At 64.2% G+C, this 57,182-nt stretch carries 44 protein-coding genes, 16 pseudogenes and 1 other annotated feature (2 of these 61 cut by a window edge); of the genes and pseudogenes, 36 read left to right on the top strand and 24 right to left on the bottom strand.

The window, feature by feature from the left end; translation table 11 throughout:
* The 4 genes and pseudogenes from AC3IYI_RS40240 to AC3IYI_RS40225 all read right to left on the bottom strand — a co-directional run.
* Nucleotides 1-251, bottom strand: partial view of an ATP-binding protein gene (locus AC3IYI_RS40240; RefSeq protein ID WP_489412031.1) — the 5' portion only. Its footprint begins 175 nt before the window's first position; 251 of the gene's 426 nt are visible here — the first part of the coding sequence; the start codon lies at nt 249-251; its stop codon lies beyond the left edge, outside the window.
* Nucleotides 252-648: 397 nt separating this feature from the next.
* Nucleotides 649-1,440, bottom strand: coding sequence for an IS21-like element helper ATPase IstB (gene istB / locus AC3IYI_RS40235; protein ID WP_489412030.1), 792 nt, complete (start codon nt 1,438-1,440; stop codon nt 649-651).
* Nucleotides 1,440-2,977: pseudogene (gene istA, locus AC3IYI_RS40230) on the bottom strand (IS21 family transposase). The gene istB and the pseudogene istA overlap by 1 nt, the downstream one beginning before the upstream one ends.
* 269 nt (nt 2,978-3,246) lie before the next feature.
* Nucleotides 3,247-3,996, bottom strand: coding sequence for a transposase (locus tag AC3IYI_RS40225; protein WP_489412029.1), 750 nt, complete (start codon nt 3,994-3,996; stop codon nt 3,247-3,249).
* A 115-nt stretch (nt 3,997-4,111) separates the two neighbouring features.
* Here AC3IYI_RS40225 and AC3IYI_RS40220 point away from each other — a divergent pair.
* The 5 genes and pseudogenes from AC3IYI_RS40220 to AC3IYI_RS40200 form a co-directional block, all read left to right on the top strand.
* A pseudogene (locus tag AC3IYI_RS40220) lies at nt 4,112-4,636 on the top strand (transposase); the annotation flags it as partial.
* Nucleotides 4,549-5,744: pseudogene (locus tag AC3IYI_RS40215) on the top strand (IS30 family transposase); the annotation flags it as partial. The pseudogenes AC3IYI_RS40220 and AC3IYI_RS40215, both read left to right, overlap by 88 nt.
* Nucleotides 5,745-5,997: 253 nt before the next feature.
* A pseudogene (locus tag AC3IYI_RS40210) lies at nt 5,998-7,165 on the top strand (IS110 family RNA-guided transposase).
* A 6-nt stretch (nt 7,166-7,171) separates the two neighbouring features.
* A pseudogene (locus AC3IYI_RS40205) lies at nt 7,172-7,345 on the top strand (IS30 family transposase); the annotation flags it as partial.
* The gene (locus AC3IYI_RS40200) at nt 7,329-7,658 is read left to right on the top strand and encodes an integrase core domain-containing protein (protein WP_489412028.1); all 330 of its coding nucleotides are present in this window, start codon (nt 7,329-7,331) and stop codon (nt 7,656-7,658) included. The pseudogene AC3IYI_RS40205 and the gene AC3IYI_RS40200, both read left to right, overlap by 17 nt.
* Nucleotides 7,659-7,888: 230 nt before the next feature.
* On the opposite strand, the gene AC3IYI_RS40195 is transcribed toward AC3IYI_RS40200, so the two are convergent.
* The 3 genes and pseudogenes from AC3IYI_RS40195 to AC3IYI_RS40185 form a co-directional block, all read right to left on the bottom strand.
* Nucleotides 7,889-8,575, bottom strand: coding sequence for an alpha/beta fold hydrolase (locus AC3IYI_RS40195; RefSeq protein ID WP_489412027.1), 687 nt, complete (start codon nt 8,573-8,575; stop codon nt 7,889-7,891).
* Between the two features lie 269 nt (nt 8,576-8,844).
* Nucleotides 8,845-9,882, bottom strand: a complete 1,038-nt coding sequence (locus AC3IYI_RS40190) for a zinc-binding alcohol dehydrogenase family protein (RefSeq protein WP_489412026.1) — start codon at nt 9,880-9,882, stop codon at nt 8,845-8,847.
* A gap of 85 nt (nt 9,883-9,967) precedes the next feature.
* Nucleotides 9,968-10,531, bottom strand: a pseudogene (locus AC3IYI_RS40185) (transposase); the annotation flags it as partial.
* 340 nt (nt 10,532-10,871) lie between these two features.
* On the opposite strand from AC3IYI_RS40185, the gene AC3IYI_RS40180 reads away from it, so the two are divergent.
* A complete protein-coding gene (locus AC3IYI_RS40180) occupies nt 10,872-11,087 on the top strand; it encodes a hypothetical protein (RefSeq protein WP_489412025.1) in 216 nt (71 codons plus the stop codon).
* Here AC3IYI_RS40180 and AC3IYI_RS40175 read toward each other — a convergent pair.
* Entirely contained in the window at nt 11,059-11,538 is a 480-nt protein-coding gene (locus AC3IYI_RS40175; RefSeq protein ID WP_489412024.1) for a VOC family protein, read from the bottom strand. The two genes, AC3IYI_RS40180 and AC3IYI_RS40175, sit on opposite strands and share 29 nt — an antisense overlap.
* A 76-nt stretch (nt 11,539-11,614) precedes the next feature.
* Entirely contained in the window at nt 11,615-12,415 is an 801-nt protein-coding gene (locus AC3IYI_RS40170) for a glycine betaine ABC transporter substrate-binding protein (RefSeq protein WP_489412023.1), read from the bottom strand.
* A gap of 154 nt (nt 12,416-12,569) precedes the next feature.
* Here AC3IYI_RS40170 and AC3IYI_RS40165 point away from each other — a divergent pair.
* Nucleotides 12,570-12,839: pseudogene (locus AC3IYI_RS40165) on the top strand (LysR family transcriptional regulator); the annotation flags it as partial.
* 234 nt (nt 12,840-13,073) lie between these two features.
* Here the strand turns inward: AC3IYI_RS40165 and AC3IYI_RS40160 are convergent.
* Nucleotides 13,074-13,322 (bottom strand): annotated as a pseudogene (locus AC3IYI_RS40160) (IS701 family transposase); the annotation flags it as partial.
* 76 nt (nt 13,323-13,398) lie between these two features.
* Between AC3IYI_RS40160 and AC3IYI_RS40155 the strand changes: the two are divergent.
* From AC3IYI_RS40155 to AC3IYI_RS40125, 7 genes and pseudogenes are all read left to right on the top strand, one after another.
* Nucleotides 13,399-13,698: a transposase gene (locus AC3IYI_RS40155; RefSeq protein ID WP_489412022.1), complete on the top strand. Its 300-nt coding sequence runs from the start codon at nt 13,399-13,401 to the stop codon at nt 13,696-13,698.
* Nucleotides 13,695-14,567, top strand: a complete 873-nt coding sequence (locus AC3IYI_RS40150) for an IS3 family transposase (RefSeq protein WP_489412021.1) — start codon at nt 13,695-13,697, stop codon at nt 14,565-14,567. The genes AC3IYI_RS40155 and AC3IYI_RS40150 overlap by 4 nt, the downstream gene beginning before the upstream one ends.
* 192 nt (nt 14,568-14,759) lie before the next feature.
* Nucleotides 14,760-16,137 (top strand): annotated as a pseudogene (locus AC3IYI_RS40145) (IS1380 family transposase).
* Nucleotides 16,138-16,403: 266 nt separating this feature from the next.
* On the top strand, nt 16,404-17,225 hold the full coding sequence (locus AC3IYI_RS40140) for an IS630 family transposase (RefSeq protein ID WP_489412020.1): 822 nt from the start codon (nt 16,404-16,406) through the stop codon (nt 17,223-17,225).
* Between the two features lie 197 nt (nt 17,226-17,422).
* Nucleotides 17,423-18,499, top strand: a complete 1,077-nt coding sequence (locus AC3IYI_RS40135; RefSeq protein ID WP_489412257.1) for an IS110 family RNA-guided transposase — start codon at nt 17,423-17,425, stop codon at nt 18,497-18,499.
* A complete protein-coding gene (locus AC3IYI_RS40130; RefSeq protein WP_489412019.1) occupies nt 18,496-18,819 on the top strand; it encodes a transposase in 324 nt (107 codons plus the stop codon). The genes AC3IYI_RS40135 and AC3IYI_RS40130 overlap by 4 nt, the downstream gene beginning before the upstream one ends.
* Before the next feature lie 54 nt (nt 18,820-18,873).
* On the top strand, nt 18,874-19,443 hold the full coding sequence (locus tag AC3IYI_RS40125; protein WP_489406380.1) for a histidine phosphatase family protein: 570 nt from the start codon (nt 18,874-18,876) through the stop codon (nt 19,441-19,443).
* A gap of 54 nt (nt 19,444-19,497) precedes the next feature.
* Here AC3IYI_RS40125 and AC3IYI_RS40120 read toward each other — a convergent pair.
* Nucleotides 19,498-20,628 (bottom strand): annotated as a pseudogene (locus AC3IYI_RS40120) (IS630 family transposase); the annotation flags it as partial.
* A gap of 269 nt (nt 20,629-20,897) precedes the next feature.
* Here AC3IYI_RS40120 and AC3IYI_RS40115 point away from each other — a divergent pair.
* The 3 genes from AC3IYI_RS40115 to AC3IYI_RS40105 all read left to right on the top strand — a co-directional run bounded on the left by AC3IYI_RS40115 (nt 20,898) and on the right by AC3IYI_RS40105 (nt 24,118).
* Nucleotides 20,898-22,652, top strand: coding sequence for a PucR family transcriptional regulator (locus tag AC3IYI_RS40115; RefSeq protein ID WP_489412018.1), 1,755 nt, complete (start codon nt 20,898-20,900; stop codon nt 22,650-22,652).
* Between the two features lie 16 nt (nt 22,653-22,668).
* Nucleotides 22,669-23,502 carry an IclR family transcriptional regulator gene (locus AC3IYI_RS40110; protein WP_489412017.1) on the top strand — a complete coding sequence of 278 codons (834 nt, stop codon included), beginning with the start codon at nt 22,669-22,671 and terminating at the stop codon, nt 23,500-23,502.
* A 139-nt stretch (nt 23,503-23,641) separates the two neighbouring features.
* Nucleotides 23,642-24,118: a hypothetical protein gene (locus tag AC3IYI_RS40105; protein ID WP_489412256.1), complete on the top strand. Its 477-nt coding sequence runs from the start codon at nt 23,642-23,644 to the stop codon at nt 24,116-24,118.
* Here AC3IYI_RS40105 and AC3IYI_RS40100 read toward each other — a convergent pair.
* Nucleotides 24,093-24,905, bottom strand: coding sequence for an IS5 family transposase (locus tag AC3IYI_RS40100; protein WP_489411986.1), 813 nt, complete (start codon nt 24,903-24,905; stop codon nt 24,093-24,095). The genes AC3IYI_RS40105 and AC3IYI_RS40100 overlap by 26 nt on opposite strands.
* Nucleotides 24,906-25,272: 367 nt before the next feature.
* On the opposite strand from AC3IYI_RS40100, the gene AC3IYI_RS40095 reads away from it, so the two are divergent.
* From AC3IYI_RS40095 to AC3IYI_RS40085, 3 genes are read left to right on the top strand one after another with little or no spacing between them, the layout of a single operon-like run.
* Nucleotides 25,273-25,500, top strand: a complete 228-nt coding sequence (locus AC3IYI_RS40095) for a helix-turn-helix domain-containing protein (RefSeq protein ID WP_489412016.1) — start codon at nt 25,273-25,275, stop codon at nt 25,498-25,500.
* Nucleotides 25,404-25,763, top strand: coding sequence for a hypothetical protein (locus AC3IYI_RS40090; protein WP_489412280.1), 360 nt, complete (start codon nt 25,404-25,406; stop codon nt 25,761-25,763). Before AC3IYI_RS40095 ends, AC3IYI_RS40090 begins: the two co-directional genes overlap by 97 nt.
* Nucleotides 25,760-26,209: a transposase gene (locus AC3IYI_RS40085; RefSeq protein ID WP_489412015.1), complete on the top strand. Its 450-nt coding sequence runs from the start codon at nt 25,760-25,762 to the stop codon at nt 26,207-26,209. Before AC3IYI_RS40090 ends, AC3IYI_RS40085 begins: the two co-directional genes overlap by 4 nt.
* On the opposite strand, the gene AC3IYI_RS40080 is transcribed toward AC3IYI_RS40085, so the two are convergent.
* Nucleotides 26,173-27,344, bottom strand: a protein-coding gene (locus AC3IYI_RS40080; RefSeq protein WP_489408176.1) for an IS3 family transposase whose coding sequence is annotated in 2 segments (ribosomal slippage) — nt 26,173-27,092 and nt 27,092-27,344 — 1,173 coding nt in all. Because the reading frame shifts where the segments join, the coding sequence is not laid out codon by codon here. The two genes, AC3IYI_RS40085 and AC3IYI_RS40080, sit on opposite strands and share 37 nt — an antisense overlap.
* Here AC3IYI_RS40080 and AC3IYI_RS40075 point away from each other — a divergent pair.
* The 7 genes and pseudogenes from AC3IYI_RS40075 (at nt 27,235) to AC3IYI_RS40045 (ending at nt 36,619) form a co-directional block, all read left to right on the top strand.
* On the top strand, nt 27,235-28,512 hold the full coding sequence (locus tag AC3IYI_RS40075; protein WP_489412014.1) for an IS4 family transposase: 1,278 nt from the start codon (nt 27,235-27,237) through the stop codon (nt 28,510-28,512). The two genes, AC3IYI_RS40080 and AC3IYI_RS40075, sit on opposite strands and share 110 nt — an antisense overlap.
* 48 nt (nt 28,513-28,560) lie before the next feature.
* Nucleotides 28,561-29,778 (top strand): annotated as a pseudogene (locus AC3IYI_RS40070) (IS3 family transposase).
* Nucleotides 28,838-28,952: a sequence feature (AL1L pseudoknot), on the top strand. It overlaps the preceding pseudogene by 115 nt.
* A 104-nt stretch (nt 29,779-29,882) precedes the next feature.
* Nucleotides 29,883-30,155 (top strand): hypothetical protein, encoded by a 273-nt coding sequence (locus AC3IYI_RS40065; RefSeq protein ID WP_489412013.1) that lies wholly within the window; start codon nt 29,883-29,885, stop codon nt 30,153-30,155.
* 1,417 nt (nt 30,156-31,572) lie between these two features.
* Nucleotides 31,573-33,174 carry a hypothetical protein gene (locus AC3IYI_RS40060; protein ID WP_489412012.1) on the top strand — a complete coding sequence of 534 codons (1,602 nt, stop codon included), beginning with the start codon at nt 31,573-31,575 and terminating at the stop codon, nt 33,172-33,174.
* Nucleotides 33,175-34,698: 1,524 nt separating this feature from the next.
* Entirely contained in the window at nt 34,699-36,255 is a 1,557-nt protein-coding gene (locus AC3IYI_RS40055; protein ID WP_489412011.1) for a Vps62-related protein, read from the top strand.
* 31 nt (nt 36,256-36,286) lie between these two features.
* Nucleotides 36,287-36,427, top strand: coding sequence for a hypothetical protein (locus AC3IYI_RS40050; protein WP_489412010.1), 141 nt, complete (start codon nt 36,287-36,289; stop codon nt 36,425-36,427).
* Between the two features lie 42 nt (nt 36,428-36,469).
* Nucleotides 36,470-36,619, top strand: coding sequence for a hypothetical protein (locus tag AC3IYI_RS40045; protein ID WP_489412009.1), 150 nt, complete (start codon nt 36,470-36,472; stop codon nt 36,617-36,619).
* Nucleotides 36,620-36,695: 76 nt separating this feature from the next.
* On the opposite strand, the gene AC3IYI_RS40040 is transcribed toward AC3IYI_RS40045, so the two are convergent.
* Together AC3IYI_RS40040 and AC3IYI_RS40035 are read right to left on the bottom strand one after the other, a co-directional pair.
* Nucleotides 36,696-37,967 carry an IS256 family transposase gene (locus AC3IYI_RS40040; RefSeq protein ID WP_489411967.1) on the bottom strand — a complete coding sequence of 424 codons (1,272 nt, stop codon included), beginning with the start codon at nt 37,965-37,967 and terminating at the stop codon, nt 36,696-36,698.
* A gap of 88 nt (nt 37,968-38,055) precedes the next feature.
* Nucleotides 38,056-38,907 carry an IS5 family transposase gene (locus AC3IYI_RS40035; RefSeq protein WP_489411278.1) on the bottom strand — a complete coding sequence of 284 codons (852 nt, stop codon included), beginning with the start codon at nt 38,905-38,907 and terminating at the stop codon, nt 38,056-38,058.
* 305 nt (nt 38,908-39,212) lie between these two features.
* Between AC3IYI_RS40035 and AC3IYI_RS40030 the strand changes: the two genes are divergently transcribed.
* Together AC3IYI_RS40030 and AC3IYI_RS40025 are read left to right on the top strand one after the other, a co-directional pair.
* Nucleotides 39,213-39,518 carry a putative quinol monooxygenase gene (locus AC3IYI_RS40030; RefSeq protein WP_489412008.1) on the top strand — a complete coding sequence of 102 codons (306 nt, stop codon included), beginning with the start codon at nt 39,213-39,215 and terminating at the stop codon, nt 39,516-39,518.
* A gap of 98 nt (nt 39,519-39,616) precedes the next feature.
* A pseudogene (locus AC3IYI_RS40025) lies at nt 39,617-39,808 on the top strand (glycine betaine ABC transporter substrate-binding protein); the annotation flags it as partial.
* A gap of 265 nt (nt 39,809-40,073) precedes the next feature.
* On the opposite strand, the pseudogene AC3IYI_RS40020 reads toward AC3IYI_RS40025, so the two are convergent.
* A pseudogene (locus tag AC3IYI_RS40020) lies at nt 40,074-40,457 on the bottom strand (IS5/IS1182 family transposase); the annotation flags it as partial.
* A 47-nt stretch (nt 40,458-40,504) separates the two neighbouring features.
* Nucleotides 40,505-41,056 (bottom strand): annotated as a pseudogene (locus AC3IYI_RS40015) (transposase); the annotation flags it as partial.
* A gap of 337 nt (nt 41,057-41,393) precedes the next feature.
* Between AC3IYI_RS40015 and AC3IYI_RS40010 the strand changes: the two are divergent.
* Nucleotides 41,394-41,660 carry a hypothetical protein gene (locus AC3IYI_RS40010; RefSeq protein WP_489412007.1) on the top strand — a complete coding sequence of 89 codons (267 nt, stop codon included), beginning with the start codon at nt 41,394-41,396 and terminating at the stop codon, nt 41,658-41,660.
* Between the two features lie 318 nt (nt 41,661-41,978).
* Here the strand turns inward: AC3IYI_RS40010 and AC3IYI_RS40005 are convergent, their stop codons facing one another.
* Nucleotides 41,979-43,100 (bottom strand): sensor histidine kinase, encoded by a 1,122-nt coding sequence (locus tag AC3IYI_RS40005; protein ID WP_489412006.1) that lies wholly within the window; start codon nt 43,098-43,100, stop codon nt 41,979-41,981.
* 376 nt (nt 43,101-43,476) lie between these two features.
* Here AC3IYI_RS40005 and AC3IYI_RS40000 point away from each other — a divergent pair.
* A pseudogene (locus AC3IYI_RS40000) lies at nt 43,477-44,866 on the top strand (IS701 family transposase).
* A 60-nt stretch (nt 44,867-44,926) separates the two neighbouring features.
* Here the strand turns inward: AC3IYI_RS40000 and AC3IYI_RS39995 are convergent.
* The 3 genes from AC3IYI_RS39995 to AC3IYI_RS39985 form a co-directional block, all read right to left on the bottom strand.
* A complete protein-coding gene (locus AC3IYI_RS39995; RefSeq protein ID WP_489412255.1) occupies nt 44,927-45,508 on the bottom strand; it encodes an IS1096 element passenger TnpR family protein in 582 nt (193 codons plus the stop codon).
* A 1,783-nt stretch (nt 45,509-47,291) separates the two neighbouring features.
* Nucleotides 47,292-47,459, bottom strand: coding sequence for a hypothetical protein (locus tag AC3IYI_RS39990; protein ID WP_489412005.1), 168 nt, complete (start codon nt 47,457-47,459; stop codon nt 47,292-47,294).
* A protein-coding gene (locus AC3IYI_RS39985; protein WP_489412004.1) for an IS3 family transposase occupies nt 47,456-48,666 on the bottom strand; the annotation gives its coding sequence in 2 pieces (ribosomal slippage) (nt 47,456-48,420 and nt 48,420-48,666; 1,212 coding nt in all). Before AC3IYI_RS39985 ends, AC3IYI_RS39990 begins: the two co-directional genes overlap by 4 nt.
* On the opposite strand from AC3IYI_RS39985, the pseudogene AC3IYI_RS39980 reads away from it, so the two are divergent.
* Nucleotides 48,637-49,282: pseudogene (locus AC3IYI_RS39980) on the top strand (transposase); the annotation flags it as partial. The gene AC3IYI_RS39985 and the pseudogene AC3IYI_RS39980 overlap by 30 nt on opposite strands.
* 446 nt (nt 49,283-49,728) lie before the next feature.
* On the opposite strand, the gene AC3IYI_RS39975 reads toward AC3IYI_RS39980, so the two are convergent.
* Complete coding sequence (locus AC3IYI_RS39975; RefSeq protein ID WP_489412003.1) at nt 49,729-50,172, bottom strand: hypothetical protein; 444 nt, start codon at nt 50,170-50,172, stop codon at nt 49,729-49,731.
* 163 nt (nt 50,173-50,335) lie between these two features.
* Between AC3IYI_RS39975 and AC3IYI_RS39970 the strand changes: the two genes are divergently transcribed.
* The 4 genes from AC3IYI_RS39970 (at nt 50,336) to AC3IYI_RS39955 (ending at nt 54,218) form a co-directional block, all read left to right on the top strand.
* Nucleotides 50,336-50,974 carry a DUF6431 domain-containing protein gene (locus AC3IYI_RS39970; RefSeq protein ID WP_489412002.1) on the top strand — a complete coding sequence of 213 codons (639 nt, stop codon included), beginning with the start codon at nt 50,336-50,338 and terminating at the stop codon, nt 50,972-50,974.
* Between the two features lie 103 nt (nt 50,975-51,077).
* Nucleotides 51,078-52,433 (top strand): transposase, encoded by a 1,356-nt coding sequence (locus AC3IYI_RS39965; protein ID WP_489411931.1) that lies wholly within the window; start codon nt 51,078-51,080, stop codon nt 52,431-52,433.
* Nucleotides 52,430-53,245 (top strand): ExeA family protein, encoded by an 816-nt coding sequence (locus AC3IYI_RS39960; protein ID WP_326790575.1) that lies wholly within the window; start codon nt 52,430-52,432, stop codon nt 53,243-53,245. Before AC3IYI_RS39965 ends, AC3IYI_RS39960 begins: the two co-directional genes overlap by 4 nt.
* Nucleotides 53,246-53,409: 164 nt before the next feature.
* A protein-coding gene (locus AC3IYI_RS39955) for an IS5 family transposase (protein ID WP_489412001.1) occupies nt 53,410-54,218 on the top strand; the annotation gives its coding sequence in 2 pieces (ribosomal slippage) (nt 53,410-53,727 and nt 53,730-54,218; 807 coding nt in all).
* A 162-nt stretch (nt 54,219-54,380) separates the two neighbouring features.
* Here AC3IYI_RS39955 and AC3IYI_RS39950 read toward each other — a convergent pair.
* The gene (locus AC3IYI_RS39950; RefSeq protein WP_489412000.1) at nt 54,381-56,744 is read right to left on the bottom strand and encodes a glycosyl hydrolase family 95 catalytic domain-containing protein; all 2,364 of its coding nucleotides are present in this window, start codon (nt 56,742-56,744) and stop codon (nt 54,381-54,383) included.
* A 230-nt stretch (nt 56,745-56,974) separates the two neighbouring features.
* Nucleotides 56,975-57,182: the end of a hypothetical protein gene (locus tag AC3IYI_RS39945; RefSeq protein ID WP_489411999.1), read on the bottom strand. Its footprint extends 494 nt past the window's final position; only the last 208 of its 702 coding nucleotides appear in the window; its start codon lies off the right edge, out of view; the stop codon is at nt 56,975-56,977.

Genomic DNA, 57,182 nt, shown 5'->3' with positions numbered 1-57,182 from the left:
TCGATCCGGAACTCGTCGCGTTGCCAGCCGACCCGTACCTCGAGCGCACCCCCGCCGTGCAGGTAGGCATTCGTCACGATCTCGGACACGACGACCATGACTTCGTGGGCACGCTCCTCCCCTATGGCACGCTGCCCACTGCGGCGGCTGGTTTCCAGCATTCCCCTGACCAGGTTGCGCGAATGCCGGATCGCGCCTTGTGGGTGTCCGTCCGGCAGCCGATGGCTTTCGACTTTATATGAGATGTCCATGAGCCGTTCCCCTGCTCGTCTTGCACTGATGCCTCCATCTCACCGCGCACGACCGGGGTACGGATCAGACAGCCCGCCCGTGAAGTAGGGGAACCACCGCCCCCCAATCGGGCCAGATCCAACCGGTCGGGTCTGGTGCACGATCGGGTGACATCTGATCTGGCTTGCCCTGTGGGGTGGGTGGGAAGGATGTCGCTGTGCCCAAGCCTTATCCGGAAGAGTTCCGTCAGGATGTCGTGCGGGTCGCGAGGAACCGGGGTCCGGGCGTGACGGTCGAGCAGGTGTGCCAATGGCCTCTCGATCGTCCCCGCTGGCGGCCTCGAGACATCCCCGCTGGTGGCAGGCATGATCGCCCCACTCGCGGCCAGATATTCTCCCCACCTTGGGTCGGTGTGGATCAGCTGAAGGGCTTCACTCCCTTTCCGGTGGTGGCCTCGGTGAACCTGAACGAGTCACCCTGAGTGACGGTGACGTGGGCATGGTGGAGTAGGCGGTCGACGGTCGCGGTGGCCAGGGTCTTGGGCATGATCTCGTCGAATCCGGACGGGTGGAGGTTGCTGGAGACGGCGATCGAGCGCCGCTCATAGGCGGCGTCGACCAGGCGGTAGAAACCTTCGGCGGTGTCCTCGGAGACGGGCAGGAGTCCGATGTCGTCGACGATGATCAGGTCCGAGCGGACGATCTTCGCGAGGGCTCGGGCGATCGAGTCGTCCGCGCGGTGGCGGCGGACCAGGGCTCCAAGGTCCTCGATGGTGAGCCAGGCGACGGTCAGGCCGGCCTCGACCGCGTTCTGCCCGAGGGCCTCGGTGAAGTGCGACTTTCCCGTGCCCGAGGGTCCACAAATGCAAAAATTCTCCCGGCGACCGACCCATTCCAGGCTCTTGAGGGCGTCCTGGGTGGCTCTGGGTATGGAGGGCTTGAACTCGTGCCAGTCGCCGAAGGTCTTCCCGGTGGGGAAGCCGGCCCGCTTGCGGCGGGTGTGGAGGTTGGCGCGGTCGCGTCCGGCGGCTTCCTCGGCCAGCAAGACGCGGACGACCTCGGCGGGGTCCCAGCGTTGGGCCTTCGCGGTGGGGATAATGTCGGTCAGCGACCTGCGGATGTGCGGGAGTTTGAGGCGTTTGGTGAGCTTGATGGCCTCGGCGAGCGGGTCGCCGTTCGTGCCGGGAACGGTGCGGAGAGGTGTGGCCATCAGAGGTGGTCGCTTTCGTCGTACTCGGAGAGATCAGGAGCTTGCGGGGCAGGGCCGCCGAGGGCGGACCAGGCGGAGGTGCCGGGCTGCAGGGAGTGGGCCTCGCTGCGGCGGACGGGCTCGGCCAGGCCGTGGGCGGCCTGGTAGTCGAGGATCGACATGAGGTCCTTGTCCGCGAAGCGGGCGGTGACTGCGGCGGTGCCGAGCGCGCGGTCAACTTCCGCTATCGAGTAGAGCTTTGAGAGGGCGACGGCTTCGGCCATCTTCGCCTTGATGCGGTGGACCCCGGCCGCGCCGGCCTCAATGAGCCAGCTGGCAGCACCCGGTCCGAGCTGGAGGAACGGGGCCTCCTCTGCGGAGGTGGCCCGCGGGGTGCGATCGGCTTCTTTGTCCTCGCGTGGCGGGTAGTGCGCGTCGTCCAGGACCGGCGAGCCGGGCTCGCCGCGGTGGTGGCGGGCGACCTCGTGGGCCGAGCCGTGCTCGTCGACGGCGGTGACGATCAGCTCGTCGCCGTGGAATCGGGCCCGGACGCGGGTGTCGATCAGCTCGTGCGGGACCGAGTAGCGGACCGCGTCGACGGAGATCGTCGATTCCCAGGTGACCCGGCGGGTGGTGCCGAACGAGGCGGTGAAGGGCCGCCTCGGCAGCGGGTGCAGCCGTTGCTGTTCCTCCGCGAGTCGTTCGGCGGGCCTGCGTCGAGTTGCCTTGTGAGTAGGGGAGTTGACCTCCTCGCAGAAGCTGCGGCAGGCGGCTTCGAGCTCGCCGAACGTCTTGTATTGTTCGCGCAGGTTCACGTCCCTGGGCACCAGGTCGGCCTTCGCGATCTTCACCGTGGACTCGCTGCCACCCTTGGTTTCCGGATCGGCCGGCAAGCACGTGCGTATGGTCGTGCCGTAGTGCCGGGCGACCTCGACGATCTCCGGGTTGCGGACCGCGATCCCGGCAACGTGGTCGGTGGTGACCGTCTTTTCGTTGTCCGTGAGCACGTAGGCCGGGATGCCGCCGATCCGGCGGAACGTGGCGTCCAGACAGGCGGTGACCGTTGGCAGCGTCTTGTCCCAGATCGGGATGACGACGCGGAAACGCGACCAGGCCAGCCATGCGCAGAACAGCCTGGTCTTGCGGCCCTTGATCACCGGACCGTCGCCGAAATCGTACTGAAGCCAGAGCCCCGGCTCAGTCACCCACGGCCGATAGACCCGGCGCCGACCGGCCCTGAACTGGGCTTTTGCCTCGGCGACCGTGCGGCGGGTGGTGCGTTCCCCGCCAGTGAAGCCCATCGCGGCGATCCGCTTGTGGACCACGTCCGCCCGGATCTTGCCCTGCGAGCGGACCACCAGCTCTTCGATCTTCGGCAGATAGTCGTCGATCGCAGGGCCCGGTGACGGCGCTGGTCTGGATGCTGGCCGGCGGCCCGCATCTTCACATAACGGGCCACCGTGTGGTGGTCGCACCCGGCCAGCTCGGCCGCGGCACGGTAACTGCCTGTGAGATCGTATGCCTCAAGGATCTCCATGATCTCCCTGCTGTTCTTCACCCGCTCCAGCTTCGCCGAGCGGGACTACTCGGGGCGAGCGGGGAGAAAACTGGCCGTACCCGGGGAAACCCGTGGCCATGAATTGCGCCGTATATGGCCGCCACCGGGGAGCTTACGGAGGCCGCCGTCACTCGCGCGAACGCGTTGTTCGACGCCCACCGTGAGGACCCGGAGTTCGGCTACCGCTTCCTGGCTGACGAGGCCCGCAGCGCGGGATCCGGCATGGCCGAGCGGACCGCGTGGCGGATCTGCCGGGACAATGAACCTTTTCAGCGGTGCCCCTCCAGGGTGAGGATGGCTTTGGTGATTGACGTGAGTTTGTTCGGGCTGGTTCGGGTTTTGCGGAGGATGCGCCAGGTCTTGATCCGGGCGATGGCTCTCTCGACGGGCCACCGGAGTCGGGAGTGTGCCCGGTTGACGGACTTCTGTTTGACGGTGAGGTCTTTGCCGGGTCGCCGGCGGTGTGGGACGGCGACGATGTCGCCGGCTCCCTGGTAGGCCTTGTCCGCCAGGACGGGGATGCCGAGGCGGATGCATGTGGCGATGATCCGGTGCCGACGGGCCGCGGTGAGATCGTGGATCCGGCCCGCGAGAGCGGGTGAGATCCAGACCAGGGCTCCGTCCGGCGCGGTGATGACCTGCATGTTTACCCCGTGGCGGCGGTGTTTGCCCGAGTAGTCGGCGCGGCCGTCACCAACCCGGTCGCACTCGGCGAGGGTCCCGTCCAGCAGGACATACCGGGCGTCCGCCGTTCTCAAAGCCGCGGTCAGGCCCGGCGCCCGGCCTGCCAGGAGCGCCACAACGCCGTGAACGTAGGCGTGGGTGGTACCCACGCTGATCCCGAAACCCGCCGCGATCTGAGTCAGGGTGTCGTTCTTCTTCAGGTACACCAGTGCGGCCAGGGCCCGCTCGGAGGGCGGCAGCTTGCACCGGCGGTCACCCTCCCGGGTGACGATCAGCATCGTCACCCACTCCACGAGGGCATGCGCAACATCGAGTACGGCACGATAGGGAACCAACAGAGCCCCCAGGCTGAAGAGTTGAGCATCGATACCTTGCTCAACAGCCCGGGGGCTCTGCCCGTTTCACCACCACCTCGTCACCCGATCAGTGGCCAAGTTGAAAATGCTCAATGGCTGGTGGAGCGTGTTCGGCAAGAAGCGTGGCCGGAACAAGAAGGCCGGCCCACCGGTGCACGACGATCTCGTCCGCCGCGACTTCACCGCGACCGGCCCGAACCGGCTGTGGCTCACCGACATCACCGAACACACCACCGGCGAGGGGAAGCTGTATCTCTGCGCGGTCAAGGACGTCTTCAGCAAGCGGATCGTGGGCTACTCCATCGACACGCGCATGAAGTCCCGCCTGGCCGTCACCGCCCTGGACAACGCCGTGGCCCGGCGCGAGCACGTCGCCGGATGCATTCTGCACAACGATGCCGGTTCGCAGGGCGGATTCAATCGGTCGTCGCAACACCTTGATCATGGAGGTGCGCGATGGGATGAGACGAGAAGCAGAAGGTGCCGGAGGTGCCGGCGGGAGTGCGACGGCAGTGGGCGGCGGATCGGGCGATGCGACCGCCGATGCGTTCACCGGGCCGGCCGGAGCCCTCTCGTGCGGTGCAGCGCCACTTCTGGCGGCGGATCGCGTCGGGAGTGACGTCGCCAGGGGCCGCGCTGGCCGTGGGTGTTTCATGTCCGGTCGGAACACGGTGGTTCCGTCACGCTGGCGGTATGCCACCGATAAGCCTGGACGAGCCCACCGGCCGCTACCTGTCGTTCGCTGAGCGTGAGGAGATCGCGCTGCTGCGCGCCCAGGGGATCGGCGTGCGCGAGATCGCCCACAGGATCGGACGCGACCCGGGCACAGTCTCACGCGAGCTGCGCCGCAACGCCGCGACCCGGAGTGGCAAGCCGGTCTACCGAGCCCTGGTGGCGCAGTGGAAGGCGCAGCAGGCCACGAAGCGCCCGAAGACCGCGAAGCTCGCAGCCGGCGACAGGTTGCGTGAATACGTGCAGGAACGGCTCGCCGGCAGCGTCCGCCGCCGCGACGGTAGACCGTCACCGGACCCAGGACGCCCGCGTGGAAAGGGCTGAACAAGCCGCATCGGCAGGACAGGCGGTGGGGGACGGCCTGGAGCCCGGAGCAGATCTCGCACCGGCTCCGTGCCGGCTTCCCCGATGATGAGTCCATGCGCATCAGCCACAAAGCGATCTACCAGGCGCTGTTCATCGAAGGCCGTGGCGCCCTCAAGCGCGAACTGGTCACGTGTCTGCGCACTCGCCGGGCGCTGCGGACTCCGCGTGCACGGTCGCAGAACAAGCCGCAGGGGCATGTCACCGCGGACGTCGTCCTCAGCGAACGCCCCGCCGAGGCCGCGGACCACGCGGTCCCCGGACACTGGGAAGGCGATTTGATCATCGGGACGGGCCGCTCCGCGATCGGCACGCTTGTCGAGCGCAGCAGCCGCTCCACGCTCCTGGTGCACCTGCCCCGGATCGAGGGCTGGGGCGAGAGTCCGCTCGTGAAGAACGGCCCCTCGCTCAGGGGCTACGGCGCGATCGCGATGAACACAGCGCTCACCACGTCGATGACCCAGCTGCCCGAACAGCTACGCAAGACCCTCACCTGGGACCGCGGGAAGGAACTCTCCGGCCACGCCCAGTTCGCCCTCGATACCGGGACGATTGTGTTCTTCGCCGACCCGCACTCGCCCTGGCAGCGACCGACAAACGAGAACACGAACGGGCAGCTGCGTCAGTACTTCCGACTTGTATTGGGGATAGCGGTGTCGTGATCGGGTTGGCCGCCCGTAGCGTGCCGTAGGACGCCGGGCAGGCTGACTCGAGTACTTCCTGCCGCCCGCAGGGGCTGGCTCTTCTTTGGGTGTGTCGACCTGTCCGGTGTCCGTTCGCGGCTTGACTCAACAGAGGCATGAGCATCGGCCACCCCACGTTTCTCGAAGTCGGGATGTCAGCTGCGGATTCCACTGGCCCGACGTCCGAGAAAGGGGACCGCCGATGATGCTGATCGGCATCGATCCGCACAAGTCGACCCACACCGCCACGGCTGTCGATCCCGAAGGCAACCGTGATCACGCGTCGATCCGCATCGACGTGACGCTTCAGGAATACCAACGCATGCTCGACTGGGCCCGCCAGTGGCCGCAGCGGCGATGGGCCGTCGAGAACGCCAGGGGCCTGGGACGCCACCTGACTTCATGGCTGATCGTGCGGGGAGAAGAGGTCGTTGACGTCGCGCCCAGCGCGACCGCGCGGGTTCGCCAGCTCTCACGCGGCGGAGGCCGGAAGAACGACCGCATCGACGCCGCGGCAGCGGCATGCGTCGCTGCCCTGCAAGGCGACGCAAGGCCGGTGCAGCCCGAGAACTCGACGGATGCCCTGGGGCTGCTTGACGAACGACGCAGCAACCTCGCTCAGGCCAGGGTCCGCGCGGTGAACCAGCTTCACGCGCTGCTGCGGGCGCTCCTGCCCGGAGGGGGCACCGCGTGATCTGTCTGCAGCCAAAGCCGAGCTGCTGCTGGAGTCGGTCGTTCCCTGCGGCCCGGCCGAACTCACCCGACACGACCTCGCCGCTGACCTGATCGCCGAGATCCGGACTTGGGACGTGAAGCTGAAGGACAACGCCAAAGCCATGGCTGCGCTGGTCGCCGAGTCCGAAAGCCGGCTCACTGACACTCCAGGCATCGGGGCCGTGACCGCCGCCCGCCTCCTCGGCCGCACCGGAAACCCCACCCGCTTCCCGACCGCCAGCGCCTTCGCGCAGTACGCCGGCACCGCCCCCATCGAGATCGCCAGCGCGGACCGCGCACGCCATCGTCTGTCCCGGGGCGGTGACCGCTAGCTCAACGCGGCGCTGCACACCGTGGCGATCACGCAGATCCGCATGCCCGGCACGCGGGGCCATACCTACTACCAGGCCAAGCTCGCCAAAGGAAAGACGTCTCGAGAAGCACAACGCTGCCTCAAACGCCGTCTGGCCGATCATGTCTGGCGCACCATGATCGCTGACGAGCGCCGGCGCACCCGAACGACAGGCCCGGGAGGACAGCAGGGGGCGGCTACAAAATCCAGCGCGGCTGACTCAACCCCGACGGCCAGCTCTTCGGACAAGTCACTTCCCCGACCCGCCAAAACCGAGCCTACGCCCCCAGCCCGACTGGCTTGACAAACACAGAGGCACCCGAAGGGCACCGATCTCTCCCGGTGGTCGTCCACGGACCTGGAAGCCGTAGCCCTGGCGATCAACAACCGGCCCCGCAAGATCCTCGGCTGGCGGACACCCGCCGAGGTCTTCGAGGAACAGCTACGCTCGCTGCAACAGCCTGGTGTTGCAACGGCCAATTGAACTCGCCCAGTACACGAGTTTCCGCCTGGCCGCCCATCTGGCCCGGGAGGAGATCGTGGCGAGCATCGGCTCGGCCGGCGACGCCCTGGACAACGCCCTGATGGAATCGATCATCGGCCTGTACAAGACCGAGGTCATCAAGCGACTCGGCCCCTGGAAGACCCCTACCGACGTCGAGATCGCCACCGCCGAGTGGGTCGACTGGTTCAACAACCGCCGGCTTTTCAGTGAGCTCGGCCACATCCCGCCAGCCGAGTACGAGGCCAACCACTACAGGAAACAACCAAACCAGCAGATCACAGCCACAAGCTGAACTCTCTACCAAACCCGGAGCGGTTGAGTCACGGCCTCCCGGCCAACCAGCAGGGGCACGGTCTGGCAGCAGAGCTCCAACGGCTCCGGCGACGGCAGTGCTCACCTGCTGGCGGCTGCAACACCAAGTCTCCTACGACCTGATAAGTCCCATTACTGTAGGCGAACGACAAACCCCACCAAGACATGATCTTGGTGGGGTTTAAAGCCAAGCTTAGCGTAACCGTTGGGCTAAGAAATATCGCGAACTGCGTCGAGAATCTGATTAGCGACAATAAGGGGGTGGGAGATCATTGGAACGTGACTCGCGTCGACCTCAATTGTCGTGGCCCCGATGCGCGTAGCCATGAAGTGCTGGGCCTGCGGATTGAGAGTCATATCCTCAGTTGACAATATGTAGCGTGCAGGAAGAACATGCCAGGCGGGGGTGTCCTGAACAGTGGCACCAAAGAGTGCACCGTTGGCCGGCTTTTGGGCAGAGGCCATGATACCGACGCGCTTGGCGTCGACATCGGCAGCGAAGACAGGGGCAAAACGGTCTACATCGAGCAGAATGTAGCCGCTCTCATCGGGACGCATTGTGTCAGCAAGGCCCAAATCGGGGAACTGCTGAAGTACAGTCCCCACCTCCTCGCCATACTCTGGGGCCAGCGCAGCAACATAGACCAGCGCCTTTACCTTTGAAGACCGGCTGCCCGCCCCGCTGATTACCGCACCGCCGTACGAATGACCCACCAGGACAGTCGGGCCGTCCTGCGCCTGAACGACACGAGTCGTGTATGCAATGTCCTCCTCGAAGGAAGAGAGCTGAAGCTGCACCGCGGTCACGCGATGCCCAGCATCTTGGAGAATCGGGATCACCCGGTCCCAGCTGGAACCGTCAGCCCACAGTCCATGCACGAGAATAATGCTAGCCATTTTTTCTCCTCAAAAGTTCGATCGGATAAGAATCGCCAAATTTGGCAGGCCGGAACAATTAATCTGAGCCGACGGCTTCAAGAGAACGTAAATCCGAGCAGGTCGTAACTGATCGTGTCGGAATGAAGTTCGGGTCATCGCTGTCTCCTCTGGGCGTCAGTGCAGTGTGGGGGTGGGAAGTCGTGCGCCGGATGATGCCCGACTCCGCAGTGCAGAGGACTGCATCGACGGCAGTACGCAGCATGTTCGTGCACGGGACCATGGTGACCTCAGCTGCGGAAACCGGTGAGGGTGGTTTTGCCGATGGAATTGCCGGATTCCTGGACGCGGTGGGCTTCGCGGAGGTTAGCGGCGTTGATGGGCCCAAGGTCGCGGGTGGCGGTCGTGGTCAGGATGCCCCGGTCGGCCAAGCGAGCGGCCTGGGTGAGGATGTGGTGCTGGACGGCCTGGTCGGTGGTGCGGAACATCGAGCGAGTGAACATGAATTCCCAGTGAAAAGAGATGCTCTTCGCTTTGAGGGCGCCGAGAGAGAGGGAGTCGAAATCGTCGATGGCGACGATGTGACCGAAGGGGTTGAGCATTTCGGCGTAGGAGGCCAGGTTGCGCTCGGTGCCAGCAGTGGAGAAGACGTAGTCCAGCCCTCCCGGCGCGATCTTGACAAGCTGCGGTGCCAACGGCTTCCGGTGGTCGATCACGTGCGTGACGCCCATCTTGCGGGCGAACTCGGCAGTTTCAGGGCGGGAGGCAGTGCCGACTACGGTGAGGCCGGTCAGGGCGCGCGCGAGCTGTGCGGTGATGGATCCGACGCCGCCGGCGGCAGCGGTGACCAGCAGGTTGCCGGTCTGCTCCAGGGCGCCGACGCGCAGGCCAAGGCGCTCGAAGAGGCCCTCCCAGGCGGTGAGCACGGTCAGTGGCAGCGCGGCGGCCTCGGTGAAAGAGAGGCTGGTGGGCTTGCGCCCCACCAGCCTCTCGTCCACCGTGTGGTAGCGGGAATTGGCGCCTGGCCGGTCGAGCGCTCCGGCGTAGTAGACGTCGTCGCCGATGGAGAACAGCTCGACCTCGCTGCCGACGGCGACAACAGTTCCGGCCGCGTCCCAGCCAAGTACCTTCGCCTGCCCAGCGGGGTCGACGTTCTGGCGGATCTTGTAGTCGACCGGGTTGAGGGCGATGGCCTCGATACGCACCAGCAGGTCGTGGGGGCCTGGCTGGGGAACTGGGAGTTCAACGTCGATCAAGCTGTCGGGACTCTCGACTGGCAGGCTCTTGCGGTAGGCGACAGCGCGCATCACCGTGGGGATCTTGGTCATGAGGGCTCCTTGGCCGGTGGTGTGTGTGGGTGCCTCTATCGTCTTTCGTCAAGGACCTGGTGCCGGGTATGAGGCTGTTCGGTGGTCATGCGGCGAGGGTGACGGTGGAGGTTCTGGACTCGTAGAAGGTGCCGTCGCGGAGCATGGCAAACAGGACGCTGATGCGTTGGCGGGCGAGTCGCAGGAGTGCCTGGGCGTGGGTCTTGCCGCGGGCGCGTTGGCGGTCGTAGTAGGTGCGTGAAGCCGGGTCGGTGTTCATGCAGGCGGAGAGGAACATGGCCCGTTTGAGCTGCCGGTTTCCGCCTCGGGGTGCGTGTTCGCCGTGGATCGAGGTGCCCGACGACTTGGTGGTGGGGGCGAGGCCGGCGTAGGAGGCGAGATGGGCAGCGCTGGGAAAGCCGGTGCCGTCGCCGACGGTGACCAGCAGGACGGCGGCGGTCCTGACTCCGACTCCCGGCATCGGGGTCAGGACTGGGTGAAGAGGGTGGGCCTCCAGCAGGGTGCTGATCTGGGATTCCAGTGCCCGGCGCTGGTCATGGACCGCGGCGAGCGAGGCGGCCAGGGACGGGATCACGATGTCGAGGGTGCCCGTGCCAGGAACGATGACGGTCTGCTCGTCGAGAGCGTCGAAGACCTCACTTGTACGCCGACAATACCCAGGAAGACGCCCACATCGCCGGTGTCTAACATCGCACCCCTCCCGGGTGGTTGACCGTGCCGGCCTCGGCGGTGGCACCGTGCTCGCGCATCCACGTTATGCAGACCTGCCGCCCGCGAACTGCCCGGCATTGCGCCAGGCCAGGCGGTGGCCGGACCTCTCATTAGCGTCTCCGACGGCACCCCTCGGGCCCGGCGACACCACCCCCCAGGTCATGCCTTCGACAGAGGGGACACAGTCATACCGGGCCCGGAGGCCAGCGGCCCCATTGCAGGACCGCGAAAAAGATAACGGGGGGGAAAACTGATGCGGCAGCAGGCAGCACCGGACGATGATGACCGCGGTACTGGACGCCGTCCGCCTGGGCCCGGCCGACGACGCCACCGCGGTGACCGCCGCCCAGCTCCAGTTCGATTCCCCAGGTCACCTCGTTGCCCAGGGCCAGGACGTCGATGAGGAGTTAGAGGAGTTCGGGTTCGTCGTTGGCGACGCGTCGGAGCCGCTGTCGGCTTCGGGGGTCAGGCGCGGCGCAGGTTCGGCCGCTTGATGAACTCGATGACCTCGCCGCTCGGGCCGTATACGAAGCCGACCTGAAGGGTCATGGGGATGTCCCCTGTGGTCTCGATCTGTGCTGGGGCCATCAGAGGCCGGGCGCCGGCGTCGACGGCTCGCTGAAAGAGTGCTGCAGGGTCTTCGGTGCGGATGGCGAAGTGCACGAGAGTGGCAGCCTGGGCGCGCTCCTCGTCGCTCGGACGGTGCTGCGCGTCGATTGCCTGGGTCGAACCGCCGGGCGGGGTGGAGCTGGCGTCGAAGAGCTCGATCACCCTGTCGTCGCCGGCGTCGAGGAAGATGCAGCGCTTCACGCCTGCCTCGGGCGCGCTCCACTCGTGGAGGAACTGGAAGCCCAGGGCTTCGGTGTAGAACCGGGCGGTGGCGTCGATGTCGTAGGTGCGCAGGGCGATGTGGTCGAGGCCCAGGTTGAGAGCGGTGGCGGTCATTGCTGTCTCCTTGATGGGTGGTGTGCCGCTCGCCTAGGGGAGCGGCGGGCGGTTGGTGTGCGGATTGTGGTCCCGGTCAGGGGGTGGCGGCCGTGGTCCGGCGCAGATGCCGGTCGGCGGCGGCCAGCGGGGTCAGTCCGTCGACGTTGATGAGCTTGTCGATGGCTTCCACTCCCTCGTTTCCGAGGTGGAGGCTCTGCAGACGCTCCAGTGCCTCCGGGGCGGTGATGCCCATCGCCCGGTCGGTAATGATCGGGCTGGCCGCATCCACACCTCCGAGCAGCCGCTTGGGTTCGGCAATGGGGCGCAGACCGTGCAGCAGGTTGAGGTACTGAGGCCGCCAGATCGGAATCACAAACCATTCACGTTCGGCTATTCCGCGTTCCACCCGGTTGACGAAGGAGTGCTCGGTTCCCGGTTGGAATGTATATCCGTGCCGGTTGAGTCCGTACTCCTTGACCATTGCGGCAGAGAACCGGCTGATACCGGCCCCCGGGTTGATGCCATCGATGGCTCCGGTCATGCGGGTGACCACATCGGGCCGTGCCAGATCGGCGACCTCGCTCACCGCGTCGGCCGGAACGTAGGGCGGCACCGCCCATATGCAGTAGGGCTCGTAGTGGGGGCCGAGCACGTGCACGTCGTCACGGTAAGCGGCTAGGTACTCCCCGTGGCTGGAGGGTAGCCAGGCCGAGACAAGGACGTCGATCTTTCCGGAGGCCTGGAGCGCGAAGAGCTGCTGGTGCGGCGCTTCAATGGTGCGCACCTCGTGTCCGGCGTCCTCAAGGATGCGGCGGGTGACCGCGGCCGCCGCCCGGTGGAACGACAGCGAGATATTTCCCACCGTGAGTGCCGGTCGGCGAATGCGCGTGGCCATGTGAATTCCCTGTCCGTCCGAGTGGTTTGAATGGACCGCTGTGGACCGGCCTCCAGGTGGCGAACCGGTTCTTCGTGCGGTGTGAGTTCAGTCTGCACAGGCGCAGAGCCATAATTCCAAGGACAGAATCTTCTTGATCTCATAACCTGACCACATGGCTACTTTGCGTCAACTAGAGTACTTCGTGGCGATCGTCGACGAGGGCTCCTTCACCAGTGCCGCCGCCGCTCTGAACGTCACCCAGCCTGGACTGTCCCACCAGTTCCAGGCGCTGGAGAAGGAGGTGGGAGGCCGCCTGCTGGATCGCCTGCCCCGCGGCAACCGGCTGACTGCCGCAGGCCGCGCCATGCTGCCCTCCGCGCGGGCGACCCTGGCCGACACGAGACGCGCCGTCACCGCCGCCAGGCGCGCCACCGGCGTCGCCTAGAACCGCCATCGTTACGCGTGACTGAGAAGAGCGAGCATATTAAACCTCACGAAGTATTGGTTCGGCGGATCACCGAAATTCTAGGAGATATCGCGGTATGCCGGAATTCCCGTGATCGTAATTATTTGACCCAATAATTGACAGCTCGGGATGAAGGAGCCGTAGATGGGTCCTGACACGAAAATGACCCCCGTGGTTGGGTGGATCAGGCACGGCAGCTGTAGTTCGTGATCATGGCTGGTCGTGACGGTGGTGTCGTTGCTGGTGGCAGGCGGTTGCGACGGCCTGGTGATGGCGTCTGAAAGCGATCCAGTGCAGGACGTGGTCACGGTCGCGGGCTGGCGGGGGTAGCACGAGGGCCCGCAGGAGACGGATGAGCTCGGGACAGGTCAGCGGGACAAGTCCAGGCTGCGGCTCGGAGTCTTCATGGACGGCTGCGGCCGTGAGGGCGAGGACGGCGGCGGCGATCAGGGAGAACAGTGGGCTTGATCCGCTTTGACGGACATCTGAGATCAGGGGCTTGGGCCCCGGAAGGATGATGTTCATCATGGAGAGCATGGGGAAGAGGAAGCCGCGCCCTCGCCGCTCGTTCACGCCGGAGTTCAAGGCGGAGATCGTCGAGCTGTGCCGGCGGGGCGCGCGCTCGGTTGGTCAGGTCGCCAGGGATTTCGAGCTGACCGAGACCGCGGTGCGGAGCTGGGTGAGGCAGGCGGAGGTCGACGCCGGCGAACGGGACGGCCTGACCAGCGGCGAACGTGAGGAACTGGCCGCGCTGCGGCGGGAGAACCGCCGGCTGCGCGAGGACGTCGACATCCTCAAGCGTGCGACGGCTTTCTTCGCGACGGAGACCCGGTGAACGTGCACCCGTTCATCGAGGCGGAGAAAACCGCAGGTCACAACGTCAAAAGGACGTGTGAACTCCTCAAGGTCTCCCGGACCGCCTATTACGCCCGACGCATTGCCTCCCGTGGCCCGCGTGCGGTGCGGGACGCCGAGCTGACCGAACAGATCACCGCTGTTCACCAGCGTTCCCGCGGCACCTACGGGGCCCCGCGCGTTCACGCCGTCCTGAAGCGTGAAGGCGCCGGCTGCGGGCGCCGCCGGGTGGCCCGCCTGATGCGACAGGCCGGTCTGACCGGCAGGCACCGACGACGCCGGCACCGCACCACCATTCCCGACCCACACGCGTCCACCCGGCCTGACCTGGTACTTCGTGACTTCCAGCCCGATTTGTCGGCCCTCGACACCCGCTGGTGCGGGGACATCACCTATATCGCCACGAGCGAGGGCTGGCTCTATCTGGCCACCGTGATCGACATCGCCTCACGCCGCGTCGTCGGCTGGGCGACAGCCGACCATCTGCGAACCGAGCTCGTCGCCGACGCGCTGCGGACCGCCTGCCGAACTCGCCGTCCATCCGGTCCGGTGATCTTCCACTCCGACCGAGGCTGTCAATACACCAGCCGTGAACTCGCCGTCCTGGCAGATGAGTTCGGCATCCGCCTGTCGGTCGGACGGACTGGGCAATGCTGGGACAACGCGCTCGCGGAATCGTTCTTCTCGACCCTGAAGAACGAGCTGGGCGACACCGACCCCTGGCCGAGCCGGGCTGCTGCCCGCACGGCGATATTCGAGTGGATCGAGAGCTGGTACAACTTGCACCGGCTTCACAGCAGCCTCGGCTACCGCAGTCCCGCTGAATACGAGACCGCTCTCGCGGCCTGACCACCACACCAAAGGTGTCCGTCAAAGCGGAACAAGCGTAACCACCAGGATTTCTGGCGCATCACACTAGCCTCGCGCTTTCATGAAGCGGGCTGTCCGGCGGGTGGTCAGGTAAGCGAAAAGTGCCTCTGACCAGCAAGAATGAGGATTGTCGAGGTCCTTGTTCCTGCCGCCGTCGGAGGCACTTCCCAGGTGAAGAAGCGTATCGGGTCCTATCCACGCGTCCGCATCGAGGGCGGTGGCCACGGGGTGGTGTCCCAGGCTGGGGCGGTGCTGCTGGTCGAGACCGTCCGGAAGGCCGGGCTGGACCAGTCGGTATCGACGGCGCTTGCGCCGTGGCGACGTCTGCGGGCGGTGCACGATCCGGGCAAGATCCTGCTGGACGTGGCTCTCGCGGTCGCGCTGGGCGGGGACTGCCTCGCGGATGTCGGGATGCTGCGGGCCGAGCCCGGCGTGTTCGGGCCGGTGGCCTCCGACCCGACGGTCTCCCGCCTCATCAACACCCCCGCCACGGCTGGGCCGAAGGCCCTTCACGCGATACGGGCCGCGCGGGCCGAAGCGCGCGAACGCGTCTGGAACGTGGCCAAGAACGCGGCCCCGGATGCCTCAGGGCAGGTGATCGTGGACCTGGACGGGGTGCTCGTGCTGGCGCACTCCGAGAAGCAGGACGCCACCGCGACCTGGAAGAAGACCTTCGGACACCATCCTCTGATGGCCTTCGTCGATCACGGAAGCGGTGGGAGCGGGGAGCCGGTGGCCGGCCTGCTCAGGCCGGGCAACGCGGGCAGCAACACCGCTGCCGACCACATCACCACGACCCAACTCGCCCTGGCCCAGCTGCCGAAGAAGTACCGGCGTGGACGCCAGACGCTGATTCGTACCGACTCCGCAGGCGGAACGCATGAGTTCACAGCCTGGCTCGCGAAGCGGGGAAGGTGGCTGTCGTACTCGGTCGGCAGGACCATCACCGAGCAGATTCACCAGGCCGTCCTCAAGGTCCCGCCCGCCGCGTGGACGGTGGCCGTCGAGCCGGGCGGCGAGATCCGCGACGGCGCCTGGGTCGCCGAACTCGACGGCGATGTTCTCAAGGGCTGGCCAAAGGGGATGCGGCTGATCGTCCGCAAGGAACGGCCGCACCCCGGCGCCCAGTTGCGTTTCACCGATGCCGACGGCCTGCGGCTCACCGCGTTCGCCACCAACACCGCCTGGCGTTCCGATCGCCGCACTCGAACTGCGGCACCGCCAGCGGGCACGCGCCGAGGACCGCATCCGAAACGCCCGCGCGACCGGCCTGCGCAACCTGCCACTGCACGACACCGCGCAGAACCAGATCTGGTTGGAGATCGTCCAGATCGCCCTCGACCTGCTGGCCTGGATGCCCATGCTCGCTCTCACCGGCAAAACCCGCAGGTGGGAGCCCCGTCGCCTCCGGCTCCGGCTGTTCTCCGCCGCAGCCCAGATCGTCACGACCGCCCGCCGCCGGCACCTGCGGTTCGCACGCCACTGGCCCTGGACCGACGTGATCACCGATGCCCTGGCAAGGCTCGAAGCCCTCCCGAACCCCGGCTGACCAGCGCGTTCCGGCCCCTGCGAGCATCACCACCCCGACCGGAGCCGTGGAACCCGGCGCCCACCCGACGCGACAGCCGGGCCACCAGCCTGCCCGCAACCATCATTCGATACGGAAACGGCCCGCCGGGAGAACCGACGGACCGTCACGAAAGATCGAGGCTAGTGATCTGGTTTTGAGGTTTCGGCTCGCCTCGTGAGTCGTGTTCTGTTTCAGATCTTGGGGTTCGCCTGACGTGACCGGCTTGCGGCCGGTGTCCTGGACGGATGGGTGATACCCGGCTGCCGCCGGTCGTGCTGTCGGATGCCGAGCGGTTGACATTGGAGAACTGGGCCAGGCGGCGTTCGACCGCGCAGGGCCTGGCCCAGCGTGCTCAGATCGTCCTGGCATGCGCGCGCGGGTGGAACAACACCGTCGTGGCCGCGCGGCTGGGCATCGAGCGCAAGACAGCGACGAGATGGCGGACCCGGTTCCTGCGGGACCGGCTCGACGGGCTGGCGGACGAGCCACGGCCCGGGGTGCCGCGGACCATCACCGATGCCCAGATCGAAGAGGTGGTGGTCCGCACCCTGGAGGAGACTCCCGAGGGTGGAACGCACTGGTCGAAGCGGGAGCTGGCCAAGGCCGTGGGGATCTCCCCGGCGAGTGTCCTGCGGATCTGGCACGCCTTCGGCCTGCAGCCATGGCGGACCGAGACGTTCAAGGTCTCTCCCGACCCGTTTCTGATCGACAAGATCCGTGACGTCGTCGGCCTCTACCTGGCCCCGCCGGCCAACGCGGTGGTGTTCGCGGTGGATGAGAAGCCGCAGATCCAGGCCCTGGAACGGACCGCTCCAGTGTTGCCGATGATCCCGGGAGTTCCCGAGCGGCGAAGTTTCGACTACGTCCGCCTCGGCACCGTCGATCTGTTCGCCGCGTTGAACACCGCGACGGGCAAGGTGATCACGAAGCTGTCCGCGCAGCACCGGGCCGTGGACTTCCGGGACTTCCTCGACGAGATCGACCGCCAGACCGACAAGGGCCTGGCGGTCCACGTGATCTGCGACAACTGTGAGGATCGTGGTGTGCCGCAGGGGGCCGGAGCCTGACCCGTGCGACAACTGGCCGCAGCTGCCCTGGAGTGGAACTGTCGGCCCCGGCCCCCTGCGGTGCGTACTGTCGCCGGCCCGGTGAACGTGTCCCGATAGGGGCTTTGCTGCACAAAGCACCGTCACAGTTCTGACCACCCACCGGACCGGTGTCAGCCACCAGACCCAGTCCAAGGAGCCTCGTGACCGTCACCAGCATGCCTCAGCCGACGCTGCCCGCGCAGCGGGTCCCGGGTCCGGTGGAAGAGGTGATCCTCGGGGTGGACACCCACAAAGACATCCACGTCGCCGCCGTCATCACCACCCTGGGCGCCTCACTCGCACACCAGGAGTTCCCGGCCACCGCCGTCGGCTATCGTCAACTGCTGGCCTGGGGAGAGTCGTTCGGCGCCCTGCGCCGGGCGGGCGTCGAGTGCACCGGCTCCTTCGGAGCCGCGCTGACCCGGGTCCTGCGCCAAGAGGGCATCGATGTCGTCGAGATCAACCAGCCCGACCGTGCCACCCGCCGCAAGCGCGGCAAGACGGACGCCATCGACGCAGACGCTGCCGCCCGGGCGGTGCTGTCCGGACGGGCCACCACCGTGCCGAAGAGCGCGGACGGCCCCGTGGAGGACATGCGGGTCCTGCGGTTGGCCAAGGAATCGGCCGTCAAGGCCCGCACCCAGGCGCTGAACCAGCTCAAGGCCGTCCTCATGTCCATCGACCCGGATCTGCGCGAACTCCTCACCGGCCTAAGCAACCCTGCGCTGGTCGCCACCTGCGCGGCCCTCGACGCCGAGGACCGAGGCGAGGGCGTCTTCACGATGCGCCTGCTCGCCCGCCGCGTCCAGCACCTGTCCGACGAGGTCAAAGAGCTCACCCGCCGCACCACCAGGGCCGTCCGTGCCTGTCGGCCTCAGATGCTGGACCTGGTCGGCGTCGGCCCCGACAGTGCCGCAGTCCTCCTCATCGCCGCAGGTGACAACCCGGACCGGATCACCGACGAGGCATCCTTCGCCGCTCTGTGTGGCGTCAGTCCGGTCGAGCAGTCCTCCGGCAAGACCCAACGCCGACGTCTGAACCGTGGCGGCAACCGCCAAGCCAATGCCGCCCTCTACCGCGTCGTGATGACCCGCATACGCTGGGACGAACGCACCCAGGCCTACCTGCAGCGACGCACCGCCGAGGGCATGTCCAAGCGCGAGATCATCCGGTGTCTGAAGCGGTACGTCGCCCGCGAGCTCTACCAGCACATCCAGCCCCTGGCCGCGAGCCAACTCCCCTCCACGGCTTGACGAAACATAGGGGCTTCCTCTCCGCCCACAAAGCACCGGTGGTGCACAAGTGGCTGCTCGCGCACCCCCGCTTCCAGCTCCACTTCACACCCACCTACTCGTCGTGGATCAACCAGGTCGAGCGGTGGTTCGCCGAACTGGAACGGCGCTGCCTCGAACGCGGAGTGTTCTGCTCCCTCGACGACCTCAAGGCCGCACTCGAGAACTGGATCAAGGTCTGGAACGACGAGGCCAGGCCGTTCAAGTGGACCAAGACCGCCGACCAGATCCTCGACCGCATCTGCCGCTACTGCGACAGGATCTGCAAACCAGATCACTAGTGCCGTATCAGGCAACGTTCGCCCTGTGTTCGAGGTGAGATATGGTCCTCAGCCATGGGCGAATTGGTGTTGATCAGGCACGGCGAGACCGCATGGAGCCGGACCGGCCAGCATGCTGGCCGCACCGACCTGCCGCTGACCGAGGCCGGGGAGGACGCGGCGCGTGCGCTCGCACCTCGGCTGGCCGAACGGGAGTTCGCCGCCGTCTACAGCAGCCTGCTGACTCGCGCCGTGCGGACCGCCGAACTGGCCGGGCTGAGCGGCGCGGAGCCCGACACCGACCTGATCGAGTGGGACTACGGCCGCTACGAGGGGCTGACCGCCGAGCAAATCCAGGAACTCAAGCCCGGCTGGGAGCTGTGGCGCGACGGCGTCGACGCCGGCGAAGACCTCGGGCACGTGACGGTGCGGGTCGACGCTTTCCTCGGCCGGGTCCGGCCGCTGCTGGACAAGGGCGACGTGGCCGTCGTTGCGCACGGCCACCTGTCACGCATACTCACCGCGCGCTGGCTCGGGCTCGACGCGTCGGCCGCGCGGCAGTTCGGGCACCCGCATCCGGGGACGATCAACACGCTGGGTTACGAGCACAAGCTGCCCGTCGTGCTCGGGTGGAACGTGCCGTAATGGCGGCTGTCCATATCCCGTCCAAGGTGTAGCTACTGCCGTGCCATTACAGTAGGCGACGTTGGCGCTGTCGACGACGGAGCGTAGGCGCCGGTCGTCGGCGTGGCGATTTCGCCAGATGATGTAGCGGCGGATCATGCTGCCCTGCTCCTTGTGGCAGGCGTGGTCGGTGCCATCGAGGGTGAAGTAGCGCAGGGCGGTGAACTGGGCTTCTATGCGGTTGAGCCAGGAGCTGTTTGTAGGGGTGTAGGCGATCTCGACGTTGTTCGCCGCGGCCCAGGTGCCGACCCGCTGGCACCTCTTCGTGGTCAGGTGCGGGGAGAAGTTGTCACAGACGATCGCGATACGGACCTCGGGCGGGTAGAGGGTTCGCAGGTAGCGGCAGAACTCCAGGAACTGGGTGCGCTTCTTGACCGGCTTGATGTGGCCGTAGAGCTTGTCCTTGGCCAGGTCCAGGGCGGCGAACAGGTGCCGTACTCCGCCGTAGCGGTTGTAGGTCGCCCGCCGCCTGCGGCGGGGTTCGCGGTCGGGGTCCTTGTGTTTGCCGGAGCGTTCGGCCCACTGCCGGCCCGGGTGGGGCATCAGGTTGAGCGGCCCGAACTCGTCCATACATAAGACGACTTCGGGCTCGCCCTCCTCGGGTATGACCTCGCCGTCGGCGATCGCGTAGAGGTGTTCGACGCGGGCCTTCTTGGCCGCGTAGTCGGGGTCGCGGGAGGTCTTCCAGGTCTTCAGGCGTTGAAAGGAGACGCCTTCCTCGCGGAGCAGGATGCGCAGGCCCTCGTGGCTGATGTCGTCGACCACCCCCTCGGCGACCAGAAAGTCCGCCAGCTTGGTCAGGCTCCAGGTCGAAAAGGGCAGGTCGTGTTCGGTCGGCTTGGACTTCGCGATCTTCTTGATCTCGCGCCGCTCGGGCAGGGTGAACGTCCTGGGCCGGCCGCCCTTGTACTTCGGATACAGGGAGACGAAGCTGTCGGCGTTGAAGTTGTGGATCACATCCCGGACCCGGTCCGCGCTGGTGAACGTCACCCCGGCAATCTTCGCCACCGGCATGCCCTGGGCGGACAGCAGGACCATCTGGGCCCGCCGCCAGGTCACTACCGACCCGGTTCCCCGGCGGATGATCCGAAGCAGCCGTCTGCCTTCGTCATCGTCGATCTCGCGTACACGTACTCGTTCTGCCACCCGGACAGGGTGACGGCCACGCGTCGCCCGGCACAGCACCGGGACGGCGCGTCACATCACAACAGGGCAAACGTTGCCTGTTAAGGCACTAGATCCCGTACCCCGGCCTCCCTGCAAGCCGACCCGAGTTGCGCTCAGCGCAACAATGCTGCGCGATTGTCCGCCACCGCCCTCTAATGTGAGGCATCGCTTAGGGAACGCGTGGGGACAACGAGACGTCGTACGAGCCGCGGTTCTCCGGGCTGCCGCTCAGATGTGGAAGGCCGAACGTGTGCACTCTTGCAGACCTGCTCAAGGCAAAGGCTATAGCAATTTGCGAACCGACTGTCTTCGCAAAAAAATCAGCCCTCACGAGGTACGTACGCAGGTTGAGGAATCTGGATGACATACGCCTCACCCCCTCTGTCCAGGAGGGAGAGGCTCTGATAATTCCCTTCGCCGTGCTCGCTGAGGGGCGAGAGTGGTCAGATAGCTATATTCAGAGTTTGTCTGAAAGAGGAGCATCCGGCGTTTTCATTCTATGTGACCCAGTTTCACAGAATGAGACTCTGCGCGAGTGGTCAACCTCGGCAAAAATACACGATGTTCCTGTTGTTTTGCTGCGCCAGCATGTGGAACCTCACCAAATCGTAGAATCCGGAAATTCCCTGATATTCAATCGTCGCGCCGAGCTGCTGGACGCGAATGCTGACATCCAGGACGCGTTCAATGAAATGGCTATAGAAGGAGGGGATTGCTGGGATATCGTTCGACAAGTTGCCCGATTTGCGGGCAGATCAATTGTTTTTGAAAACCTCGCACACCAAGCTATCGCCTACGAATCCGTGGGGTGGGATACCGGATCCCTCCTTGCTAATTGGGAAGCAAGATCGCGTATGGCGAAGATCGAGAATCCGATAGGGCTTGAACCGGCAACCGGCTGGCTGCTTGCCAATGTTGGTGCTAGAGGAAAAGACTGGGGAAGGCTAGTTATGCTTCCTAGCGATTCAGCAGGGCCGATTGCCGCCCCAGTCTATTCTGACACCTGCCTCCTTGCCCTAAAACATGGTGCTCGGGCCCTGTCTCTTGCTCAACTTCTCGCAAGCAACACAGGCGACCTTGAGCGCAAATCGCACTCGGACCTCATCAATGCAATAGTCGATCATTCAATTCTGACTTCAGAAATGGTCCTAAGGGCGCATGCAATAGGGGTTCCTCTAGAAGGCCGCACACTCGTAGGCATGGCGCTGCGCCTATTGCAGAACGACGAATCACCTAAAAGTAGTGAAAGGCGCTTGACTCGATCCCTCGAAGAGATGGCGGCCGGAGTGCTGCGGCAGCACGGGCACATTTCGCTGATAGCGACGGTCGGGGACGGAATGGTGACTGTCCTTCTCGCAGTTCCTCGAGCTACAGAGGTTTCCAACACTCTCGATGCGATATCAAGGTCACTAAGAAGGACATATAACTGTCTCGACACAACTTCTACGCCGCAGGACGCCTCGCTCGAACGTGATCTTGTCATAGCAGTGGGCCGTCCCGCTCACAGCCCACGTGATGCACGCCTAACGATAACGGAGGCCTTGCGAGCGGCTGAAGCGGCCGACAATAACCCAAAACTTCGCCAGTTCCGAGGGCTCTCCACCCGGAAGGCCTACTGCGAGTTGCGGGATATGAGAGTTCGTGGTCTGCTAGCCCTATTGCATGATGACGCCAGAGTTCAGAGTTACGTAGAACAAGAACTCGGCCCGGTACTTGACTATGATGCCCGCAACGGAACTCAGCTCCTTGAACTGCTCGCAGCTTACCTTGAGAGTGGGCGAAATAAGACAGCCGCAGCGGAAGCCGTCCACCTTTCTCGCCCGTCAGTCTACGAGCGTCTTAATCGAATCGAACGGATTCTCGGTGAAGATCTCAGCGACCCTCAATACTGCTTCTCCCTTCAAGTAGCGGTGCAAGCCCTTGAAGTTATTCGAGGAAGGTCGCGACTTTTCCAGTCTATCTGTGACAAAAAGAGGAAGTTGCAGATAAAGGCACCAAAGTAAACGGGTGAATTACGTAATGACTGCTACGCCTCGGGGTGCCGCTGGGCTGCGTAGAGATCTTGATCTTCTTGAGGTATTGCGCAGCCCAGAGGCGATCTACAATTCGGGGCTGGGGGTGAATAGAATTGCAGAACTTGCGGGACGCCAAAAAAGTCAAGTATCACGCGCCTTGGCTGCTATGAAGACAGAGGGTCTTGTAGATCGGGACCCAGACACTCGAGCATACCGGTGCGGCTGGCGTCTATATGCTCTCGCGGCAGCGACTAGTGAGAGCAGGCTCGTGCACTCGGCGGTTCCGTACCTCCGGAGACTTGTTTTTCAGGTAAATGAAACCGCCTATCTATCTGTTTTGCGTGGACGTGTCGTGCTCAACCTTCTCTCTGAAGTTTCTCGATACTCATACGGTATGCCGGGGCGAGAGGGGGCGACTCTTCCAATTACGCCCACGTCAACGGGGCGTGCTCTGATCGCAGATTGGGAAGAGTCGGCTGTCCGCGATCTTCTTCTAGAAGAAGATCGCGAGCATAAAACTGCGTCGACCAACCCTCAGGAGCGGTTCGATGTACTCATTTCAGACCTCCGGCGTATTCGTTCTGCAGGCTACTCGAAGGTTTATCAGGAACTCGATGAAAATCTGACAGGGATTTCTGCTCCAGTAAAGGATTATCGAGGCAGATTGGTGGCTGCAATCTCAATTAGTACGCCGACTGGCCGGACTGAAGCGCAGCTTGATGCCGTGGGCCGACTTACTCTACGGTGTGCTACTCAGCTCTCTCGTGCGCTTGGGCACACCGGCGTGATGATCGATCGCAGACGAGATTCGATTTCTCATCCATACAATGGGTCCTAGCTGGGGATCTGAGTAGCCGTTGTCTTTCCGGACGTGATCGGTGGGTTTCCGCTGGTCAGGCATGCACTCCGTGGCATCGAGGAAGAGTCGGGCCGTCACGTTTGTCGGGATGACACGGAGGTCGTCGATGGCTTCGGTCATGGGCTTGTTGGAAGCACGCGAGACGGCTGCGCAGGTTCGGGTCGAAGAGCTTCGCGAGGAGGTGGAGCGGGTGCTGGCCGAGCTTGCGGAGGCGGAGGCGGTGCTGGAGCGGCGGGCCATCGCCCGCGTGGAGCTGGCCGAGGCCCTGGCCGCGCCGGAGCCGGAGGCCGAACAGCCGCCGGAGGCGGGGTCGGCTGTGGCGAAGGCGCCGGTGGCGGGGTCGGTGGTGCCGCACTGGCGGGAGGGCCTGGCGGTGGAGGCGCTCGCGCCGGACTACCAGCGGCTGGTGGGCGTGCTGGAGGCGGAGGCGGGCGGGTCCGGGCTGCGGGCACGGGAGTTGGCCGGGCGGCTGGGTCTGGAGGGGGTGCCGGCGAAGGTTGAGGGGGTGCGGTCGAAGGTTAAGCGGCTGGTGGAGCGGGGCTGGCTGGCCGAGGAGCGTCCTGGGGTGTTCACGCCGCGGCGGGTGGCCGGGTGACGTTTCGGCTCCGGTGGCGGGCGAGGCGGCGCCCCATGAGCATGGTCATCGACCACAGGGCGGCGGCTTCGCTGCTTTCGGGCCGGGTCTCGTAGTCCCGGCCCAGGCGCCGCGAGCGCATCAGCCAGCTCAGCGTCCTCTCCACCACCCACCTGCGCGGAAGCACCACGAACCCGCTCATGTCGTCACTGCGTTTGACGATCTCCAGCGTGAGCCGGAGTGTCTCCTTCGCCCAGTCGACCAGGCGGCCGGTGTAGCCGCCGTCGGCCCAGACCAGGCTGATCTTCCGGTAGCGGGCACGGAGCTTTTCCAGCATGCTGCAGGCGGCATCGCGGTCGGTCACGTCGGCCGCCGTGACCAGCACCATCAGCAGCAGGCCGAGCGTGTCCACGATGACGTGCCGCTTACGCCCGTTGATTTTCTTGCCGCCGTCGAAGCCGCGTGAGGCGGCCGGCACCGACGCGGCTGCTTTCACCGACTGCGAGTCGATGATCGCGGCGGCCGGCTCCGGGGCGCGGCCCTCGCTCGCGCGGACCTTCCCGCGCAGCCGGTCGTGGAACTCGGTGATCAGCCCCTTGTCGCGCCAGCGCCGGAAGAAGGCGTAGCCCCGGTCCCAGGTGGGAAAATCGACCGGCATCGCCCGCCACTTGATGCCGTTGTCGACCAGGTAGCGGATCGCGTCGATCATCTGCCGGTGGCAGTAGCCCTCAGGCTGTCTGCCCTTCCCGTTCAGCCATGCGGGCACGGGCAGCTGATCGCGCACCGCCGCCCATTCCTCATCCGTCATGTCGGAGGGATAGGCGGGCGCACGCTCGGCATGGTCGCCCGCGTTCCCGTACTGATGGGCGAGGCAATCACACGACCGGGTAACCGAGTTGGACCCGGCGGGCGTCGGCACGGAAGACTGCGACAACAGGGCCTCCTGTTGCTCGGATGGATTCGACACCCACGAGCTGTGCAGGAGGCCCTGCCTTCATGCCCGTGCCACCAGAAGACCACCCGACCGGGAACCCTCGTTCGACCACCAAGCGAACCTCTCGGTACGACAACGGCTACTGAGTGCAGAGCAGGAGCGGGAGCTGGAGGGTCTGCTGCGGGCGGGGCCGACGGCGTACGGGTGGGAGGACCAGCGGTGGACGCTGGCCCGGGTCGGGGTGCTGATCGAGGAGCGGTTCAAGGTCCGCTACCAGGTCTCCGGGGTGTGGCGGCTGCTGGACCGCCTGGGCTGGTCGTGGCAGGTGCCGAAGGTGCGGGCTGTGGAGCGTAACGAGGAGGCGATTGCCGCATGGCGCACGGAGACGTGGCCGGCGGCGTCCCATCCGCGCAGGTCACAGCCGCAGACGGGTGGGTCTGCTTCGAGGACGGGGCCGGAGCCTGGCTGAACGGGCCCATCCGCCGCACCTGGGGCAAGGCCGGGCAGACCCCGGTGCTACGGCTGTCCGGGAAACGCAACGACAAGATCAGCATGGTCGCGTGGATATGCTTCAAGGAGGGCGCGGCGCCCCGGATGATCTATGCGGTCAAGCCGTCGGGCGGCTACACGAAGAAGGACTTCCCCCACTTCCTCGCCCTGCTCCACCGCCGGCTGGACGGCCCGGTCACCCTCGTCTGGACAACTACTCCAGCCACATCAGCAAACACGTGAAACAGTACGCGCAACAGAAGGACTGGCTCACCGTAGTCCAGCTGCCCTCGTACGTCCCCGAGGTGAACCCCGTCGAACTCCTCTGGGCGCACACCAAGGAGAAGATCGCGAACCGGGCGTTCCGTTCGATTATCGAACTCCACCGAGCCGTGAAGAGGGCCCTGCGCTACATCCAGCGCCACCCCGAACTCCTCATCGGATTCCTGGCCGGGACCGGCCTCGAACTCACCCCACCCACATCAAGCGATGATGTCCCTTCTCGTGCAACACCGTTGCTTTTGGCTGCCCGATGCTTTGTCAAGTGCATGAACGAGAGGACGGGACCCCTGGTAGATCCCTGTGGTGTCGAGCCCAGAGATCGTCGTACTGAGGGGCACCGAAGAAAACGGACTGTGCTTGCGCGAGAAACTTACGCTGCGAGCTGTATCTTCTCGTATTCGCGGTGAACCTCTTGCGGGGTCTTGTACCCAAGTCCCGAGTGCAGGCGTCTACGGTTGTAGAAGACTTCTATGTACCGCACTATCGCCTTGCGTGCGTGTTCCCGGGACGGGAAGGTAGTGCGATACACGAGTTCGTTCTTCAGGGCTCCGAAAAAAGACTCGGCCATGGCGTTGTCCCAGCAGACTCCGGTCTTGCCGACCGAGGGCCGCATTTGCATCCTTTGAAGTTTCGTTCGGAACTCTTGTGAAGTGTACTGGCTTCCTCTGTCAGAGTGAAATATGCATCCATCAGCGAGCTTGATATTGCCCGCTGCCATGTCGACGGCGTCCGAGATGAGGGATGTCTTCATGTGGTTCGCCATGGACCAGCCGACAACGGCCTTGGTGTGGCAGTCAATCACCGTCGCCAGGTAGAGGAAGCCGTCCCAGGTGTGGATGTATGTGATGTCTCCCACCAGTTTCTGTCCGGGAGCGGCGGCCGTGAAGTCGCGTCCGAGGAAGTCCCGGAGTGCCGGCTGATCATTGTCTGACACGGTCGTGATCCGCCAGGGCCTTGGCTGGCAGGGGACCAGGTCCAGGTCCCGCATCAGGAGACGCACCAGCTCGGGCCCTGCCTCGACGCCCTTGCGGCCGAGGGCGGCGTGAACTCGGCGGTATCCGTAGGTGCCATCGGATTCGTCGAAGACATGACGAATGATGAGCTTCAGTTTTTCACGCCGCTCGAAAGTGGGCGAAGCCGGTCGCATTTTCCAGGAGTAGAAACCAGAGGTGGAAACGTCAAGCCAGGTGCACATGCCCGTGATCGGGAAATTGTCCTTCTCGCCGTCGATGAACTCATACTTCTCGGTCACCGATGGTCGCGGGCAAAGAAGGCTGCCGCTTTTTTTAGGAAGTCCCGTTCGGTGGTGACCTCCTGCAATTTCTTCTCCAACTCGCGGACACGCTCGTCCGCGGCGATGGAATCTGCCATCGGTTCGCCTGCGAGGTGCCGCTTCCGGTACTGGGCGACCCAACGACTCAACGAGCTCTCGGTGACACCGAACTCCTTGGCGACATCCGCGTGGGGGCGTGATTTGTCGAGTACTTCCCGCACTACTCGCTCTTTGAGTTCTGCCGAGTACGGGGTCGTGCGCTTTGCCACTTACCTATCCTTTGGTCAAGGTAAGTATCTCTTGCATGGCGGGAGTCCGCGAACTTCGGGGCACCTCATACCGGAGGTCCCGTTGCCGCTGCATTCTGCCACCTGGCCACCGGCGGCGTCAGCCCACGATGTCTACGCCCCTGGGCATCTGGGAGAGTTGACGCAGGTCATCGACCCGCAGCTGGTCGACGCGGTCCTTGATGAGACGGGCTCGCGTGAGCGGCGCGTGCAGCTGCTGCCAGCCCGGGTGGTCGTGTACTTCGTCCTCGCTCTCGCCTTCTTCGAGCGCTCGTCCTGCCCGGCAGTGTGGGGCAAGCTCAGCGCGGGCCTGGGCGGAGCGTCAGCGGCACCTCCGTGCGCATCCTCACTGTCACGGGCCCGCCGCCGGTTGGGCAGCGCGCCGCTGCGCCGCCTGTTCGAGATCCTCGCCGGCCCGGTGGCCACCCGCGTGCAGACCAGCTCCTTCTACCGCGGCCTGCGGGTGGTCGCGATCGACGGAACCACCTTGGGTATCCCCGACGAGAAGGCCCTGACCTGGCGCTTCCCCAAGCATGTCGGAGAGGTGAAGGAGTTCGGCTACCCCCTGCTGCGCCTGGTGGCGTTGGTCGAGTGCGGCACCCGCGCGCTCCTCGGAGCGACCTTCGGCCCGGACACCACCGGCGAGCTCGGCTACGCACACCGCCTGCTGCACCACCTGGACTCCTCGACGCTGCTGCTGGCCGACGCCTACTACGACGCCTTCAACTTCTTGGACGCGGTGACAGGTACCGGTGCGGCGTTCCTGATCCGCTCGACCCGCAAGCGCCGTCCCACGGTGCGCCGCCCACTGCCGGACGGCTCCTACCTGACCACTATCTGCGCCGGAAAGTACAAGGCCGGACGCGGCTACGGGCAGCTGGAGGTGCGGATCGTCGAGGCCCTAATGACGGTCACGCTGGCCGACGGCACCCGCCGCAGCGAGCTGTGGCGCGTGATGACCAGCCTTCTGGACGCCGAGCGCTACCCGGCCCACGAGCTGATCGAGCTGTATCACCGCAGGTGGCAGGCCGAGACCTGCTATTTCTCGTTGAAGTCGACCATCCTCGACGGACGGGTGCTGCGGTCACGCACAGTCCCCGGGATCGAGCAGGAGGTCTACGCCCTACTCACTGTCTACCAAGCACTCTGAACCGCCCCGGGGATCTTGGAGGTTCTGAACCCTGGAAGGGTTGGAGTCATGCCGGCACCGAGGGAATACCCCGCTGAGCTGCGGGAGCGAGCGATCCGGCTCGTGTTCGAGATACGTCGGGAGACCGGGACGAAGACCGGCTCGATCTCCCGGGTCGCCGATCAGCTCGGGGTCCATCGTGAGGCCCTGCGCGGGTGGGTGCAACGGGCGGAGACCGATGCCGGGCAGCGGCCCGGGACCTCGTCGGCGGATGCCGCGCGGATCGCGGAGCTGGAGCGGACGGTCAAGGACCTGGAACGGTCGAACGCAATTCTGCGGGCGGCGTCGATTTTCTTCGCCCGGGAGCTCGACCCGAAACTGCCCAGGTGACCGCCTTCGTGGACGAGATCTGCGACGAGCACGGGGTCGAGCCGGTCTGCCGAGAGCTGCAGATCGCCCCGTCGACCTACTACGCCGCCAGGAACCGGCAGGCCGTTCCGTCCGCCCGCGAGGTCCGTGACGAGGAACTGAAGAAGGAGATCGCCCGGGTGCACCAGGAGAACTACGGCGTCTACGGGGCCCGCAAGGTCTGGCGTCAGCTCCGGCGGGAAGGCGTCGATGTCGCACGGTGCACCGTCGAGCGCCTCATGCGAGTCCTCGGCCTGGCCGGCGCGGTGCGCGGGAAGAAACGCTTCACCACCGTCCCGGATCCGGCCGCGGCCCGGCCGAACGACCTGGTGAACCGCAACTTCACCGCCGAGGCGCCCAACGAACTCTGGGTGACCGGTTTCACTTACGTCGCCACCTGGGCGGGAACGGTCTACGTCGCGTTCGTCATCGACGTGTTCTCCCGTCGGGTCCTGGGCTGGCGCACAGCCGGACATGCGGACCGAACTCGTCATGGACGCGCTCAACATGGCCATCTGGACGCGTCGGCGTGAAGGCCGCCATGACCTGGCCGGGCTGATCCATCACAGCGATGCGGGCAGTCAATATACGTCGGTTCGCTACACTGACCGCCTGGCCGAAGCCGGCGCCGCACCCAGCATCGGCACCGTCGGCGACGCCTACGATAACGCCGCGGCCGAGTCGATGACCGGTCTCTGCAAGACCGAGCTCATCAAGATGCAGGCCCCCTGGCGCACGTTGGACGAGGTCGAGATCGCCACCCTGCCCTGGGTCGACTGGTACAACGAGCGACGACTCCACGGCTCCACGGACAACCTCCCCCCGACTGAGTACGAGACCGTCCGCCACCGTTCACACCAGCCCGCCCAAGCAGCCTGAAAACCACACATCAACGCCTCCACGAAAACCGGGGCGGTTCACTCGTCCGCATCGCAGGCGACCTCGTCACCGCCCGGCCGGGCCTCTCTGCGGAGCGTGTCAGCTTGATCGTGTTGCTCAACGCCGCTGCCGACCAGATCGTCGCCGCCAACGGCACCGCCTCGACCGACCCAGTGGCTCTCATCGGAGCGATCGGCCGCGCCGCCCTGGCCGGCCTCCTGCCGCCGGGACGCCGCTGGCGGCTGAAGGCCCGTATCCGCAAGCGCAGCAGCAAGTACACCTTCACAGCCGTCAAGCATCCGCGCACGTCCCAGACCTACACCCTCGACTTCGCAGTGCTCAGGGACGAGGACCTTGACAGTGCCAAACTCACCTAAAAGCAACGGTGTTGCACAAGAAGGGACACCATCCGGGCCCGGCCCGTTGGGGTGTCCGCTTCGCTCCCACCCAGGCCCGGCACAGGGTCTGGCCTTCGGCCCGTTTCGCTGCACTCGCCATTAAGGGAACAAATATTTTCAGGAGGCGTTCAGCTAACTAGGTGATGCGGCGTCATGCCTCGTGTAGGCCAGATGAATTATGTGCCATAAAGGCGGCATCAGGCCCACGAAAACCTCGTTCATCTACCGCGAACAGGGCGTCTCACCAGCCATGCTGACAGCTGGAATTCGTTTCGTGAGTGGCTTGGCCTAAGAAAGGAAGTATTGTGCGAAGAATCAGTCGACTCTCGTTCCTGCTTGCCGCCGCGTTGTTCACCACCAGCTTGGCTGGTGTTTCAACAGCAGAGAACAGCGCCCTCGGACCGCAGTCTGCAATCGCATCCGTGCAACAGGACACGGGCGACTCAGGACCCGCTACTCACCACGACACGTCACCACCACTGCGCACCATGCACGCTGCACCAGTGCGTGAGTCTGGTGCAGTTGCCCTTGGGCGGCTGCCTCACGTGCCGACGACCAAGGTGAAGGACCCGGTCCTGCAGACCAGTCCAGGCCGCCGCGCCGCGGCTGTGCCCACGATCGCCAGCTTCGACGGCATCGGCGCCACAGGCTACATTCCACCCGACTCGAACGCAGCGGTTGGCACCACGCAGATCGTGGAAATCGTAAACGCCTCCTACGCTGTCTTCAACAAGAGCGGCATTCTTCTCCTCGGCCCGGCGGACAACAATACGTTGTGGGACGGGTTCGGGGGTCCGTGTGAGACGACCAACGACGGCGATCCCGGGACACACTCGCCAACCGCTGGATCATCAGCCAGTTCGCCAACGCTTTCTCGACGACGGGGCCCTACCTCCAGTGCGTAGCCGTCTCCGAAGGCGAAGACGCAACGGGTAGCTACCACCGGTACTCCTTCACGTACCAAGACTTCAACGACTACCCGAAACTCTCGGTGTGGCCTGACGCCTACTACGTCACCTACAACATGTTCAACGGGGCCACAGGAGGCTTCCTGCGTGGTCAAGTGTGCGCCCTGGACCGTACGCAGATGCTGTCAGGCGCGGCAGCCACCCAAGTCTGCCGCAGCGCTGGTACCGCCGGATTCAGCATGCTCGGCTCCGACCTGGACGGCTCTACGCTACCTCCCGCAGGTGCTCCGAACCTCCTGGTAGCGCTCGACGAGATCAACTCCTCGCTACGCTACTGGAAGTTCCACGCCGACTTCGCCAATCCAGGCGCGTCCACCTTGACTGGGCCGTCCCCTTTGGCCGTTGCCCCCTTCAGCGTTTCCTGCATCACCCCATGCATCCCGCAGGCTGGCACTAGTCAGCGTCTGGATTCCCTCGCTGACCGCCTCATGTACCGGCTCGCCTACCGCAACTTCAGTGACCATGAATCCCTCGTCGTCAACCACACGATCGACGCGGGAACGTCGATGAGCGTGCGCTGGTACGAATTCCGCCTGGACACCAGCGGCAACCCCACCGTCTACCAGCAGGGAACCTACGCCCCCGACAACACCTACCGGTGGATGGGCTCCATCGCCCAGGACAACGTCGGCAACATCGCACTCGGATACTCACGGTCCTCGGCTGCCGCTAACCCGTCGATCCGGTTCACCGGGCGTCTGGCCACCGACCCGCCCGGCACCCTCCCGCTCGGCGAAACCACCATCATCACCGGCGGTGGTTCACAGACCGTCCACGAATTCGGTGACCGCTGGGGCGACTACACCTCAATGGCCGTCGACCCCACCGACGACTGCACCCTCTGGTACACCAACGAGTACCACGCCACTAGCGGCGTCTCCAACTGGCGGACCCACATCGCCTCACTCGTCCTACCCAACTGCATCCCCGACTTCTCCCTGTCCGTCGACCCAGCATCCGCGACGGTGAGCGCGGGACAGTCTGCGAGTACCACCGTCTCCACCACGGTGACCGCAGGCCGAGCAGAGCCCATCAACCTCAGCGCCTCCGGCCTGCCTGCCGGAGCCACCGCCAGCTTCAGCCCCAACCCCGTCACCGCCGGCTCCACCTCCACCCTCACCATCACCACCTCCGCCAACACACCCCTGGGTACCTACCCCATCACCATCACCGGCAGTAACGGCTTCAACACCCACACCACCACCTACACCCTCACCATCACCACCTCGTCTGCTGATCTCTCAGTGACCAAGACCGGCCCCAGCACCATGAACCTCGGAGAGCAGACCACTTACGACATCACCGTCACCAACAACGGCCCCAACCCGGCCACCGGGGTAACCCTCACCGACAACCTCACCAACCCCGGTGAACTGCTCTCCGCCACAACCAGCGATGGCACCTGCACCATCAACACCACCACCAACGCCACCTGCGACCTCAACAACCTCAACCAGGGCGCCAACGCCACGGTCACCGTCACCGTCAGCCCCACCACCACCGGCACCATGAACAACACCGCCACCGTCAACGCCAACGAAACCGACCCCAACAACAGCAACAACACCTCCACCAAGATGACCACCGTGAACAACGGCCTGGGCTGCACCATCGTCGGCACCAATGGCGACGACACCCTCAACGGCAACAGCCGCAACAACGTCATCTGCGGCCTCGCCGGGAACGACACCATCAACGCCGGCAGCGGCAACGACACCGTCCACAGCGGCACGGGCGACGACCAAGTCAACGGCGGCAGCGGAAACGACACCATCAACGACAGCGACGGCAACGACATCCTCAACGGCGACAGCGGAACCGACACCATCAACGCCGGACCCGGAAACGACACCATCAACGGCGGCCCCGGAAACGACACCATCAACGCCAACCCCGGCAACGACACCGCCAACGGCGACAGCGGAAACGACACCATCAACACCATCGACGGCCAAACCGACACCGCCAACGGCGGCACAGGCACCGACACCTGCAACACCGACACCTTCGACACCCGCATCAGCTGCTAACAAACCCACCCACCAGCACCCCGGCTATGCCCCGGCACCCGCACACAAGGTGCCGGGGCGCAGGTCTATACGGACCCTCGCTGCGAAGATCCTGAGGGGCACCAACGGCAACAACATCATCTTCGCCCTCACCCTCACCCGAAACGACATCGTCAACGGCATGGGCGGCAACGACCTCATCTGCGGCGGAAACAACACTGCCACCGTGAGGTGCCCCGCCCGGCCCGGTGTGACCGCCCCCGGTGACCGCTCACCTCGGACACACCACCACCAATCACCGGACATACAAAACAAATCAGGTATTTATTGACATGTAGCCCCTCCCGAGGCTGCGCATCGGACCGGCCCCGCACCGTCCCATCCGTTCGGGCGGGACCGGCTCCACATGCCGCCCGAGAGACCTGGGGCTGGGTGCCCCGGGCGGCACCCAGGAAGAACCAACACACCTTCCATACCGTCAGCAACGACCCGTCCCGCACGGCCATTGACCAGCCGCCTCACCCCCGAGGCGCCCACCGGTCCGTCAGCTCGACGTCCCGGCGGCGCCGCTCGCACGGCTCCTTCTCCGCCCCGCGCCACCGGTAACAGGTGAACGAGGCGATGAAAGGTCCCGGAGGACAGGCTCGCCCCCACGCGCGGATGCGTCGAGCAGTCCTGTCACCTGGGCCGGGGCCTGCCCCGCCCTGCTCCGGGGAAACCGGTGCCCGTCGCATGAAGCCCGAAGGAAAGCCTCAGGACCAAAGACTCTCCAGGTAAGGACTAAGGACCCCGCGCCCTGCCCTCCAAGATCACATACAATCATGGAGCAGGGAAACCCCCGGGGACCAGTGGAAACAGCGGGCCAATGGTCCTCCACCCCCCGAGACCATTCGCTTGGCCGCGTTCACACATGGCCTCGGGGGCACCCTCACAGCCACACCACCGAATTCCGCCCAGTCACCAACCTTGAAGACGTCTCGGGAATGCGGAGCTCCGGTATGACTGAGCCAGTTCCGAGCTCGCTCCGCTTGCCAATGAGGTATCGGCCGAAGGCATGGATCGCCGCATGTCTTCCACTGCGCGGTGTCCACTACCCGGCCAGTCGCACGGTGCCGCCGCCAGCCCTGACAGCTCGCCGCGGCCAACAATACGGGCACTGTCACGTTAACGAAATAGTCGTGAGCATGCCAGGAAATTTGGACGCGCGAATGGCGGTTCAGACGAAAAATCTCCCGTCGGCGCGGCAGCCCGAAGACCTTTACAACAAGATCTATTGGCGCGGTCATGCCATACGCCAACAATGTGACAGTTCCCATGGCAGGGCTTCCAGCCCGCATTCCCGTTCAATCTGATTGATTTGGATGCTCTGATGAGCAAGTCCGGTCGTATAGCATCTTGGGGGCTGGTGGTGGAACTGGCCGGGTGTCCGGGTTTTTGTTCCGCGCTGTCTTTGGGTGTGAGCGGCTGATGTCTCCTTATATGCCGTGAATGCCGCACTGTTCGAGGTCTTCTTCTTCCTCCCGCACCGAGCACTGGAGTCACCCCATGCGTTTCACCTCCTCCTCCCGCAGGGCCACCGCGCTCCTGACCGGTCTGGCGCTGGCGGTCCCGCTGGCCGGGGCGGTTTCCTCTGCCTCGGCGCAGGAGGCGCCCGCTGCCGCGGAGGCGGCTGTGGATCCCGCACTGTTGGAGATCAAGCCGGTGTCGGAGTTCGTCATGCAGTACGAGGACAAGGGCTCGGGGGCATCGAAGGACGTCTCGTTCTGGCGTCCCAGGGCACAGGCGGGTTTCTACTCGCTGGGCGATGTGGCGATGGAGAAGTATGGGGCTCCGCAGAACGCCTTCTTGGCTCGGGACACCGGGGATGGCAAGCTGGCGGCTCCCCTGTCCTACAGCCGGGTGTGGCAGGACAGCGGTTCGGGTGCGGACATGGACGGCTCCATATGGCGGCCGGCCGCCCCCGCGGGCTACCGGTGCCTGGGCGACCTGGCGCAGCCGGATCACAACACCGCTCCCAGTGTCAACGCCATGCGGTGTGTGAAGGAGGAGTTCACTGAGGCGGGCAAGCACGCCCTTGTCTGGGACGACACGAACTCCGGCGGTTCGGAGGATGTCCGTATCGACCAGGCCGACCCGCTCTCCTACCTGGGCCTACCCGCCTCCACCTTCCACGCCAGCCGCTCCTACACGGCGCCCGCCGGCGTGGCCGTGGTCTTGAACAAGCAAAAGACCAGCGTCCCGGTCGCCGCCGGTACTACCCCCGGCACCGCCGAGGCCCAGGCCTTCGCCCCCCGTATCTGGCTCAGCAGCGGCGAGAAGTACATGCCGGGCGACCCGAACAAGTTCCTCGCCGCGACACGTGTTGTCGACGGGCACCGCATAACCAACGAGCCTATCAACAACAACAAGGACAACGCGCTGCTACTGGGCGAGAATCCCACGCAGACGTCCGTGCCAGCCTACGCCGAGGTCCTGCAGCGCACCGAGGACGGCAAACCCAATGGCATCACCGACATCCTCTACTGGCAGTTCTACCCCTTCAACAAGGGCAAGGACGCTTGCTTCGCCCTGTGGACGCCCCTGGCTTGCGGCGGCATCTCCAAGAACATGGGCAACCACCTCGGCGACTGGACCCACATGTCCGTCCGCTTCAACGGCTCTCTCCCCGAAAAGGTCTACTTCAGCGCACACGCAGGAGGCGCCGAGTACACCTACGGTGACAAGCACGTCCTGATGCCGAACTGGCAGATAGCCGGCTTCGCCGGCGAGGGCTCCCACGAGCTCTACGCCGAACCCGGCGACCACACCTACGCCCACATCCCCAACGGGATACCGCTCCCCGGCCAGCCCCTGACCGACAAAACCAACAAGGGATACGGCTGGGACCTGGGCAAGAACTTGCACGCCTTCAACTTCACCGACCTCGCCGACGGCAAACTCACCAGCGACACCGCATTCATCTATGACACCGTCACCCGCTGGGGAACCGAAGAATACGACTGCGTCCCTCTCATCGGCTTCTGCGAAATGGAAGAAGGCCCCTCAGCACCCCTCTCACCCAACCGCTGGTACGCCAACCCTCCCATGCGCGAAATGGGCTAACCCCCGAGGCTGCTTTGTTGTGTCAAGCCGATTGAGCGAGTTCGTCGACGTTGCCGATTTGGTTCTGTTCGGCGTGCTCAAGCAGCTTGAAGATCTGGCGGCAGACCACCCGCTTGAGGCAGCGCTGCGCGTCACGGGAGTCTTCCCTTCGGCCGCTTTGCGCGCGACGTAAGTTCGTAGAAGGGTCGAGTCGCATCCGGATCGGGGTGATGCTGTGTATGGCCCGGTTGAGCTGTCGGTCGCCGCTGCGGTTGAGACGGCCTACTACGTCAAACACGACCCCGAACGCGCCATGCGACGCCTCACCCGCCAGGCCAACACACTCGGGTACTCCGTCCGATTCGACCCCATCAAGGCCGCATGAAACTCCCCCACCAGCCAACGCGCTGAGCGGGGCTCATCCTCGGGTGTGTCAGCGATCTTGTGTAAGTCGTCTGGTGTTATTGGATGCTGAGCCGGTCCTCGAAGAAGAGTGAGAACTGGTTCAGTGCCTCTTTCCAGTGTGCGGCGACGTGGTTCGCGTCGCGCGCTTTCGGGTTGATCTGCTCGCGGACCGCGAGGTAGAGGACCTTTAACGCGGCCTGCTCCGAGGGGAAATGGCCTCGATTTCGAGTGGCCTTGCGGAGCCGGGCGTTCATGGATTCGACCATGTTCGTGGAGTAGACCACGGTCCTTATGGCCGGCGGGAACGCCAGGTAGGGCGTGAACTCCGGCCAGGCCGACCGCCAGGTCCGGACGATCGCGGGATAGCGTTCTCCCAGCTGAGAGGCCTCGAAAGCATCGAGGGCCTGCTCGGCCGCGGTCTCGGTCGGGGCTGTGTAGATGGCCTTCAGGGCCGGGACCAGCTTGGGGTGGTCCCGCGACGACGAAAGCCTGAGCGAGGCTCTCGTCAGGTGGATCACGCAGGTCTGGACGGTGGCTTTGGGCCAGGTCGCGGTGACCGCGTCGGGCAGGCCCTTCAACCCGTCACAGACCACGATGCAGACGTCCTCGATGCCCCGATTTCGTAGCTCGGAGAGGACCGCCATCCAGGTGGTGGCGCCTTCACCCTCGGAGCCGACCCACAAGCCCAGGACGTCTTTGCGGCCGTCCATGTCGACGCCGACGGCCAGATAGACCGGCTTCGAGGTCACCGAGCCAGAGCGGATCTTCACCCACAACGCGTCGATGTAGATGATCGGCCAGACCGCGTCCAAGGGCCGGTTCTGCCAGGTCACGAGCTCGTCGATCACGGCGTCGGTGACCTTGCTGATCAGGTCCGGGCTGACCTCGACCCCGTAGATCTGGGCGAGGTGGGAGCGGATGTCGCGCACGCTCATGCCGCGGGCGTAGAGGGAGAGGATCCGGTCGTTGAACCCCGCCAGGCGGCGGGCGTTCTTCGGTACCAGCCTCGGTTCGAAGTCGCCGTTGCGATCCCGCGGCACCGCCAAAGTGACCGCGCCGGCGTCCGTCAGCACCGTCTTGGACGAGGTCCCGTTGCGGGAGTTCCCCGACCCGTGACCTGCCAAATCTCCGCGTTCGTAGCCGAGGTGTTCGCTCATCTCGGCTTCCAGGGCCCGCTCCAGAACGGCCTTGGTGATCTCCGTCAGCAGCCCGCCCTCACCGAGCAGAGCCGCCCCCGAGGAGTCAGCCTTGTCGAGCAGCCGCTCGACCACCTCGTCAACCGTCTTGTCGTCGGCCACGGACGCGGCCGCTCCGTTTTTGTCTGCCATGACTCGTCCGATCCGCCTGGCCCACAGGCCCGAGGCCGAGCCCCGGGCCAGGCTTCCACATCACGGACTTAGAGCGTCCGCCAGTAGGTCATCGGATGCGGGGTGTGCGGGGTCGTGTGTTCCAGCGGTAGCGGGTCCATGCCTGGCGGATCAGGTGGCGGACGGTGACGAATACGCAGGCCAGGGCGATGTAGAACTTGATGGCACTCTTTCGTCGCTCGGTGCAGCGTCGGAGTTTCCCGAAGTTGTTCATCCAGGAGTTCGTGCGCTCGACGACCCACCGGCCTCCCGCCTGGATCGGGACTTTCTCTCCGCGTGGGGTGATCTGTGCGTCGATGCCGCGTTCGGCCAGATCGTCGTGGACGGGGCGGTAGTCGTAGCCGGCGTCCAGGCCCAGCCGCGGGCGCTCCGGCAACGGCCCCAGGGCCTTCTCAAGATGGCTGTACGCGTCCAGGGTGGCGGGCAGGAGAGTGTGGTCGCGGATGTTCGCGGGTGCAGGCTCGGTGATCAGGGGTATGCCGCGGGCTTCGGTCAACTGCGAGCGTTTGAGGCCTTGTTTACCGCGGTCGACGGGGCTCCTGCCGGCGCACTCACCACCAGAGGGGGCCTTCGTGATGCAGCCGTCCGCGACGAGGTGGTCCAGATCCAGGCCGATCACACGGTCGTAGGCGTTCAGGACCAGCAGCCGCAGCTCCTCCATGACTCCCAGCTTGATCCACTCGTCCCGACGGCGCCGCAGCGTCGTGGCGGAGCAGTACTCGTCGGCCGCGCGTTCGTATCCGCAGCCGAAGGCGAGGACCTGGACCAGGCGGTCGAAGACAATCCCGTCGGCTATCCGCGGGTTGTGACAGCCCAGCGGATGACGCTCCTCACGGTCAGGCAGCAGCGCCAGGAACTGGTCGCGAACCGGTTTGAGCAGGCATGATGGGACAGCAGGCACGGACACCCCGAGTGATCATGAAGCGTGAGAACTCCATGATCGGGGACCGTGCCTGCACCACTTCACCCGCCTACTGGCGGACGCTCTTACACGAACTTTCAGACACGCTCTCATCCTCCATTTTCGGACCAGACCCCTGCATGTCGGAAACGGTGTCAGAGGTGTCGCTTCCGCTGCTTCAGTTTGGGTTGTAGCTCCCGTAACTTCGTCCGTGGGTGGTTCGGGAACGATCACATTGCCCCGCAGGCACCCATGAGTAACCACGACTCTGGACGAGATGTCCGGGTAGAACGAAGGACGATGTTATGACTCTGAAACTGGGTGTGCTGGCGCTGCTCAAGGCGAAGCTGGGCAAGGAGGCCGAGCTTGCCGCGTTCCTGGAGGGCGGGCGCGAGATTGTGGCCGAGGAGCCTGCTACCCGTGTCTGGTACGCGTTCCAGCTGGACGGCAGCACCTTCGGGATTTTCGATGCCTTCGAGGATGAGGCTGGCCGTCAGGAGCACCTGAACGGGCGGATCCCTGCAGCCCTCGGCAAGGTCGGTGACGAGTTGCTCGCTGCCGCACCCGACATTCGCCTGGTCGACGTCCTTGCCGTGAAGGACCCTTCCTAGGCTTTACCCGCCGCGATGCCGACCCCTAGCCGGGCAGTGTTTCTCGGATCTCCTGACAGGGAGCGGGGTGTTGAGGCCATGGCGGCTGTATGGGCCGCGCCGATCTGGCACGGCCCGATGTGGTCACCCGCATGACCGGAGCCATCGATGGCATCAACCCGGGCGCCGGTATCAGCCGGTTCTCTGCCGCAATGGTCAAGGAGTACGGACTCAACCGGCACGGATATACATTCCAACCGGGAACCGAGCACTCCTTCGTCAACCGGGTGGAACGCGGAATAGCCGAACGGGCACTGTCACGTTAACGAAATAGTCGTGAGCATGCCAGGAAATTTGGACGCACGAATAGCGGTTCAGACGAAAAATCTTCCGTCGGCGCGGCAGCCCGAAGACCTTTACAACAAGATCTATTGGCGCGGTCATGCCATACGCCAACAATGTGACAGTGCCCTTCACCTGCATGGGCACCCCGGGCGCGTACGCGGGTCGGGGCTCGCCCTCCCGGGCCAGCTCCGGGCTGCCGCAGCGGAACCAGTAAGAGCGTCCGCCAGTAGGTCATCGGATGCGGGGTGTGCGGGGTCGTGTGTTCCAGCGGTAGCGGGTCCATGCCTGGCGGATCAGGTGGCGGACGGTGACGAATACGCAGGCCAGGGCGATGTAGAACTTGATGGCACTCTTTCGTCGCTCGGTGCAGCGTCGGAGTTTCCCGAAGTTGTTCATCCAGGAGTTCGTGCGCTCGACGACCCACCGGCCTCCCGCCTGGATCGGGACTTTCTCTCCGCGTGGGGTGATCTGTGCGTCGATGCCGCGTTCGGCCAGATCGTCGTGGACGGGGCGGTGGTCGTAGCCGGCGTCCAGGCCCAGCCGCGGGCGCTCCGGCAACGGCCCCAGGGCCTTCTCAAGATGGCTGTACGCGTCCAGGGTGGCGGGCAGGAGTGGGCTTGATCCGCTTTGACGGACATCTGAGATCAGGGGCTTGGGCCCCGGAAGGCCGGAACTCCTCCGATCCGCCGCAAAGTAGCGTCCAGGCACGTGGTGATCGTCGGCAGCGTCTTGTCCCAGACCGGGATCACGACGCGGAAACGCGACCAGGCCACCCACGCGCACCACAGCGACGTCCGTCGTCCGCCGATCTGCGGGCCCTCGCCCCAGTCCCACTGCAGCCATAGCCCCGGCTCGGTGATCCACGGCCGGTAAACGCGGCGCTGACCTGCCCTGAACTGGGCTTTTGCCTCTGCGACCGTGCGGCGGGTGGTGCGTTCCCCGCCCGTGAAGCCCATCGCCGTGATCCTTTTGTGGACCACGTCCGCGCGGATCCGCCCGTTCGAGCGGACCACCAGCTCCTCGATTTTCGGCAGGAAGACGTCGATGGCCCGGTCGCGGTGCCGGCGGGCGTCGGGATGCTGTCCAGCGGCCCGCATCTTCACATATCGGGCCACCGTGTGGTGGTCGCACCCGGCGAGCTCGGCCGCCGAACGGTAACTGCCCGTGAGGTCGTATGCCTCAAGGATTTCCATGATCTCCCTGCTGTTCTTCACCCGCTCGAGCTTCGCCGACCGGGTACGTCTGGGGCGAGCGGGGAGATATCTGGCCATCCGCGGGGAAACCCGTGGCCATCAGTGGGGCCGTAAATGGCCGCCTATGGGGAGTATGTCGAGGCCACGGTCACCCGACCAGGCGTTCCGGGCCCGCGACCTGCACGAACTCCTCGACATGCCCACCGACGAAGCATCCGTCAACATCACCCGCAGCCGCCTCGGACGACTCACCCGCCAAGGCTTCCTCACCCAACCCGGACGAGGCCGCTACCAGAAACAGACTTAACGCCCACTCAGATACGCCTTCCACAGGGCGACTCCGGGAAAGTTGCGGTCCATGACCACGAGCATCCCGGCCGCCGAGCCGGCCAGAGTGATCGCGAGTTCCCACTCGCCGCCGTTGAAGCCGCCCACCGCCGCGTCGATCTGTGCGTGTGTGCCGAAATCCTGCCGGCTGCCCGTTCTTGACCGGCCCCCCGAGCGTGGTCCGGTTCGTCACACCGTCCAGCCCACCGACCTCCAACTCGCCGGCCTGGACGACCTCTACACCCTCACGAACACAGCGGGCATTCCCACCACACCAGAGATCAAGACTGCGAGTTGATGATCTGCAAGCCCTAACGACCCGGCCTCGGGGGAACTTCACCCCGCTTATCCCCTTCACCGACGACAGCGACATCCGCACCGCCCACACACCAGCCTCGGTCTGCTCGATGCGGTAGTCGGGCCGAGAGGCGTTGCTCTCGAGGGGGAGGACGGGGCAGCCGTGGCGGCGGGCGTCGGAGATGATCACCCGGGCCCGCCACATCCCGGGGTCGTGCTCGAGGAGCCCGGCGTAGAGCCGCCCTCACCTGCTTGTAACCAGCCACACCCGCGCGGCAGGGGAATGCCACCGGGGTCTCGCGCAGCCATGCCGCCGGCCTCAACTGTCGGCCGGTACCTGTAGCAGGGGGAGTTCAATGACCGCAGCGGTGCCGTGTGGATACACATTCTCCAGGGCGAACTGGCCCCCCATCCCCTCGATCCTGACGCGTTGTGACGATAGGCCGATGTGGCCCTTCGCAGCCTTTGCAGCCAGTTCACCCGCCTCGATGCCCTTGCCGTTGTCGATGACCTCCAGCCTGGCCCGCTCCTCAGTTGTGTCGAGCCGAACGTCGACCCGGTCCGCCCGCGCATGTTTGATGATGTTGGAGAGAAATTCGGAGGCGGCACGGAAGATCAACTCATCGACCAGGGTAGGACCGGCGGCCCGGTAGGAAAAGCGCACCACAAATCCACCCCGATCCGCCCCCTCCTCAAAGAGCGAGTGCAGGGCCCGTTCAAGCCCGGTCGACTGAACCTGATCAGGATGGAGCTCGGTCACGGACGAGCGGAGCTGACGGGCTGCGTCATCGAGGGCGGACCCCAGCCTGACCAGGGGTTCCACGATGGCCTCCCGCGGCCGTGCCTGGCCGATCTCGTCCGCATCCAGCCTGGCCGCCAAGACACACTGCAAAGCGCCGTCGTGCAGGACTTCCGAGATCTTCCGACGTTCGTTCTCCTCGATCGTGATCACCTGGTTCAGCAGCTTTGACCGCTGTTGGACCAGGCCCGCGATGGTAGAGACCCTGGATCGCTGGATTCCAGAGAAGAGCATGCAGCACAGTGAAACCATCGCGATGAAAACGGAGTGGGTCACTAGGTACACCCAGTCGGGATCAGGGCCTGCCATGGCGGCCGCCGTGATATATGCAATCACCGTGGCAACGCCCGCGAAAGCAGTGACGTAGGGGAAGAGCTGGAAGGCCGCGAGGACCGGTACGAGAAAATAGAGGTCGTCGAAGAGCGTGATGTAGTTCGATGTGTCTTTGGGAAACCCGCCTGAGAGGGCGAGCGACGTGGTGATCGTGGTGAGGTCCAGGGTCGTCGGCCCAAGGGCTCCGGCAAAAGGCGTCAACCGGTCCCAACGTGCTGCTAGGAGAAAGAAGTTGACCGCAGCATAGCTCCACATGATCGCGTAGATCGCCTCCACGTGTGCCAGTGGCGGAAAGACTGTCATGTCCATGCAAAAAATTACTGCAGTGATGCCGATTCGGACCGAGCTCTGGATGCGCAAAGCAAGCCAGGCGTGATCTCGCATCACGGCGGATACTGACGCCTCGGGCAAGGCATCCGTGCGCTTGAATGTAGGCCGCGAGAACTGTACGGAGTCACGCCACACGGGCAACCGTTCCTAATCCATGAATTTTTCAAGGCCAGCGCTCTTAGGTGCCCAAGCGCACGTTCAGCCCCGTTTCGCCTCCTCTGGCATTTTCACCGTAAGGGATGACGGCCGAAAAGCAACCAGTGACACGGCAGCTGTAGTTCCGTTGTTTTCGCTGTTCGGGGGCTTGTCGGGGTGGGTTCGGGTGTGAGGGCGGCCACCGTGATCATGAACGTTTGTGACGACGTATCAAGACGCGGTGGCCGTGGAGGCCATGGTAACCGAGCGGGTGTGGGGCGAGGCATTCGGAAGGGCGATGAAGGCGGTCGCGGGCTGTTTCGCACGGTGTGAGGCACGTGCGACGGCGGCGGAGCTGATCACGGGGCTGTTGCTGGAGCTGGATACGCGCAATTGCTGGACTCTCGGGCAGGCGCTGGGGCATCCGGGACCTCACCGGTTGCAGCACCTGTTGTCTCGGGCCCGGTTCGATCACGGCCTGGCCCGGAGGGAGATTGTCGGTCTGGTCGTCGATGAACTTGCCGGGCAGGAAGTGGTGTTGGTGGTGGACGAGACGGGGGATGCGAAATCGTCCACGGACTGTGTGGGAGCCGGCAGGCAGTACTCGGGGGCGATCGGTGGTGTGGGTCTGTGCCAGGTGGCGGTGCACCTGGCGGCGGTCACCGCGACCACGAAGGTGATCATTGACCGGGTCCTGTACCTCCCGGCGGACTGGGCCGCAGACGAGGAACGCCGCGAGGCCGCCGGGGTGCCGGAGCGGATCGTCTTCGCGACGAAACCGCAGCAGGCGCTGGCCATGGTCGCCAACACGCTCGCCACGGGGGTCGCAGCCCGCTGGTTCGCGGGCGACGAGGTGTACTGCGGCCGTGAACTGCGTCGGGGCATACGCTCGCTGGGGCTCGGCTATGCGGTCGCCGTCCCGGCTTCGTACCAGGTCACCGACGGGGCGGGCCACCGCCGGGAGGCCCGCAAACTGATCAACAGAGTGCGGCCCGGGCAGTGGATGCGCCGGCAGACCGGACACGGCACCAAGGGCACCCGCGAGTACGACTGGGCCTGGCCCGACGTCCGCCCCGACGACACTCCCGACGAGAACGAGAACGAGAACGAGAACGAGAACGAGAACGAGAACGAGAACGAGAACGCGGCCGGGGCGAGTGTGCTGGTCGCGCGCCGGCATCGCTACACCGGTGAGGTGTCCTATTTCCGCTGCTGGGCGCCCGGCGACGTCTCGCTGGCCACGCTGGTGGAAGTGATCGGCCGCAGGTGGAGGATCGAGGAAGCTTTCCAGTTCACCAAGGGCTTCACCGGGCTCGACCAGGGCCAGGTGACCTGCTGGAACTCCTGGATGCGCTGGTCACTGTTCTCCCTGATCGCCGCCGCCGTCCTCGCCCTCACGGCCGCAGCCGTCCATGAAGACTCCGAGCCGCAGCCTGGACTTGTCCCGCTGACCTGTCCCGAGCTCATCCGTCTCCTGCGGGCCCTCGTGCTACCCCCGCCAGCCCGCGACCGTGACCACGTCCTGCACTGGATCGCTTTCAGACGCCATCACCAGGCCGTCGCAACCGGCCTGCCACCAGCAACGACACCACCGTCACGACCAGCCATGATCACGAACTACAGCTGCCGTGAATGACCCTGGCCCAGAGCCTCTGGCAAGGACAGCGAGGCTATCCAAATTCTCGAGAAAGTCGATCATTGATAAGGTGCAAATCGACATCCGCATCGGATACCGCAGCTCCGTTACCGGACGGTCCCAAAACCCCTACACCATTCACACACGCCGGAAGAAAAGAATCTTCTGCGCTCCCGAGTCTAACATTCTGCAGGGTAATTCGGACTCTCCAGGACGACTTTGAATCGCAAAGAACAGCCCCATTCCTTACACGATCGAAAACCTCATCAAGTCGAACTAGATACTCTGGGGCGGGGATGCTCACGTATTCAGTGCCTCTACTTGCGAGAATTTCAAGCTCAAACGCATGGAGGTCGGCTCTGTTCCAGCCCATAATAATTTGGATAACTGTGTGGAGATTTTCAAGATTATCATCTGCAGGTAGTGAAAATAGACGCCAAACGGGAATCGGAGTACGTTCGATTTCCGCTCTCAACTCGTACAATGAGGGGTACTTTCGGGCGCTGGGAGTAGTATGGATTTTCCTAACTTGCCGCACGAGTACCGACGCCTCCGGATGCCCCGTATTGATAATCGATTCAAGGATTTGATCGAAGGCTAGGGACCCGCTACACATCTGACGCCAAACGGCAGTATAGGCGTCATTGGCTCCCCGTGAATCGAGAATGCGCACAAGGTTCTCAACGCACAGCCAAACCCTGATTTCCTCTCTGGTCAGTGAACTTGCGTCCCTCCCGATAATGGAGTGGATCCAGGGGCGGAGCACTGGGTGAGAACGGTTATGCTCCAGTACCTTCTCTGCATCAGGTCCTGCAAGCGCAATTAGTTCAAGAACAGCATCACGACCGCTAGGTCCCAGCTCCCCGGCCACTTCGAGAAATTCCGTCACAGCGCTTTCCATGCTGCGGCCATGAAGCCATGATCGTGCAATAATATGCACGTCCGATGTGCGGCACGTGTTGAGGTGCGCCATGACAAGTGATTTTGCTGAAGGCCTCTCATTGAGTTGAGAGATGTAGCTACTCTGCATGTATTCGCGATCCCGTGCAGAGATATAGAGGTTCTGGTTTTCCTCGTTGGAGCAGTTATGACTACTTCCTTGAGCGGGCAGGATTAGCTTAGTTGCGTCTTCCTGTGAATTTTCCCCTTCCCCGCTCGCATCGTCACTGCTTCGGCCCTCGGGTACTGCCTTGTCATGTTGGCCAGCAGAGTCCCCGGATCTGGGATATTTAGGCGGCGGTGGAGGGGTGCGCGTCTTCCGTTGGAGATCTTTTCGCTGCTGAAGCTGGTTAAGCCCACTAACGGCCATAACTGAGCACCGCCTTGGCGACCTCTTGAATTTCATTAACGAAAGAGAGCTGCTTTTTAGCGATCGGCTCGGAGCAGATCGACACACGGAAGCGACGAGTGGCAATCCACGTATAGTATCCCACCATTGGCCCGATTGGCACGTCATACAGCTGCGACAATTTCCCTAGTTCGTCGATTGCCCACTGGGAAGGAGACCTTGAGACCATATATGGAATTAGAAGCAGTGGATAATCGCTTGCCTCTTGGAGTAGCTGCTCCAACGACCTCATTTCGCGCGTGTGTAGAACTACAGGAGTGACTACCACGCGAGCGGCTGCCATGGCGCCATTGGTGGACGGACATGCATCCGGGTGCGTGTCAATTACCAGCCGTCGTCGCAGTTCACATGCCCACCTATTTACGTCATCCGTAATTTTCTCAGCGGGTGGTTGATGTTCAGAAAATGCAGTGTGGCCGGGGATTAGATCCGGCTTCCTACGCCCCCCCCGAATAGGGATGGGAGATTTTCCACTTTCAAATGCATTAAGTAGTGGGATTCCAATGCGATCCTCCTCTCGATATCCCCATCCTGCGGTCAGACCACCTTTAGACCAATCGAAGTCCACGGCGACTGCATCCAGTACCTGAGCCAGTTCCTCAGCCAGCGTTGTCTTACCAATGCCACCCTTATAAGCCAGAGAAGCAATGACATCGGGTTCTTGGACCGGGAAGGGAGCGACCTGGCGTCCGATCGTGGGGATGTCCCTCTGGGTAGACACTGGAGAAGCCATCTCAATTCCGCTCTGCACTCAGGTTCTGATAAACTTATTTTATCGTTAGTCTGGAATTATCTTTTAATCCACCACCCATTTGTCGGATACACTCCCGAAATATGGCATGTGGATCATAGGATGCGGTCGGGTAGGGATTGATGTCAGGATAATCCACCGCAATCTTACACCTGCACAACTAGCTCGCGTGGCCCGGCATCAACACCTTCAAGATATCGAGAAGTTCGGTAAAGAGAGCAGTCTCGCCGTTGTTTGGAAATTCATATCACATCACGTGTCGGCTATTCTGAGTATTGTCCTTTAGGGCTCGTAACACGATCATGAGTCGGGCTTGTTGAGGCGTCGCCAGCAGATGAGGCTGCAGGCGAGGGAGAAGAAGGCGTCGTGGAGTTCGGTGCGGCGTTCCCATCGGACGGCCAGTCGTTTGAACTGGTGGAGCAGGGCGAAGGTTGAGGTTGATCCCGGGGAGTGGACACCGGTTTTCATGCGATGAGCGACAGCTTGCGTGTCGTGGTCAGTTGTTGTTCGAACTCGGTGGGCGTGCGGTAGCCGAGTGCGGAGTGGCGACGGCGCCGGTTGTAGTAGGACAGCCAGCGGAACGGCTCGAGTCGGGTCTGCGTCTTCGAGGTCCAGCGGCGTCCGTGGAGGAGTTCGCGCTTGAGGCTCTGGAAGAAGGACTCGGCGAGGGCATTATCGTAACTGGAGCCGACGCGGCCCATGCTGCGTTGGATTCCGTGCCGCATGCAGACGTCGGCGAAGGCAGCCGCGTTGTACTGGGCGCCTCTGTCGGTGTGGAATACGACGCCGTGGACCCGGCCGCCGCGGGAGGCTACGGCCATCTCGATCGCGTCGGTGACCAGCGAGGTCCGCATGTGGTCGGCGATCGACCAGCCCACGACCTTCCTCGAGCAGATGTCGATCACCGTGGCGAGGTAGAGCCACGTCGAACCGACGGCTATATAGGTGATGTCTCCGCACCATCTCGTGTTCAACGTGTCCGTGGTGAAGTCGCGCATCACCAGGTCCGGCACGGGCGGCGCGGCCTTGTCCGCGATTGTCGTCCGCTTCTTTCTGCGCAGGTGCCGGCCGACGATGTCGTTGACCCGCATCAGCCGGGTCACTCGCTTGCGGTTGATACCCCGTCCCCGCGCCCGCAGCTCGGCATGGACGCGAGGGGCGCCATACGCCCCTTGGTGTTCAGCATGGATGGCGCGGATCTCGGCCACGGTCCGCTTCTCCTCGGCCCGGCGTTCCGCGCGTTCCTGCCCGGTGGTCAGGTACCGGTAGAAGCCGGCGCGGGACGCCCCCAGCACCCGGCAGATCCGCTGGACACCGAAATCGGCACGGTTCTCGGAGATGAAGTCCCAGCGGCGGGATCTCACTTCACCTCCCGCGCGAAATAGGCGGCTGCCCGGCGCAGAATCTCGCGCTCCAAGCGCCACTCCTGCTCGGCCTTGAGCAGCCGGGCGTTCTCCGCCCGCAGCCGGGCCAGCTCCTCGGACCCGCTGACGCTTCCGTCGCAGCCGTCGGATACGGCCGGGGCCTCGTCCTTGCGGACCCATGTCCGCAGCGACTCCGCGGTGACCCCGAGATCCGCGGCCACCGACGCATACGTCCGCTTCCCAGGCGCGGCCCGAAAGAGCGCGACAGCATCCTTCCTGAACTCCTCCGAATACGGAGACCTGCGTCCCACCTGGACATCCCTCCCTGGACAATCAAGATCCATTGTCAGGGTGTCCACTCCACAGGGTCAGCCTCACAGGTGATCGTGGACCTGGACGGGGTGCTCGTGCTGGCGCACTCCGAGAAGCAGGACGCCACCGCGACCTGGAAGAAGACCTTCGGACACCATCCTCTGATGGCCTTCGTCGATCACGGAAGCGGTGGGAGCGGGGAGCCGGTGGCCGGCCTGCTCAGGCCGGGCAACGCGGGCAGCAACACCGCCTGGCGTTCCGATCGCCGCACTCGAACTGCGGCACCGCCAGCGGGCACGCGCCGAGGACCGCATCCGAAACGCCCGCGCGACCGGCCTGCGCAACCTGCCACTGCACGACACCGCGCAGAACCAGATCTGGTTGGAGATCGTCCAGACCGCCCTCGACCTGCTGGCCTGGATGCCCATGCTCGCTCTCACCGGCAAAACCCGCAGGTGGGAGCCCCGTCGCCTCCGGCTCCGGCTGTTCTCCGCCGCAGCCCAGATCGTCACGACCGCCCGCCGCCGGCACCTGCGGTTCGCACGCCACTGGCCCTGGACCGACGTGATCACCGATGCCCTGGCAAGGCTCGAAGCCCTCCCGAACCCCGGCTGACCAGCGCGTTCCCGCCCCTGCGAGCATCACCACCCCGACCGGAGCCGTGGAACCCGGCGCCCACCCGACGCGACAGCCGGGCCACCAGCCTGCCCGCAACCATCATTCGATACGGAAACGGCCCGCCGGGAGAACCGACGGACCGTCACGAAAGATCGAGGTTAAATAGGCTGTAATTTCGCTTGGCCGAGCTCGCGCAGTGCCACGCTGCCTGGTTCGCTTCGGAAGAAGCAGCCGTAGAGCTCGTAACAGGATCTTGATGAGAAGTCCTGGTCGGGTGTTGGACGACACTCTGCGTGGCGATGAAGCGGGGGGACGGCGACACTCCTGTTGGGCACAGGCTGTGTCGGTGTCTGGGTTCTGATGGTTGCTTCGTGTGCGACGACACCGTGTGCACGAAGAGCTCGTGCACAACCGGTGGCTCCGTGGCTCCATCCTCGGGAGGATCAGTTCGTGGAGTCCCATTCGTCTGAGGTCATTGGCCTGGCGTCGGGGTAACGCCGTTGGATCTCACTCAGCACCCAGGCGTCGGCTGTGCGGACATCCCAGCTGGAACTGTCGAACTCCCTCAGGGTCAATACGAGTTCGTTGCCCGCGTAGCCCTCGAAGTCGCCGTCGATCGCCTGCAGGTAGGGCGCGTCCATGGCCAGCAACTGAAGGGTGGGGATTCCGGTGCCTGCTGATGCCTTCATCATCCGAGCGAACGCCGGGTGTGGCTGCTCGTCGAACATCTGAGCCTTCCATGTCAGCCCGAGTCCGTAACTCCCTAGTCGGACCAGAAGCTCAGCCAGGGTGACGTAGCGGCGATCAGCCGGGCCGCCCGTGTGAAGGGCATCGTCCCGCCATGCAGCAAAGGTGACCATCTGCATGGTGGATGGCGTTTCAGTCATTGCCTCAGCAACCTGCTTCGATCTTGGAGAGTCGCTACTTCCAGCTCTTCCATTGTCCGAGCTCGCACCATCCAGACGAAACGATTTGGGTCTCGACCTGGTCCGTGGGAGCACAGCAAGCCAAACAGGGCAGACAGGTGATCGGGCAAGTCGAGCATGACCGGTGGTCCGTTTGGAGAGGTTCCGGCTGATCGTTGCAGGTCAGGTGGAGGTGTCGGTGCTGGTTGTCGACTCGGACGGGCTGTTGGTGGAGCGTCAGCTTCGGCAGGGTCGCCTGAATTGTCCGGCATGTGGGGCGGTTCTCGCGCCGTGGGGTCACGGCCGGCCGCGGTCGATCCGGGGTGATCTTGGGGCCCGGCTGTTTCTGCGGCCGCGCCGTACGCGTTGCTCGGGCTGCAAGGTCACGCACGTGCTGCTGGCGGAGGTTCTCTGGCCGCGGCGGGCGGATGCTGCCGTGGTGATCGGGGCCGGGCTGGAGATAGCCGCCCTGGGCATGGGACACCGCCGAATCGCCGCCCACTTGGGCTTGGCCGAGGGCACGGTCCGTGGCTGGCTGCGGGCGTTCGCCGAACGGGCGGAGGACGTGCGCCGGCATTTCACCGTCGCTCTGGTCGCGCTCGCGGACGACCCGGTGATGCCGGATGCGGCGCCTTCGACGCTCGCTGATGCGGTCTCGGCGGTCGCGGCCGCCCATCGGGCGGCTGCGACGAAGTGGCCGGGGATGCTCACGGTGTCGCGGTGGGAGTTCGCCGGGAGGGCGATAGGCGGGAGGCTGCTGACCTCGTCTTCTTCCGCTATTTGATCAACACGGGCCGCCCCTGGGCGGGATCGGAGGGTGCCGGAAGTCTTGATCGTGTCCGCCGGCTGAGCGGCGGGCGTTGTTCGAGACGTGAGGTGGGTTGCCTATGTCACCGAGTGAGGACGAGGACCGTCGCCGGGCGGAGCGGGCCCGGCAGGTGGGCCTGTTCCGTTACGGCTTGATCCAGGATTTGATCGACACGAAGCTCACGACACGCCAGCGCGGGAAGCTCGCCCGCGAACTGGCCGCGAAGGAGCACACCGACCCGTTCGGCCGACAGGTTCGGGTCGCCCGCGGCACGCTGGACCGCTGGGCCCGTCACTACCGCGCGGGTGGGTTTCCCGCGCTGGTGCCGGCCCAGCGGCAGGTCACCCCACGGACCCCGGTCGAGGTGCTGGACCTGGCGGCCGCGCTGAAAAAGGAGAACCCCGCCCGCACGGCCGCGCAGATCCAGCGGATCCTGCGGACGACTCAGGGCTGGTCGCCGACCGACCGGACGCTGCAGCGTCACTTCGCTGACGCCGGCCTGACCGGCGCCGGCGGCGAGAAGAGCGTGTTCGGCCGGTTCGAGGCCACCCGCGGCAACGAGCTGTGGACCGGGGATGCCCTCCACGGACCGAGGATCGGCGGGCGAAAGACGTACTTGTTCGCGTTCATCGACGATCACAGCCGGGCGATCGTGGGCCACCGGTTCGGGTTCGCGGAGGACACCGTCCGCCTGGCCGCCGCTCTGCGGCCGGCGCTGTCTGCCCGCGGGGTCCCGGAGTCGATCTACGTCGACAACGGGTCGGCGTTCGTGGACACGTGGCTCTTGCGGGCATGCGCCTCCCTGGCCATCCGCCTCACGCACTCCAAGCCCGGACGGCCTCAGGGCAGGGGGAAAATCGAACGGTTCTTCCGCACCGTCCGTGATCAGTTCCTGGTCGAGCTCGATGAGGAACGTGTCGGTCAGATTGAGCATCTCACCGAGCTGAACAGGCTTTTCACCGCGTGGGTCGAGACGGTCTATCACCGCACGGTGCACTCGGAGACGGGGCAGCCTCCGATCGAACGGTGGCTGGGTTCGATTCCCCGGCCACTGCCGCTGCCCAGCCCCGCTGATCTTCGGGAGGCGTTTCTGTGGTCGGAGTTCCGGACCGTGACGAAGACCGCGACGGTCAGCCTGCACGGCAACACCTACGAGGTCGATCCGATGTTGGTCGGGATGAAGGTCGAGCTGGTCTTCGACCCGTTCGACCTGACCGAGATCGAGGTGAGGACCTCGGGCAAGAGCGCGGGCAAGGCGGTCCCGCATCGGGTGGGCCGGCACACCCATCCGAAGGCGAGGCCGGAGACACCGCCGGAGTCGGCCCCGCCGACTGGAATCGACTACCTGAAGATCCTCGACGAGACACACACAGCGAACACCGCGAAGGGCATCAACTACTCGTCCCTGATGGACGACGGGCGGGGACCGCGATGATCGACCGCGTTCAGGGGTACTTCGGTTTCACCCGCGTCCCCTTTGGCCGCAACCTGGCCCCGTCCATGCTCCACCAGCACCACTCCCACCGGGAAGCCGCCGCCCGCATCGCGTGGTGCATCAACAACAGGGCGATCGGCGTGGTCACCGGCGAAGTCGGATCCGGCAAGACCGTCGCCCTCAAAGGCGCCGTCGCCTCGCTCGACCCGGCCCGGTTCACGGTCATCTACCAGCCCAATCCCGAGGTCGGCATGCGCGGCCTCTATGACCGCATCGTCACCAGCCTGGGCGGGACCCCCAAGTTCCACCTGGCCGCTCTCGCCACCCAGGCGTCCGCCGCGCTGGCCGCGGAGGTCGACGAACGGGGCAGGACGCCGGCCGTGGTGATCGACGAGTCGCACTTGCTCGACCACCAGGAGCTGGACGCGATCCGCATGCTCACCAACTACGACATGGACTCCACGACGCCGTTCGCGGTGTTGCTGATCGGCCAGCCCACCCTGCGCAAGCGGATGAAGCACGGCGTCCTGGCGGCCTTGGATCAGCGGATCTCGATCAGCTATCAGATGCCCACGATGAGCAGGGAGGAGACCGCCAGCTACATCAAGCACCACCTCACGATCGCCGGGCGCGAGGACACGCTGTTCTCCGACGACGCCGTCGAGCTCATTCACCTCACCAGCCGCGGCCTGCCGCGATCGGTCAACAACATCGCCTGGCAGTCCCTCATCGCCGCCTTCACCGAGGAGAAGGGAATCGTCGACGAGTCCTCCACCCGCACCGCCATCACCGAGACACACGCGACAGAGTGAGCACGAAGCCGACACCGTGTTCACGACGACCCCGGCGGCCTGACGGCCGCCGGGGTCGTTTCATCCCTCCCCATCGACAACCAGCGCGTCGCCCTCATGCTCATCTTCAGCGTCGCTCAACAGTCGGGCGTGACCGGTGTGACGATTCGACCGTTCGTGATGGTGTGAGCACTCGGCCGTGGATCGTGGACGACGACTTGTGGGCGCTGATCGAGCCGCTGCTGCCGCCCTGGCCGACGAGGTCACCAGGGCCGCGGCCGGTGGCTGACCGGCTGTGCCTGCAGGGCATCCTGTACGTGCTCTGCAACGACATCGCCTGGCAACTTCTGCCGCCTGAGTTGGGGTTCGGGTCCGGGCAGACGTGCTGGAGAAGACTGGAGCGGTGGCAGCAGGCCGGGGTTTTCGAACAACTGCACCGCATCCTGCTCGCGGAGCTGCACGCGGCCGGCCGCCTCGACTGGTCCAGAGCCTGCGTGGACGGCTCCCACATCCGGGCGAAAAAGGGGGCGCCGACACCGGTCCGTCGCCGGTCGACCGGCGGAAGACGGGCAGCAAGCACCACCTGATCTGCGACGGACGCGGCACCCCGCTCAAAGTCATCACGACAGCGGCGAACGTCAACGACGTCACCCAGACCCTCGCCCTGGTCGACGGCATCCCACCCGTGGCAGGCCGTCCCGGCCGGCCCCGCCGGAGGCCCGAGGCCCTGCTCGGAGACAAGGGTTACGACTCCAACCCCAACCGCGATGAGCTGCGCAAACGCCGTATCCTGCCCGTCATCTCCCGCAAAGGAGCCCCGAACATCAAGGGCGTGGGCAAGCTCCGCTACGTCGTGGAACAGACCTTCGCCCTGCTCCACCAGTTCAAACGACTGGCCGTCCGATGGGAACGCCGCACCGAACTCCACGACGCCTTCGTCTCCCTCGCCTGCAGCCTCATCTGCTGGCGACGCCTCAACAAGCCCGACTCATGATCGTGTTACGAGCTCGTAGAGGTAACCCAGAGCCGGAACGCGACGCTCTCGCGCCTAGGCGCGAGACATAAACCGCAAGCCCCATACTTGAATTATATCGAATTCAATCCCTGCGTGCGGACCCACGCACTACGGAATCCCCCAACTTAAGGGCGCATAAGCTCAATCGCAATTCTCGTTACCCGGATGCTGTGTAGCAATCTCGACGGAATTACCGTCTTGAAGTACCTTGATACCTTGTGGCGTTTCGAGCCGAATAGGCGCTCCTCCACGAACCAAGCTAATCACAGTCGTGTCCGCGCCTATTCCGATATTAAATATGCGGCCCTGCCAATGCAGCCCCTGCAGTTTAACTCCTGCAGACAGCTGCGCCGGCAAGAATGGATCGACTGAAACTGACTCCTCACCTAGTCGGAGTCCAGCCAGCCCGTAAGTAAATTCCTGCAACAGGCCTCCCTTAGCAGTAAGGAAATCCTGAGCAGGCTCACCTGCATGTGGGTCGCGCGCTCCAGCTTTATCCCCTCGAGCTTCAGAGAATATCTTAAACGGACCTCGAACGAAAGGATCGACGGACCTTCTCAGATATTTGTAAGTTGAGCATTGCTTCAGTCGTGCTGCAGCAATGGTATGGACTGAGTCGGTCATTGCAGGACCATCAGGATCCGTGCGTGCAGCGTAATATTCGAGGGTGGCCAGCCTCTCTTGGTTAGACATGGGCCATTCGAGAGGATAAATCAGTAGCGCTGCATCCGCCTGTTTGATCACCGAGTCCCCGGTATATCCGTCGTACTGTCGGAATATTTCATGCTTCGAATCGTACGGAATCCGGATCTTATCTGCTATCCGTTCCCACGAGGCCGGCACGGGCTTTCCGAGAATCCGAGCTACTCGAACAGCGTTGCGGAGTGAGGTGATCGCACCCGCATTCGTAAAAACGCCGTCATTCACTCCGTTGCTATATTCATCGGGGCCGGCTACGCCCTTAATCGAATAGCTTCCATCTGAGGGATTCAACGTAACTCGGGATTCCCAGAATTCTGCGATTCCGTCAATTATCGGCCAGCCGCGACCTGTCAGCCATTCCCTGTCTTTAGTAGCAGCATAATATTGCCAGGCCGCGAGAGAGATATCACCCATCAAGTGATTCTGCGTCTTACAGTGAGGCGGGTCCCAGCTCTGACACTCCCCCCAAAGATCACCCTTTGCGCCACTCGTCCACGAGTAGAAGAGCCCTTTGTATCCGAGCTTTTGCGCGTTACGCCGAGCAGCTGGAGCGGTTTCGAAGCGGTAGTCAATAATAGACTTGGCTAGACTTGGATGAGTCGCCAAAAGTGCGGGATAAATCCATGTGTCGGCATCCCAGAATACCTGCCCGGCGTAGTTATCGCTGGTAAGCCCGCTCGGCGATATACTGTTCGGATTATCCTCTCTCGTGTTGGCTAGGAGACCATATTCGGCAGATCTTACTGTACTCTGCAAATCTTTGTCTCCGTTAACGCTTATGTTTCCTTCCCAAAGCTTTTTCCAAGCTTCTACATGTTCACCAAAAGTAGAGTCCCAGCTCTCGCTTGCAGCTTGCCGCGAAACACTTTCCGCATCCACTTGCGGATTAGGGGAAGTGAGAGAAGTGTCCACTCCGACATACTTAGCTACTTCGTATTTCTTTCCACTCTGTACCACAAATTTGAAAGTCTGCTTACTGCTGAGGTCGCTTAGGTGGTCAAGAGTCGACACCTCTTCTTTTCCATCGCGAGCTTTTACTGTTGACGAGATTGCCCCGAGTGTGCCAGTTCCTTCGGTCTTAAAAGTCACACCGATAGTTCCTTCTCCAGAGGAGGGAGAATTTTTTGATGTTATGCGTCGAGCACCACGCCCGTCGATTAGGTCGGACACCCTAGCTATGCCACTCCACCGAGGGGTAAAAGTAAGACGCACAGCGCCAAGGTGTGCATTCTTTCGGTCGGCGAGGACTTCATAGACCAAGTCAGTCGCGCGCCCATCTTCCGCGGTCCAAGTGAGTGAGGTGCGAACGATCCCGCAGCCCATATTCAGCACCTGGCGATAATTAGAAATTTGATTTGATGGCGTATCCGAAGAAAAGGGTTGACTGAGGTTACCTGCCGCAAAATTAAGAGTTGTCCAGGTAGGCACGGCTGCAATCGCTTGGCGCCCTTGTAGAGAATCCGGTCCATCCGCATAGAGGCCCGAAATGAAAGAACCATCATATTGAGGGCTCTTCAATGGCCACCCCGTCGGAGCGCCGGATGAGTAGTATCCCATTCCATTGGGAGGGATTCGTTGCCCCAAGTATCCGTTTCCAACGTAAGCGTGATAGTCGCTTCCTGGGTCAATTTTCGTCGACTTCAGAACCCACTGATCGTCCTCGTCTCCACAGGATGATCTGACAGCAGCTTGACGGTCTGATTCATGCGGAAAATGAATCCCCGTCAATCCGATTGCCACCAGAATGGCAGCAGAAATTGCCGCTATTGCATACCTGGAAGTGGATGAAAAAGAGGTCGTCATGCAATTCCTTTGGCGGGCGAAAAATGGGCAGTATTAGGGTAAATTTGAAACTCGGCTCGCACACTAGAGCAAAGTCTCGCTCCTGTAAAGGTCAGTTGACGGGGTTGCAACTCTCCTATCAATGGCGCGAATTCTGTTCTAGTCAGCTCACCAGGGAGTTGCCTTAAATTCCGCACGGGTTAGACTTAAGTGGTGTTATTCGACAGTCGGTCAAGTCGGAAGTGAGCTGGTTACTCACTTTGGCTTGTCGCTGTGGGGATGGCGTATCGAGGGCGGCGGGTGCAGGCTATGAAGCCGTCGAGGGTTGAAGCCCGGTATCGAAGGGGTGTGTGGCACCCCCTGTCGTTGGAGGTCAGGACGCTGAAGGTGATCACGATGGCGTCCTTGCCGTGCTGTTTGACCGGGTTCCAGTGGGAACTGGTGCGGTCGGCTGGGCAG

Source organism: Streptomyces sp. GL_148 (assembly GCF_057834205.1).
The sequence above is the reverse complement of the archived record's forward strand: the minus strand, read 5'-3'. Positions and strand labels throughout refer to the sequence as shown.

What these genes read in the sequence shown, in the direction of transcription:
- AC3IYI_RS40195 (WP_489412027.1), bottom strand. Translation starts at nt 8,575, where the DNA reads ATGGCTAGCATTATTCTCGTGCATGGACTGTGGGCTGACGGTTCCAGC.
- AC3IYI_RS40040 (WP_489411967.1), bottom strand. Translation starts at nt 37,967, where the DNA reads ATGGCAGACAAAAACGGAGCGGCCGCGTCCGTGGCCGACGACAAGACG.
- AC3IYI_RS39995 (WP_489412255.1), bottom strand. Translation starts at nt 45,508, where the DNA reads ATGTGTAGCGGGTCCCTAGCCTTCGATCAAATCCTTGAATCGATTATC.
- AC3IYI_RS39975 (WP_489412003.1), bottom strand. Translation starts at nt 50,172, where the DNA reads ATGACTGAAACGCCATCCACCATGCAGATGGTCACCTTTGCTGCATGG.
- AC3IYI_RS40010 (WP_489412007.1), top strand. Translation starts at nt 41,394, where the DNA reads ATGACCACGAGCATCCCGGCCGCCGAGCCGGCCAGAGTGATCGCGAGT.
- AC3IYI_RS40090 (WP_489412280.1), top strand. Translation starts at nt 25,404, where the DNA reads ATGGCGCACGGAGACGTGGCCGGCGGCGTCCCATCCGCGCAGGTCACA.
- AC3IYI_RS40180 (WP_489412025.1), top strand. Translation starts at nt 10,872, where the DNA reads ATGATGACCGCGGTACTGGACGCCGTCCGCCTGGGCCCGGCCGACGAC.
- AC3IYI_RS40005 (WP_489412006.1), bottom strand. Translation starts at nt 43,100, where the DNA reads ATGGACATGACAGTCTTTCCGCCACTGGCACACGTGGAGGCGATCTAC.
- AC3IYI_RS40110 (WP_489412017.1), top strand. Translation starts at nt 22,669, where the DNA reads ATGACTGCTACGCCTCGGGGTGCCGCTGGGCTGCGTAGAGATCTTGAT.
- istB (WP_489412030.1), bottom strand. Translation starts at nt 1,440, where the DNA reads ATGGCCACACCTCTCCGCACCGTTCCCGGCACGAACGGCGACCCGCTC.
- AC3IYI_RS40155 (WP_489412022.1), top strand. Translation starts at nt 13,399, where the DNA reads ATGGGGAAGAGGAAGCCGCGCCCTCGCCGCTCGTTCACGCCGGAGTTC.
- AC3IYI_RS39960 (WP_326790575.1), top strand. Translation starts at nt 52,430, where the DNA reads ATGATCGACCGCGTTCAGGGGTACTTCGGTTTCACCCGCGTCCCCTTT.
- AC3IYI_RS40125 (WP_489406380.1), top strand. Translation starts at nt 18,874, where the DNA reads ATGGGCGAATTGGTGTTGATCAGGCACGGCGAGACCGCATGGAGCCGG.
- AC3IYI_RS40170 (WP_489412023.1), bottom strand. Translation starts at nt 12,415, where the DNA reads ATGGCCACGCGCATTCGCCGACCGGCACTCACGGTGGGAAATATCTCG.
- AC3IYI_RS39990 (WP_489412005.1), bottom strand. Translation starts at nt 47,459, where the DNA reads ATGAAAACCGGTGTCCACTCCCCGGGATCAACCTCAACCTTCGCCCTG.
- AC3IYI_RS39950 (WP_489412000.1), bottom strand. Translation starts at nt 56,744, where the DNA reads ATGACGACCTCTTTTTCATCCACTTCCAGGTATGCAATAGCGGCAATT.
- AC3IYI_RS40190 (WP_489412026.1), bottom strand. Translation starts at nt 9,882, where the DNA reads ATGACCAAGATCCCCACGGTGATGCGCGCTGTCGCCTACCGCAAGAGC.
- AC3IYI_RS40175 (WP_489412024.1), bottom strand. Translation starts at nt 11,538, where the DNA reads ATGACCGCCACCGCTCTCAACCTGGGCCTCGACCACATCGCCCTGCGC.
- AC3IYI_RS39965 (WP_489411931.1), top strand. Translation starts at nt 51,078, where the DNA reads ATGTCACCGAGTGAGGACGAGGACCGTCGCCGGGCGGAGCGGGCCCGG.
- AC3IYI_RS40055 (WP_489412011.1), top strand. Translation starts at nt 34,699, where the DNA reads ATGCGTTTCACCTCCTCCTCCCGCAGGGCCACCGCGCTCCTGACCGGT.
- AC3IYI_RS40100 (WP_489411986.1), bottom strand. Translation starts at nt 24,905, where the DNA reads ATGACGGATGAGGAATGGGCGGCGGTGCGCGATCAGCTGCCCGTGCCC.
- AC3IYI_RS40030 (WP_489412008.1), top strand. Translation starts at nt 39,213, where the DNA reads ATGACTCTGAAACTGGGTGTGCTGGCGCTGCTCAAGGCGAAGCTGGGC.
- AC3IYI_RS40140 (WP_489412020.1), top strand. Translation starts at nt 16,404, where the DNA reads ATGGGTGATACCCGGCTGCCGCCGGTCGTGCTGTCGGATGCCGAGCGG.
- AC3IYI_RS40105 (WP_489412256.1), top strand. Translation starts at nt 23,642, where the DNA reads ATGGGCTTGTTGGAAGCACGCGAGACGGCTGCGCAGGTTCGGGTCGAA.
- AC3IYI_RS40135 (WP_489412257.1), top strand. Translation starts at nt 17,423, where the DNA reads ATGCCTCAGCCGACGCTGCCCGCGCAGCGGGTCCCGGGTCCGGTGGAA.
- AC3IYI_RS40060 (WP_489412012.1), top strand. Translation starts at nt 31,573, where the DNA reads ATGTACCGGCTCGCCTACCGCAACTTCAGTGACCATGAATCCCTCGTC.